45 protein-coding genes and 2 pseudogenes (1 of these 47 running past the window's edge) are annotated in these 47407 nt (G+C 63.5%); 17 read left to right on the top strand and 30 right to left on the bottom strand.

Translation table 11 applies throughout. The features are described 5' to 3' along the window. Nucleotides 1-52: 52 nt before the first annotated feature. Nucleotides 53-1405, bottom strand: coding sequence for a GntP family permease (locus H7A76_RS22615; RefSeq protein ID WP_053137179.1), 1353 nt, complete (start codon nucleotides 1403-1405; stop codon nucleotides 53-55). A gap of 83 nt (nucleotides 1406-1488) precedes the next feature. Further along, complete coding sequence (locus tag H7A76_RS22610; protein WP_185700555.1) at nucleotides 1489-2022, bottom strand: gluconokinase; 534 nt, start codon at nucleotides 2020-2022, stop codon at nucleotides 1489-1491. Between the two features lie 217 nt (nucleotides 2023-2239). Between H7A76_RS22610 and H7A76_RS22605 the strand changes: the two genes are divergently transcribed. Further along, nucleotides 2240-3271, top strand: coding sequence for a LacI family DNA-binding transcriptional regulator (locus H7A76_RS22605; protein WP_185700562.1), 1032 nt, complete (start codon nucleotides 2240-2242; stop codon nucleotides 3269-3271). A gap of 6 nt (nucleotides 3272-3277) precedes the next feature. Here H7A76_RS22605 and H7A76_RS22600 read toward each other — a convergent pair whose 3' ends face one another. Beyond that, entirely contained in the window at nucleotides 3278-3898 is a 621-nt protein-coding gene (locus tag H7A76_RS22600; RefSeq protein ID WP_185700554.1) for a LysE family transporter, read from the bottom strand. Between the two features lie 66 nt (nucleotides 3899-3964). Between H7A76_RS22600 and H7A76_RS22595 the strand changes: the two genes are divergently transcribed. Continuing rightward, nucleotides 3965-4900, top strand: coding sequence for a LysR family transcriptional regulator (locus H7A76_RS22595; protein WP_185700553.1), 936 nt, complete (start codon nucleotides 3965-3967; stop codon nucleotides 4898-4900). Here H7A76_RS22595 and H7A76_RS22590 read toward each other — a convergent pair. After that, nucleotides 4897-5814, bottom strand: a complete 918-nt coding sequence (locus tag H7A76_RS22590) for a LysR family transcriptional regulator (protein ID WP_185700552.1) — start codon at nucleotides 5812-5814, stop codon at nucleotides 4897-4899. The two genes, H7A76_RS22595 and H7A76_RS22590, sit on opposite strands and share 4 nt — an antisense overlap. A gap of 120 nt (nucleotides 5815-5934) precedes the next feature. On the opposite strand from H7A76_RS22590, the gene H7A76_RS22585 reads away from it, so the two are divergent. The 3 genes from H7A76_RS22585 to H7A76_RS22575 all read left to right on the top strand — a co-directional run bounded on the left by H7A76_RS22585 (nucleotide 5935) and on the right by H7A76_RS22575 (nucleotide 7901). Next, complete coding sequence (locus H7A76_RS22585) at nucleotides 5935-6366, top strand: PACE efflux transporter (protein ID WP_185700551.1); 432 nt, start codon at nucleotides 5935-5937, stop codon at nucleotides 6364-6366. Between the two features lie 98 nt (nucleotides 6367-6464). Then, nucleotides 6465-7097, top strand: coding sequence for a glutathione S-transferase family protein (locus H7A76_RS22580; protein ID WP_185700550.1), 633 nt, complete (start codon nucleotides 6465-6467; stop codon nucleotides 7095-7097). Between the two features lie 288 nt (nucleotides 7098-7385). Then, complete coding sequence (locus H7A76_RS22575) at nucleotides 7386-7901, top strand: hypothetical protein (RefSeq protein WP_185700549.1); 516 nt, start codon at nucleotides 7386-7388, stop codon at nucleotides 7899-7901. 69 nt (nucleotides 7902-7970) lie between these two features. Here the strand turns inward: H7A76_RS22575 and H7A76_RS32880 are convergent. The 3 genes and pseudogenes from H7A76_RS32880 to H7A76_RS22565 form a co-directional block, all read right to left on the bottom strand. Continuing rightward, nucleotides 7971-8396, bottom strand: a pseudogene (locus tag H7A76_RS32880) (methyl-accepting chemotaxis protein); the annotation flags it as partial. 120 nt (nucleotides 8397-8516) lie between these two features. After that, nucleotides 8517-9185 (bottom strand): annotated as a pseudogene (locus H7A76_RS32875) (PAS domain-containing protein); the annotation flags it as partial. 639 nt (nucleotides 9186-9824) lie between these two features. Continuing rightward, complete coding sequence (locus H7A76_RS22565) at nucleotides 9825-10685, bottom strand: LysR family transcriptional regulator (RefSeq protein WP_185700547.1); 861 nt, start codon at nucleotides 10683-10685, stop codon at nucleotides 9825-9827. A gap of 101 nt (nucleotides 10686-10786) precedes the next feature. On the opposite strand from H7A76_RS22565, the gene gstA reads away from it, so the two are divergent. Continuing rightward, on the top strand, nucleotides 10787-11389 hold the full coding sequence (gstA, locus tag H7A76_RS22560) for a glutathione transferase GstA (protein ID WP_185700546.1): 603 nt from the start codon (nucleotides 10787-10789) through the stop codon (nucleotides 11387-11389). A gap of 128 nt (nucleotides 11390-11517) precedes the next feature. Further along, the gene (locus tag H7A76_RS22555; protein WP_185700561.1) at nucleotides 11518-11925 is read left to right on the top strand and encodes a GNAT family N-acetyltransferase; all 408 of its coding nucleotides are present in this window, start codon (nucleotides 11518-11520) and stop codon (nucleotides 11923-11925) included. A gap of 9 nt (nucleotides 11926-11934) precedes the next feature. Here H7A76_RS22555 and def read toward each other — a convergent pair whose 3' ends face one another. The 3 genes from def to H7A76_RS22540 form a co-directional block, all read right to left on the bottom strand. Further along, complete coding sequence (gene def, locus H7A76_RS22550) at nucleotides 11935-12474, bottom strand: peptide deformylase (protein WP_185700545.1); 540 nt, start codon at nucleotides 12472-12474, stop codon at nucleotides 11935-11937. 2 nt (nucleotides 12475-12476) lie between these two features. Then, nucleotides 12477-13421, bottom strand: a complete 945-nt coding sequence (locus H7A76_RS22545; protein WP_185700544.1) for a YihY/virulence factor BrkB family protein — start codon at nucleotides 13419-13421, stop codon at nucleotides 12477-12479. A 176-nt stretch (nucleotides 13422-13597) separates the two neighbouring features. Beyond that, nucleotides 13598-13789: a CsbD family protein gene (locus tag H7A76_RS22540; RefSeq protein WP_185700543.1), complete on the bottom strand. Its 192-nt coding sequence runs from the start codon at nucleotides 13787-13789 to the stop codon at nucleotides 13598-13600. Between the two features lie 211 nt (nucleotides 13790-14000). Here H7A76_RS22540 and H7A76_RS22535 point away from each other — a divergent pair, with 211 nt between their 5' ends. Next, nucleotides 14001-14378: a hypothetical protein gene (locus tag H7A76_RS22535; protein ID WP_053137205.1), complete on the top strand. Its 378-nt coding sequence runs from the start codon at nucleotides 14001-14003 to the stop codon at nucleotides 14376-14378. Nucleotides 14379-14433: 55 nt separating this feature from the next. Here H7A76_RS22535 and fadD1 read toward each other — a convergent pair whose 3' ends face one another. Beyond that, nucleotides 14434-16125 carry a long-chain-fatty-acid--CoA ligase FadD1 gene (gene fadD1, locus H7A76_RS22530; protein ID WP_185700542.1) on the bottom strand — a complete coding sequence of 564 codons (1692 nt, stop codon included), beginning with the start codon at nucleotides 16123-16125 and terminating at the stop codon, nucleotides 14434-14436. Nucleotides 16126-16465: 340 nt separating this feature from the next. Further along, nucleotides 16466-18154, bottom strand: a complete 1689-nt coding sequence (gene fadD2 / locus H7A76_RS22525) for a long-chain-fatty-acid--CoA ligase FadD2 (protein ID WP_185700541.1) — start codon at nucleotides 18152-18154, stop codon at nucleotides 16466-16468. Between the two features lie 214 nt (nucleotides 18155-18368). Between fadD2 and H7A76_RS22520 the strand changes: the two genes are divergently transcribed. Both H7A76_RS22520 and H7A76_RS22515 read left to right on the top strand, forming a co-directional pair. Beyond that, on the top strand, nucleotides 18369-19313 hold the full coding sequence (locus H7A76_RS22520; protein ID WP_185700540.1) for an alpha/beta hydrolase: 945 nt from the start codon (nucleotides 18369-18371) through the stop codon (nucleotides 19311-19313). A gap of 46 nt (nucleotides 19314-19359) precedes the next feature. Next, on the top strand, nucleotides 19360-19830 hold the full coding sequence (locus H7A76_RS22515) for a MaoC family dehydratase (protein WP_185700539.1): 471 nt from the start codon (nucleotides 19360-19362) through the stop codon (nucleotides 19828-19830). Nucleotides 19831-19854: 24 nt separating this feature from the next. On the opposite strand, the gene H7A76_RS22510 is transcribed toward H7A76_RS22515, so the two are convergent. From H7A76_RS22510 to H7A76_RS22495, 4 genes are all read right to left on the bottom strand, one after another. After that, complete coding sequence (locus H7A76_RS22510; protein ID WP_185700538.1) at nucleotides 19855-20718, bottom strand: HlyD family secretion protein; 864 nt, start codon at nucleotides 20716-20718, stop codon at nucleotides 19855-19857. 10 nt (nucleotides 20719-20728) lie between these two features. Then, nucleotides 20729-20935, bottom strand: a complete 207-nt coding sequence (locus H7A76_RS22505; RefSeq protein WP_185700537.1) for a DUF1656 domain-containing protein — start codon at nucleotides 20933-20935, stop codon at nucleotides 20729-20731. Continuing rightward, nucleotides 20922-22910, bottom strand: coding sequence for an FUSC family protein (locus H7A76_RS22500; RefSeq protein ID WP_185700536.1), 1989 nt, complete (start codon nucleotides 22908-22910; stop codon nucleotides 20922-20924). Before H7A76_RS22500 ends, H7A76_RS22505 begins: the two co-directional genes overlap by 14 nt. 155 nt (nucleotides 22911-23065) lie before the next feature. Continuing rightward, a complete protein-coding gene (locus H7A76_RS22495) occupies nucleotides 23066-23533 on the bottom strand; it encodes a ferritin-like domain-containing protein (RefSeq protein ID WP_185700535.1) in 468 nt (155 codons plus the stop codon). A 231-nt stretch (nucleotides 23534-23764) separates the two neighbouring features. On the opposite strand from H7A76_RS22495, the gene H7A76_RS22490 reads away from it, so the two are divergent. Both H7A76_RS22490 and H7A76_RS22485 read left to right on the top strand, forming a co-directional pair. Further along, nucleotides 23765-24001, top strand: a complete 237-nt coding sequence (locus H7A76_RS22490; RefSeq protein WP_015636734.1) for a DUF3820 family protein — start codon at nucleotides 23765-23767, stop codon at nucleotides 23999-24001. A 44-nt stretch (nucleotides 24002-24045) separates the two neighbouring features. Then, nucleotides 24046-25236, top strand: coding sequence for an aminotransferase class V-fold PLP-dependent enzyme (locus H7A76_RS22485; RefSeq protein ID WP_185700534.1), 1191 nt, complete (start codon nucleotides 24046-24048; stop codon nucleotides 25234-25236). 154 nt (nucleotides 25237-25390) lie between these two features. On the opposite strand, the gene H7A76_RS22480 is transcribed toward H7A76_RS22485, so the two are convergent. The 3 genes from H7A76_RS22480 to zwf are packed head-to-tail and all read right to left on the bottom strand — an operon-like array spanning nucleotide 25391 to nucleotide 28243. After that, complete coding sequence (locus H7A76_RS22480; protein WP_185700533.1) at nucleotides 25391-26056, bottom strand: bifunctional 4-hydroxy-2-oxoglutarate aldolase/2-dehydro-3-deoxy-phosphogluconate aldolase; 666 nt, start codon at nucleotides 26054-26056, stop codon at nucleotides 25391-25393. A 17-nt stretch (nucleotides 26057-26073) separates the two neighbouring features. Next, nucleotides 26074-26787: a 6-phosphogluconolactonase gene (gene pgl, locus H7A76_RS22475; protein ID WP_185700532.1), complete on the bottom strand. Its 714-nt coding sequence runs from the start codon at nucleotides 26785-26787 to the stop codon at nucleotides 26074-26076. Then, nucleotides 26774-28243, bottom strand: coding sequence for a glucose-6-phosphate dehydrogenase (gene zwf, locus H7A76_RS22470; protein ID WP_185700531.1), 1470 nt, complete (start codon nucleotides 28241-28243; stop codon nucleotides 26774-26776). Before zwf ends, pgl begins: the two co-directional genes overlap by 14 nt. A gap of 300 nt (nucleotides 28244-28543) precedes the next feature. Here zwf and hexR point away from each other — a divergent pair, with 300 nt between their 5' ends. Then, a complete protein-coding gene (hexR, locus tag H7A76_RS22465; protein WP_172681684.1) occupies nucleotides 28544-29404 on the top strand; it encodes a DNA-binding transcriptional regulator HexR in 861 nt (286 codons plus the stop codon). Between the two features lie 38 nt (nucleotides 29405-29442). Here hexR and H7A76_RS22460 read toward each other — a convergent pair whose 3' ends face one another. The 11 genes from H7A76_RS22460 to edd form a co-directional block, all read right to left on the bottom strand. Next, the gene (locus H7A76_RS22460; RefSeq protein ID WP_185700530.1) at nucleotides 29443-30297 is read right to left on the bottom strand and encodes a D-hexose-6-phosphate mutarotase; all 855 of its coding nucleotides are present in this window, start codon (nucleotides 30295-30297) and stop codon (nucleotides 29443-29445) included. A 132-nt stretch (nucleotides 30298-30429) separates the two neighbouring features. Beyond that, complete coding sequence (locus tag H7A76_RS22455) at nucleotides 30430-31779, bottom strand: carbohydrate porin (RefSeq protein ID WP_185700529.1); 1350 nt, start codon at nucleotides 31777-31779, stop codon at nucleotides 30430-30432. A gap of 88 nt (nucleotides 31780-31867) precedes the next feature. Beyond that, nucleotides 31868-33028, bottom strand: a complete 1161-nt coding sequence (locus tag H7A76_RS22450; RefSeq protein WP_185700528.1) for an ABC transporter ATP-binding protein — start codon at nucleotides 33026-33028, stop codon at nucleotides 31868-31870. 3 nt (nucleotides 33029-33031) lie between these two features. Beyond that, on the bottom strand, nucleotides 33032-33877 hold the full coding sequence (locus H7A76_RS22445) for a carbohydrate ABC transporter permease (protein ID WP_185700527.1): 846 nt from the start codon (nucleotides 33875-33877) through the stop codon (nucleotides 33032-33034). Next, complete coding sequence (locus H7A76_RS22440) at nucleotides 33870-34778, bottom strand: carbohydrate ABC transporter permease (protein ID WP_185700526.1); 909 nt, start codon at nucleotides 34776-34778, stop codon at nucleotides 33870-33872. Before H7A76_RS22440 ends, H7A76_RS22445 begins: the two co-directional genes overlap by 8 nt. Before the next feature lie 169 nt (nucleotides 34779-34947). Then, on the bottom strand, nucleotides 34948-36240 hold the full coding sequence (locus H7A76_RS22435) for an ABC transporter substrate-binding protein (RefSeq protein ID WP_185700525.1): 1293 nt from the start codon (nucleotides 36238-36240) through the stop codon (nucleotides 34948-34950). A gap of 115 nt (nucleotides 36241-36355) precedes the next feature. Further along, complete coding sequence (locus H7A76_RS22430; protein ID WP_185700524.1) at nucleotides 36356-37615, bottom strand: AGE family epimerase/isomerase; 1260 nt, start codon at nucleotides 37613-37615, stop codon at nucleotides 36356-36358. A 217-nt stretch (nucleotides 37616-37832) separates the two neighbouring features. Beyond that, nucleotides 37833-39260 (bottom strand): ATP-binding protein, encoded by a 1428-nt coding sequence (locus tag H7A76_RS22425; protein WP_185700560.1) that lies wholly within the window; start codon nucleotides 39258-39260, stop codon nucleotides 37833-37835. A gap of 31 nt (nucleotides 39261-39291) precedes the next feature. After that, on the bottom strand, nucleotides 39292-40020 hold the full coding sequence (locus H7A76_RS22420; RefSeq protein ID WP_185700559.1) for a response regulator: 729 nt from the start codon (nucleotides 40018-40020) through the stop codon (nucleotides 39292-39294). Nucleotides 40021-40061: 41 nt separating this feature from the next. Then, a complete protein-coding gene (locus tag H7A76_RS22415) occupies nucleotides 40062-41012 on the bottom strand; it encodes a glucokinase (RefSeq protein ID WP_185700523.1) in 951 nt (316 codons plus the stop codon). After that, nucleotides 41009-42835 (bottom strand): phosphogluconate dehydratase, encoded by a 1827-nt coding sequence (gene edd / locus H7A76_RS22410; RefSeq protein WP_185700522.1) that lies wholly within the window; start codon nucleotides 42833-42835, stop codon nucleotides 41009-41011. Before edd ends, H7A76_RS22415 begins: the two co-directional genes overlap by 4 nt. Nucleotides 42836-43058: 223 nt before the next feature. Here edd and gap point away from each other — a divergent pair, with 223 nt between their 5' ends. The 4 genes from gap to H7A76_RS22390 form a co-directional block, all read left to right on the top strand. Beyond that, nucleotides 43059-44063: a type I glyceraldehyde-3-phosphate dehydrogenase gene (gene gap, locus H7A76_RS22405; protein WP_185700521.1), complete on the top strand. Its 1005-nt coding sequence runs from the start codon at nucleotides 43059-43061 to the stop codon at nucleotides 44061-44063. 137 nt (nucleotides 44064-44200) lie between these two features. Continuing rightward, on the top strand, nucleotides 44201-44719 hold the full coding sequence (locus H7A76_RS22400; RefSeq protein WP_185700520.1) for an RNA polymerase sigma factor: 519 nt from the start codon (nucleotides 44201-44203) through the stop codon (nucleotides 44717-44719). Between the two features lie 114 nt (nucleotides 44720-44833). Then, nucleotides 44834-45802 carry a FecR family protein gene (locus tag H7A76_RS22395; RefSeq protein ID WP_185700519.1) on the top strand — a complete coding sequence of 323 codons (969 nt, stop codon included), beginning with the start codon at nucleotides 44834-44836 and terminating at the stop codon, nucleotides 45800-45802. Nucleotides 45803-45923: 121 nt separating this feature from the next. Beyond that, a protein-coding gene (locus H7A76_RS22390) for a TonB-dependent receptor (RefSeq protein WP_185700518.1) crosses the window boundary here: on the top strand, nucleotides 45924-47407 show its 5' portion. 1132 nt of this gene lie beyond the right edge of the window; only the first 1484 of its 2616 coding nucleotides appear in the window; its start codon is at nucleotides 45924-45926; its stop codon lies beyond the right edge, outside the window.

The raw sequence follows: 47407 nt of genomic DNA, 5'->3' as shown, positions 1-47407 counted from the left end.
ACAAAAAAACCGCAGCGCTGCGGTTTTTTTGTGGGTGGCGTAGCCCAGGAAGTCAGACCACCAGCGACAGCAGCAGGATGAAGATCAGGCCCACCACCGACAGGATGGTCTCCATGGCCGTCCAGGTCTTGAAGGTCTCGGCCACGGTCATGTTGAAGTACTGCTTGACCAGCCAGAAGCCGGCATCGTTGACGTGGGACAGGATCAGCGACCCGGCGCCGGTGGCCAGTACCAGCAGCTCGCGGTTGACCCCGGGAATCATCCCCACCACCGGGACCACGATCCCGGCGCCCGTGATGGTGGCCACGGTGGCCGAACCGGTGGCGATGCGGATCACCGCCGCCACCAGCCAGGCCAGCAGGATCGGCGAGATCTGCGCATTGACCGCCATGTGGCCGATCACATCCCCCACGCCACTGGTCACCAGCATCTGCTTGAAGCCGCCGCCGGCACCGATGATCAGGATGATCGCCGCGGTCGGCGCCAGGCTGGCGTCCAGGAGCTTGAGCATGCGCTTGGAGTCGATGTTCTGCTTGTAGCCGAAGGTGTACAGCGACAGCAGCAACGCCAGGAGCAAAGCGGTGATCGGGTGGCCGATCATGTCCATCCAGATGCGGAAGAAGTGCCCGTCGGCCAGGGCCACGTCGGCGAAGGTCTTGAGCAGCATCAGGAACACCGGCAGCAGCACGGTCACCAGGGTCACGCTGAAGCTGGGCAGCTCGCTGCTCTGGGGTTCGCGGGCCAGCTGGTCCACCAGCTCCTGGGAGGGATTGCCGGGGATGTACTTGGCAATGAAGGTGCCGTAGATCGGGCCGGCGATGATCGCCGTGGGCAGCGCCACGATCAGGCCGTAGAGGATGGTCTTGCCGATATCGGCGCCGAACACGCCGATGGCCAGCAGCGGCCCCGGGTGCGGCGGCACCAGGCCGTGGACCGCGGACAGGCCGGCCAGCAGCGGGATACCGATCTTGATCAGCGAGACCCCGGTACGCCGGGCGACGATGAACACCAGCGGGATCAGCAGCACGAAGCCGATCTCGAAGAACAGCGGGATGCCCACCAGGAAGGCGGCGAACATCATCGCCCACTGCACCCGCTCCTTGCCGAACGAGCGGATCAGGGTCTGGGCGATCTGATCGGCGCCGCCGGACTCGGCCATCATCTTGCCGAGCATGGTGCCCAGCGCCAGGATGATGCCGACGAAGCCGAGCACGCCACCGAAGCCGTCCTGGAAGGCCTTGATGATCTTGTCCACCGGCATGCCCGAGGTCAGGCCCAGGAAGCCGGCCGCGATGATCAGGGCGATGAAGGGATGCAGCTTGAAGCGGGTGATCAAGACGATCAGCCCGATGATGGTGACCACTGCATCAACCAGCAGATAGGTCTCTTGGGACATGCCAAACATGAGTTTGCCTCCGGTTTGTTGTTTTTATTAAAGCGTTAAAAACAAGGGCCGAGTGGATAGCGCTACCTTTTTCGAGGCGACACTTAGCGTGAAGTTTCGAGGCCGTTTGCCAGCCACCATTGGTGGGCCAGCTCGGCCAGGCGCAGGACGCTCAGGTTGCTGGCATCCAGGACCAGGGTGAGCGGTTCCCCGACCGGGGACTCGAGGGTGGCGAACTGGCTGTCGATCAGGGTCGATGGCATGAAATGCCCTGGCCGGTGCGCCACGCGGTCGGCGGCGACTTGCGGAGTCAGTTCGAGGAAGACGAAGCCCAGGCCAGGGGTCGCGGCGCGCAGGCGCTGGCGATATTTGTGCTTGAGGGCCGAGCAGGTCAGCACCGGCTGCTGGCCGGCGGCCAGGGCGCGACGCAACTCCTCGCACAAGCTGTCGAGCCAGCCGGCGCGATCGTCGTCGTCGAGGGGGATTCCGGCACTCATCTTGGCGATGTTCGCGGCAGGGTGGAACGTATCGCCTTCAATGGCCGTGGCACCGCTGCGCTGGCACAGGGCCTGGCTGACGCTGGATTTGCCACAGCCGGCAACGCCCATGATGACCAGGGCGGTAATAGGTTGACTCATATAAGACCTCAGCGCGCAGACAGCGCTACCTTCGCTAGTTCTAGTTCTAGTACAAAAACAGTGTCTGCCGACGCCTTCTTGTCATTTTTGTGGGTTGCCGCGTATATAGTCCGCCAAAACCAAAGAGCGAGGCGTCAGGCACACCTCGCTCACGCATTGCAGCTGTTTTAGGACAGCGCTACCTTAGTGACTTGAATTTTGTTTGGCAAGCCGTCTGATGACCACCCAGAAGAACGATAAAAATTCCCGTACCACGGGCCGCCCAACCCTCAACGAAGTCGCACGCCTGGCTGGCGTCAGCCCGATCACCGCTTCCAGGGCGCTGCGCGGCGTCAGCAGCGTGGCCACCGAACTGGTGGAAAAAGTGCAGAAGGCGGCACTCGAGCTCAACTACGTGGTCAACTCCGCCGCCCGCGCCCTGGCCTCGGCCCAGAGCCAGTCGGTGGTGGTACTGGTGCCGTCGCTGTCGAACCTGTTGTTCATCGAAACCCTGGAAGCCATCCACCAGGTACTGCGGCCAAAGGGCTTCGAAGTGCTGATCGGCAACTACCACTATTCGCGCGATGAAGAAGAGAACCTGCTGCGCAACTACATGACCTACCAGCCCCGGGGTTTGCTGCTGACCGGTTTCGACCGCACCGAAAGCGCCCGGCGGATGATCGAGGCCAACAACATTCCCTGCGTCTACATGATGGACCTGGACACAGCCTCCGGGATCAACTGCGTGGGCTTCTCGCAGCTCAGCGCCGGGGAGACCGCCGCCCAGCACCTGATCTCCCGCGGGCGCCGGCACCTGGCCTACATCGGCGCACAACTGGACCAGCGCACCCTGCTGCGCGGCGAAGGCTTCCGCCGGGCCCTGCAGGCTGCCGGGTTGTACAACCCGGACCTGGAACTGCTGACCCCACGCCCCTCCTCCGTGGGCCTGGGTGGCGAGCTGTTCCTGCAACTGATGCAGAGCCAACCCCAGGTGGACGCGATCTTCTTCGGCAACGACGACCTGGCCCAGGGCGCCCTGCTGGAAGCCATGCGCTGCGGCATCAAGGTTCCCGAACAGGTGGCGGTGCTGGGCTTCAACGACCTGCCGTCCTCGGAATACATGGTGCCGCGCCTGAGCAGCATCAGCACCCCACGGGAAGCCATTGGCCGGCGCGCCGCCGAGCAGATGCTGACCCTCCTGGCCGGCAACAGCGTGGCCGAACCGGTGGTGGACATGGGCTTCGAGCTCAGGGTCCGCGAAAGTACCTGAGGCGCCTCAAGCGCGCACGCTCAAGACACCCAGCAACAGGCCGAAACCCACCAGCACCGCGCCGAACAGTTGATCGATCCGGCGCTTGCAGGCCAGCAGCCGGCCAGCGATGGCCGGCGCCGAGAAAAACAGCGCCACCGCCACGAACCACAGCACATGGGCCAGGACGATGATCGCGCCGTAGCCCAACTGCACCGGCAAGCGGGTTCCCGGCTCGATCACCTGCATGAACAGGCTGAGGACGAAGATCATCGTCTTCGGGTTCAGCGCATTGGTCAGCAGGCCACTGCCCAGGGCCGCCCAACCGGACATGGCCTGGCCCTGCATTGGCGCCCCCTGCCCAGTCGACGCCGGGCTGCGCAGCAGCTTGTATCCCAGGTAGATGAGGTACAGCGCCCCGGCGACCTTCAGCACCGTGAACCACAGCAGCGACTGCTGCAGCAGCATTCCCACCCCCAGCAAGCTGTAGCCGATATGCAGCATGACCCCGAGCCCGATGCCCAAGGCAGTGAGCACGCCGTGGCGCCGCGAAAGCATCAGGCTATTGCGGGTGACCAGGGCAAAATCGGCTCCGGGGCTGAGCACCGCGAGCATGGTAATGGTGAGTACGACTAACAGTTCGGTCACGATAGCTACGCCTTGGTTATAGAATCAGGCGCTACTGTATGTGGACCGCCACGGAAACAGCCAACGATGAAAACTGACATTCACGGTGATAAAAACTCACAATCATTACGTCGCCGCCTGCCGCCCCTGGGAGCCCTGCGCTGCTTCGAGGCCGCGGCGCGCCTGGAGAGCTTCACTCGCGCCGGTGCCGCCCTGCACCTGACCCATGGCGCCATCAGCCGCGCCGTACGAGCCCTGGAAGATGACCTGGGCACGCCGCTGTTCGAGCGGCGCAGCCACCGGGTATTCCTCACCCCTGCTGGCCATGAACTGTTGCACAGCGTGAGCCAGGCCCTGGACCTGATCGAAGGCACCACCAGCCGCTTGCGCGCATCCGAACCCAAGGCGCCGCTGGTGCTGTCCTGCGAGCCAACCTTGTTGATGCGCTGGCTGATCCCGCGACTGCCGCAGTTCCAGGCCCAGTACCCTGAGGTGTCGATCCAGTTGCTGGCCGGCGGCGGGCCTTTCTCTTTCGATGCCGGGATCGACCTGGCGATTCGCCGCAACGATTTCACCTGGAGCACCCCAACCCAGGCCCACTGGCTATTCGACGAGAGCATCGGCCCAGTCTGCCGCCCCGAACGCCAGGCCGATTGGGCGCCCCTGGACCAGGGGCTGGCGCGCCTGAGCGAACACGCACCACGACTGCACAGCGCCACCCGCCCCGAAGCCTGGCAGCAGTGGTTGCAGCTACAGCGACAACCAGGCCAGGCGACGCCCCAGGAACAGGTCTTCGAGCATTTCTATTTCAGCCTGCAAGCAGCGGTGGCAGGCCTGGGAGTGGCCATGGCGCCCTGGCAACTGGTGCGCGACGACCTGGCCAGCGGGCTGCTATGCGCGCCTTTCGGCTTCATCGCCGATGACAGTGCCTATTACCTGCTGGCGCCACAGCCCATCGACGAAGACTCGGCGGCCGGGCAGTTGCTGCGCTGGCTGCGCCAGCAAGCCCTGCCCACTGCCTAAGCCCCTGGCATCAGCGGCTGATCCAGGGCCGGGTCCTGGCCGCTGAGCAACTGCACCAAGGCCAGGGCACCCTTCTGCAACGGCTGGTTCTTGAGCCATACCGCATGCACCGGCAAGGTCAGGCCGTTGTCGATGTTCTTGAAACGCAGGCGCTGCAGACGCCCGGCCGCGAACAGCGGGCGCAACACCGACAGCGGGAAGTTGCCCCAGCCGATCCCCGCTTCCACCATGTGCAGGGCCATGGCCAGGCTATCGGTACGCCAGCGGGATTCGCCCACCAGGGGCCGGGTATCGCTGATGGGCAAGTCGCGGCTGGCCACCACCACCTGGCGCACCTGGATCAGATCCTCCAGGTACAGGCTGCCGTCGCTGGCCTGGAACAGCGGATGGCGGGCGGAAATACAAGCCGTCATGCGCTCGCTGCCCACGTACTGGAAATACTCCAGGGCGTTGACGCTCAAGCCGGCGAATGCCACCGCGACACTGGCCCGCCCGCTGTGCAGCAACTGCAGCACATCGTCCTGGGGCGCACTGAGCACTTCCACCTCCAGCAACGGGTAACGTTCGGCAATCAGCTTGATCGCCGCCAGCACTCGCTGCTTGTCGATATCGTCCACCACCGCTACCGCCAGCTTGCTTTCCAGGCCCAGGGACAACTCGACGGCATGCACCTGCAACTGTCGCAACTGGTCGGCGATCAAGCGCGCATGGGGCGCCAGGGACAAGGCCAGGGGAGTGGGTACTGGCTCGCGATGGCTGCGATCGAACAAGGCATAACCCAGCTCGGCCTCGAGGTTGGCGATCCCCATGCTCACCGCCGAGGGCACCTTGCCCAGGGACCGGGCAGCCGCGGAAAAAGACCCGCGCTCGAGCACGGCAAGAAACAACTGGATGCTGTCGCTGGAAAAATTCATGGCACCAACCTATCAGAAATACTGAAAGCTTCCGACTTTTTCTGTCACTCCAACTGAAGCTATCGTTCAGACCCTTGCCAGCCCGGCCCTGGCCACTCCATTCAAGACAAAGGAACCCCCATGCAAGGCGTGAAACGCAAACTGGTCTACGTCTCCCTGTTCGAAGTGTTCGGCATGACCTTCTCGGCCCTGGGCCTGGCCCTGCTGTCCGGCACCTCGCCCACCAGCACCGGCCCGCTGGCCGTGATCATCACCAGCATCGCGGTGACCTGGAACTTCATCTACACCAGCCTGTTCGAGCGCTGGGAAAGCCGCCAGGCCTCGCGCACCCGGACCGTCAAGCGGCGCATCGCCCATGCCGTGGGCTTCCAATTGACGCTGATCGTGTTCCTTATCCCGCTAATCGCCTGGTGGATGAACATCAGCCTGGTACAGGCCTTCCTGCTGGACCTGGCGCTGATCCTGTTCATCCCGTGCTACACCTTCGCCTTCAACTGGCTGTTCGACCGAGTCTTCGGCCTGCCCGCCTCGGCGCTGCCCGACCCGGCCTGAAAGCCGCCAGCGCTGCGCCGGGTAAATTGCCCGTCGCGCAGCCCGCGCGACGCTGATAGATTCCCATGACCTGCCAGAACCAAGTACAAGGAAGCGTCATGGGAACCCCCTGCAGAATTCTCGGTAAAGCCTCGTCCATCAACGTCAGGAAAGTCTTGTGGACCTGCGAGGAACTTGGCTTGCCCTATCAACAGGAAGACTGGGGCAGCGGCTTTCGCTCCACCCATACCCCTGAGTTCCTGGCCCTCAACCCCAATGCCCAGGTGCCCGTGCTGATCGACGACGCCGGCGTCCTGTGGGAGTCCAACAGCATCTGTCGCTACCTGGCCAACCTGCATCCAGGCAGCGGCCTGTTGCCGATCGCTCCACGGGCCAAAGCCCTGGTTGAGCAGTGGATGGACTGGCAGGCCACGGAGCTCAATCCGTCCTGGAGCTATGCATTCATGGGCCTGGTGCGCCAGCATCCCGATTGCCAGGACAGCCGGCGCCTGGGGGCCAGCCTGCTGGCCTGGAATGCCAAGATGCAGATCCTCGAACAGCAATTGGCCCGCACCCAGGCCTATGCGGCCGGCGATGAGTTCAGCCTGGCGGATATCGTCCTCGGGCTCTCGGTCAATCGCTGGCGAATGACCCCCATGGAGCACCCGGACTTGCCCGCCGTGGCGGCCTACTACGAACGCCTGAGCCAACGCCCGGGCTTCCTCCTGCATGGACGCAACGGCACGCCTTGATCCGGCTCACTCAATCGCTGGAAGTACGACATGGACAGGCTCAACGTACTGCTGGCCGGGATCGCAAATCATCGCAAACGTCCTCCAGCCAGACTTCGGCATCGCCATTACCTATTGAGCCTGTCCCCGCCCCTGGCAAGCCGGTTTTGCCAGGAAGCGGCAAGAACTGTCCGCTTTCTGCCTCCACAGGCCTAATACCGGCCTCAACCCATTGATTTGCAAGGGCCTGATGATGGGCATGGAACTTGCTAAACCCTTGGCCTGGTTCCCTTATACAGGTTCTCGATCATGTTCGTTAACGCCCAGACCTCCGTTTCAGTGCAGCCTACCGCGCGCACCGACATGGACCCGACCACGGCCGCCGCCAGTGCGTTGTACAGCGGCATGCTGCAACAAGCGCAACAATCGGTGACCGTCCCGGCAACCCAGTCCAACCAGCAACAGGCCAATAACGTCGACGACAACGTCAACGCCGCTTTCGCCAAGACCCGCGTCCTGCTGCAACAAGCCACGCCGCCAGCCGCCAATACGCCACAGGCCAACAACGCGACCCAGAGCGATGCCCTGTCCGACTTCAAGGACTACATGAGCAAAAGCCCCGAGCAGCGCCTGCGCGACAGCATCCTCAAGGAGCTGGGACTGACCGAGGAAGACCTGAAGAACCTGCCGCCGGAGCGCCAGATGGCGATCAACCAGGAAATCACCCAGCGCATGCAAGACAAGGTGAAACTGGCCAAGGAAGAACAGCAGCAGTCCAAGGACAGCGTGAAGCCGCTGGAAGAGAAGTTCCTCGCTTCTCTGTAAAGACTGGCGGTGTAAAGCCGGATAATGAACAAGGGTTCCCATCGGGAACCCTTTTTCGTACCTGGCCGGCTACTGCAATTGCAGGGATGAATTGAATTGGCTGATGGCATCCACCACATGCCGCGAGCCTTGCTGGATCTCCAGGATCACCTCCCCCGCCTCGTTCGCCAGCTCGACGCCCAGCCCGGTGCGGCTCAGGCTCGATTGCATGCTGGTAACCGCGCTCTTGGACAGGTCGTGGTTCTTGCGCACCACCTCGACGATCTCCACCGTCGCCTGGCTGGTACGAGCCGCCAGGCTGCGCACCTCGTCCGCCACCACCGCGAAACCTCGCCCATGCTCTCCAGCCCGGGCAGCCTCGATGGCGGCATTGAGCGCCAGCAGGTTGGTCTGGTCGGCGATCCCGCGGATGGTCTGGACGATGGTGCCGATGATCTCCGACTGTTTGCTCACCGCGTCGATGCTGAGCGCCGCTTCGTTCAGGTCGCGGGAAATCTGCTGGATGATGCCCACCGTCTGCTGCACCACCTCCGAGCCCTTCTGCGCGCAGGCGTCGTTCTGCACCGAGGTGCTATGGGCCGATTCAGCGGCGGACTGCAAGGTGGTCATCTGCTGGGTGATGTCGCTGGCGAACTTGACCACCTTGTACAGCCGCCCCTTGGCATCGAACAGCGGATTGTAGGAGGCCTCGAGGAACACCGTCTGGCCATACTTGTTCTCCCGCTCGAAGCGATGGGAGTGGTACTCGCCACGGTTCAGCGAGGCCCAGAACTGCTTGTACTCGGCCGACTCGTATTCGGCCCGGTGGCAGAACATGCTGTGGTGCTGGCCGACGATCTCGGCGAGGGAGTACTGCATGGTCTTGAGGAAGTTGTCGTTGGCCGTGATGATCCGGCCGTCCGGGCTGAACTCGATGATTGCCATGGAGCGTCCGATGGCGTTGAGCAGGCTCTGGTTCTCATGCTCCAGGTGAATCCGGTCGGAAATGTCCGAGGCGACCTTGATCACGCTCCTGACCTGGCGATTGGCGTCGAACACCGGCATGTAGCTGGCTTCGAGCCAGATCTCCTCGCCTTTCTTGTTCAGCCGCACGAAGGTGTCGCTGATCGGCTCGCCCCGGGCCAGGTCACACCAGAGCTTGTTGTAGTCCTCGCTGCGGTAGAACTCTTCTTCGCAGAAAATCCGGTGATGCTTGCCGCGTATTTCCTCGATGGAATAACCCATGATCTGGCAGAAGTTGTCATTGGCGTCGAGGATGACTCCGTCGGGGGAAAACTCGATCATCGCCATGGAACGACTGATGGCCGCCAACTTGCCGTTGGCTTCACTCAGGGCGCAGTTGAAACGCTCGATTTCCAGCAGGTCAGCCTTGTGATGTAGGTTAAACATGGTTGTATCACCTTCAACGCGGTCTTTTGATTGACGGAAGTTCCTAGTCTTTCAACTGATCCACCACAACGTTCATAAAACATGGCAAGCGCTCCCTGCATATGTGCAAGGAAGTGTCAGGTGATAAATGATGTTTAATCGGAGAGTCCATGTTGCAACACTCTTATCAAGCCATCCTTTTCTCGATGACCCATTGCCGGGCCGAACCTAACAGGACATCAGGCTCCCTCCGAGCGAACCCTGCTGAGCCGGCGGCGCATCTGGCCAAGCACTCTTGCGGTGACTGACAACTCCGGCGCAGCGTTCTGGAAAGAGTCGAACAAACATCGTCTACATGGACATGAACATCGCGAAGCAGATATTCAAAGGCCGACGGATACGAATTTTCACGCTTGAGCATAGACAGCCGGCGACTCTATGCAAGTCCACTAGTCAGGCTGTTCGCGCAACTTTCCAGGCATTGCAGTTGATTAGCGATCATGTAACAGACAAGACAAGAACATTGCCTGTTTACTGCTCTTGAAGAACCTGCCGTCAACGCTCGTCGAGAATGTCGAGGAAGGCTCGCACCAACGCATTGGGCTCGCTGCCAGTGGCCGGCACCAGGGCGAACTCACGTTCCAGGGCAATGGTCAAGGGCAGTACCCGCAGCCCCTGGCGCTGCTCGGGCAAGGTGCTGCGGGGCACCAGGGTCACCCCCAGCCGCTCGCGCACCAGACTGAAGGCGCTGTTCCACTCGCGCACCTCGACCCGTACATCCGCCAGCGTCATCCCAGCAGCTGCAGCCAGGCTGCGGGCGTTCACCGAACAACCACCGGTGGCCAGGATGAAAGGCTGCTCCAGAAGGCTCACCAAGTCGATGCTCGACTCCGGCCAGGGATGATCCTCAGGCAATACCGCCACCCAGGAATCGCGGCCCAGCAACCACGAACGACGTTCAGGTCCCGGGTTGAGCACCACGCCCAGGTCCACCAGTTGCGCGTCGAGCAAGGCATGCACTTCGTCGTCGCTGACCTCCAGCTGCACTACCTCGATCCCCGGGTAGAGCTGGTTGAAGCGTTGCAGCAATGACGGCATGAAGGTCGCCATCACCACCGGAAACCCTGCCAGGCGCAGGCTGCCCCTGGGAATGCCACGGGCGGTGTCCACCAACTGGCGAATCTGCGCCAGGGCGCCGAGCATCACTCGTGCCTGTTCCAGCACTTGCAGACCGATCGCCGTGGGCAGGACCCGGCGGTGGTCACGGACGAACAAGCGAACGCCGAGCATCTCCTCCATCTGCGCCAGGGCCTGGCTGGCGCCGGATTGCGTCATGCCCACTTGCCCGGCGGCGCGGGTGATGGTGCCGTACTCGGCAATGGCCACCAACAACCGCCAGTGCATCAAGTTCATCATGACAGTAGCTATCCTTATGGAGTATTTCTGAAAGAGTAATTTTACCCATGTTGCCGGTGTACTCCACACTGGCTCCACCTTCACCTCAAAGGGAATTGCCCATGAAACTCTACTACGCTCCCCAAGCCTGCTCGCTGGCCTCCCACATCATCCTGCGGGAACTGCAATTGCCGTTCGAACTGGTCCGCGTCGACGTCCACACCAAACGCACCGCGGACGGCCAGGACTTCTACAGCATCAACCCCAAGGGCTATGTGGTGGCCCTGCAACTGGACAACGGCGAGCTGCTGACCGAGGGGCCGGCGGTCCTGCAATACCTCGCCGATCTCAAGCCCGAGGCCGGCCTCGCCGCGCCCAACGGCACCTGGCAGCGGGTCCGCCTGCAAGAGACCCTGAATTTCATCACCACCGAAGTCCACGGCATCCTCAACTGGCTGTTCAACCCTGATTTCGGGGACAAGGCCCGGGAAATATTCCGCCAGAAATTGGCCAAGCGCCTGGCCGTCGTAGAAAAGCAACTGGAACGCCAGGATTACCTGCAAGGCGCCCAGTTCGGAGTCGCCGATGCCTACCTGTTCACCGTGCTGCGCTGGACTGCGCTGTTCGATATCGACTTGGCGGCCTGGCCGGCCCTGGTGAAATTCCAGGCCCGCGTGGAGCAGCGCCCGGCCGTGCGCGCGGCGCTGGAAGTCGAACTGGACTGAACCGACCGCTGACACCAGACCGGTATCGGCCTGGTGCCGCTTCCCGGGTCGATCAAGAGGGTGCGAGCCGCCTGCGATCGACCCGGGATTTCCTTATAATCCGAGCTCCTCAACCTCCCGCCATGCCCATGCCCAGCTACCGCATCAGCCAGCTTGCCGAGACCTCGCGGCCCTTGCTGAACAAGTTCTATCGCCAGCACCGATCCTCCATGCGCGCCTCGACGGACGGTCAGTTGTGGGTGTTGCGCGATGGCGAGATTCTGGCGGGAATGAGCCTGAGTCCAGTGGCCCAGGGATACTGGTTGACGGGGCTGTTCGTCGCCCCGCCTCAACGCGGCCAGGGTTTGGCCGGGCGTTTGCTGGACGGCGCGCTAGGCTCGCTCCAAGGCCCGGTCTGGCTGTTCTGCCACCCGGACCTCGCCCCCTGGTACCAACGCCTGGGATTTGTCGCCGCCCCTCGACTGCCGCAACCCCTGGCCGAACGGCTGGTCCGTTACCAGCGCAGCAAACCGCTGCTGGCCATGGCCCGGCCTTGAACCCCGCAGTCAGTCGTCGGCCTGGGGATCGAGGTCGGGAAACAGCACCTCGGTGAACCCGAACTTGCGAAAATCGCTGATACGCGACGGGTACAAGCGGCCGATCAGGTGGTCGCACTCATGCTGCACCACCCGGGCATGGAACCCCGAGGCCACGCGGACGATGGGCTCACCCTTGGGATCGAAGCCTTCATAGCGGATATGCCGATGACGCTGCACCACGCCACGCATGCCAGGTACCGACAGGCAACCCTCCCAGCCCTCTTCCAGCTCCGGGTTCAGGGGGGTGATCAAAGGATTGATGAGGATGGTCTGCGGCACCGCCTCGGCGTCCGGGTAACGCTCGCTGTGCTCGAAACCGAAGATCACCAACTGCAGGTCGACGCCGATCTGCGGCGCTGCCAGCCCCACGCCACCGACGCTTTCCATGGTCTGGAACATATCGTCGATCAGCTCCCAGAGTGACGGGCTGTCGAACATCTCGGGCGGTACCGGGGGGGCGACGCGCAGCAGGCGCTCATCGCCCATCTTGAGGATTTCACGGATCATGTTCAGGCTTCGTCAGTGCTCGGCTGGAGCGAGTGATCGCGGCCCAGTCCCGAAACGTGTTGTTTGTCGCCGGGCCCGTCAAAGTCCTTTGCACCAGGATCCTTGCCTTCGGCCGACATGTGTTCGATCACCGCATTCATCTCCGCGCCCAGCAACAACACCGCCGAAGAGATGTAGAAGTACAGCAGCAGGACGATGATCGCGCCGATACTGCCATACATCGCGTTGTAGTTAGCGAAGGTTTTCACATAGTAGGCGAACCCCAGGGAAGCAATGATCCACACCACCACAGCCAGTACCGAACCTGGAGTGATGAAGCGGAACTTCTGCTTCACATCGGGCATCACGTAGTACATCAAGGCCACCGCTACCATCATCAGCAGCACGATCACCGGCCAGCGCAGGATGGTCCACAGGGTGACGATGAAATCCTCCAGGCCCACCTGCCCGGCCAGCCAGGCCATCACCTGCGGCCCCAGGACCATCAGCGCCGCAGCCGCCAGGAGCATGCCGGCGATGCCCACGGTGTAGAAGATCGACAGCGGGAAACGCTTCCAGATCGGCCGCCCCTCCACCACGTCGTAGGCGGCATTCATGGCGCTCATCATCAGCCGCACACCCGCCGAGGCGGTCCACAGGGCGATGACGATACCCACCGACAACAAGCCGCCCTTGGACTGCTGCAATTGGTCGATCACCGGGTTCACCTGCTCCAGGGCTTCCCGGGGCAACACCAGCTCGGCCTGCAAGCGCAGCCAGGAGAAGAAGTCCGGCAGGTGCAGGAAACCGATCAGGGCGATGAGGAAGAGGATGAAGGGAAACAGCGAGAACAGCATCTGGTAGGCCAGGGCCGAGGCATAGGTGGACATCTCGTCCGCGATGAACTCGTTGACCGTGCGGATCAGCACCCGATGCAAGGGCAGGCCTTTGAGATCCGGAAAAATCATAGCGTCTCCTTTCGCCGCAAAATGGTTGAAGTCGCTGGCGACTCAGGGGGCGTTTTCTACAACAAATTAGCCTAGTTGGCGAACCACAACCATGACCGACGCTGGTTCTTCAGGGCTGCGGACATGAAAACGGCCATCCGAGGATGGCCGCCGGGACAACGCTCGCGCACATCGAGTCAGGCTTTGTCGACGGTGCTCTTCACCGCATCCTTGGCCTTGCCGAGGGCCTGCTGGGCCTCGCCCTTCTTCTCCTGCAACTTGCCTTCGGCCTGCAAGCGGGTGTTGTCGGTGGCTTTGCCGACCCCTTGCTTGACGTTGCCGATGGCTTCGTTGACCAGACCCTTTGCCTTATCCGCTGTGCTACCCATGGTATTTCTCCGTGAGACGATGGTGGTTCGAACAAAAAGGGAAATGCGTTGCTACCCTGGGTTGACCTGCGGCCGTTGCGCAGAGTTTCAATTATTTTGCTCCAGCCTTCGATCGCCGATCCGCGGTTGCGCTTTATGTTTGCCAGGCAACCCTGGAGAATGCGCGGCCGTTCAGGCCAAGCCCTGAAGATCCCATTTGCGTAGGAAGCTTATGAAATTCGATAAAAAGCAGGCCATCGCCCGCAGAAACCAGGAATTGGGCCGCGCGGTGCTGGACGTCGACAATTGCCAGTTCGCGGAACTCAACCGCAACCGCAATATCTGGTGGTTCGACATCCTGCTCGCCCGCCTGGCGGTCGGCCAGCAAGAATGGCTGCACCTGCTGCTGTACACCCCGAGCACCGACCAGTTGATCCACCTGAAGGTGCCGACCAGCTTCCTGCGCAAGAAGCGCGAAGGCCTGGAGGTGCGCAACGAAGGCAAGCGCAAGGCGGCACTGAGCCTGGAGCTGAGCGCCGACAAGGACTCCTTCCTCAAGGATGTACGCCCGGCCGGCACCGGCGTGGGTTTTGCCCAGTTCCAGCAGTAATTGGCCAGCATGAAAAAGCCCCGCACTGGCGGGGCTTTTTCATGGGCGCTATGGCTTACTTCTTCACGCCGAGCTTCTTCAGTTCTTCGTCACGCAGTTCGCGGCGCAGGATCTTGCCGACGTTGGTGGTCGGCAGGGCATCGCGGAACTCCACGGCCTTGGGCACCTTGTAGCCGGTGACATTGGCGCGCATGTGGGTCATTACCTGCTCCTTGGTCAGGGTGACCCCCGGCTTGGCGACAATGAAGATCTTGATGGTCTCGCCGGACTTCTCGTCCGGCACGCCGATCGCCGCACACTGCAGGACGCCCGGCAACGAGGCCAGCACATCTTCCAGTTCGTTGGGATACACGTTGAAACCCGAGACCAGGATCATGTCCTTCTTGCGGTCGACGATACGGATGTAGCCGTCGGGCTGGATCAAGGCGATGTCACCGGTCTTCAGCCAGCCTTCGCTGTTGAGGACTTCGTCGGTGGCATCCTGGCGCTGCCAGTAGCCCTTCATCACTTGCGGGCCCTTCACGCACAGCTCGCCGACTTCACCCAGGGGCAGTTCCTCGCCAGCATCGTTGACCACGCGGCACAGGGTCGACGGCACCGGGATGCCGATGGTGCCGATCTGGATGTTCTGGATCGGGTTGACCGTGGCCACCGGGCTGGTTTCGGTCATCCCGTAGCCTTCGCAGATCGGGCAGTTGGTCACCGACTTCCAGCGCTCGGCCGCGGCCAATTGCAGGGCCATGCCGCCGGACAGGGTGACCTTCAGCGCGGAGAAATCCAGCTTGCGGAACGCCTCGCTGTTGCACAGGGCGACGAACAAGGTGTTGAGGCCGACGAAACCGCTGAACTTCCACTTCGACAGTTCCTTGACCATCGCCGGCAGGTCGCGCGGGTTGGTGATCAGGATGTTGTGGTTGCCCATCAGCATGATGGCCATGCAATGGAAGGTGAACGCATAGATGTGGTACAGCGGCAGTGGCGTGATGAGGATCTCGCAACCTTCGTTGAGGTTCGAGCCCATCAGGGCCTTGCACTGCAGCATGTTGGCCACCAGGTTGCGGTGGGTCAGCATCGCGCCCTTGGCCACGCCGGTGGTACCACCGGTGTACTGCAATACCGCCACGTCGGAGCTGGCCGGGTTGGCCTCGCGAACCGGCTGGCCGTGGCCCTTGCGCAGCACGTCGTTGAACTTGATGGCCTGGGGCAGGTGGTAGGCCGGCACCATCTTCTTCACGTACTTGACGACGCTGTTGATCACCAGGCGCTTGAGCGGCGGCAGCAGGTCGGCCACCTCGGTGATGATCACGTGCTTGACCCCGGTCTTGGGCACCACGCTCTCTGCCAGGTGGGCCATGTTGGCCAGGCAGACCAGGGCCTTGGCCCCGGAGTCATTGAACTGGTGTTCCATTTCCCGTGCGGTATACAGCGGGTTGGTGTTGACCACCACCAGGCCAGCGCGGATCGCACCGAATACCGCGATCGGGTACTGCAGCAGGTTGGGCAGTTGCAAGGCGATTCGATCGCCAGGCTGCAAATCGGTATGCTGTTGCAGGTACGCGGCAAAAGCCCCGGACAGCTCGTACAGCTCACCGTAGGTGATTGTCCTGCCGAGGTTGCTAAAGGCCGGTTTGTCAGCGAAACGTTGGCAGGATTGCTTCAACACCGCCTGAATATTCGGATACTCGTCTGGATTGATATCGGCAGCAATTCCAGCTGGGTACTTATCCTTCCAAAAGTCTTCGATCATGGAAGCCCACTCCTCAGCAACGCGAATTCATCACCGCATTCGATGCGATTTTTATTGGGTGTGTGTTTTTATTGGTGTCTTTTTTGTGGTGAGTCTGGCTTTTTACTAGGCCGAGAAGTCACAAAGCGCGCCGAGAGTAGCAGCTTTGGAAAAGGCCGCCTAGAGCCAAAGAAGCCCTGAATAGTCACAAAAATGACTCAAGACCATTAAATGGTCATTTTTAGAGTAAAAATCCTACAACCACCGATTCCGCTCTGGCCCGCGGCTTTGCGCCCGACCACAGCAGCGCGGGCAAGCCTTGCACCCACCGGCTTGCCCGCGCAAGGTCAACGGACGGGACTCAGGCGATATCGCGCAGCTCGCGGCGCAGGATCTTGCCCACCGGGGTCATCGGCAGCGACTCACGCAGGACGATGTGCTTGGGCACCTTGTAGCCGGTGAAATTCTCCTTGCAGTAGGCCTTGAGCTCTTCGAGGCTGACCCCCGTTTCCCGGGGCACGACGAATAGCTTCACGGCCTCGCCGGAGCGTTCGTCCGGCACCCCGATCACCGCGCAGTTGGCCACCTTCGGGTGGGCCATGAGTACATCCTCGATTTCGTTCGGGTACACGTTGAAGCCCGAGACGATGATCATGTCCTTCTTGCGGTCGACGATACGCACGAAACCATCCGGATCGATCACCGCGATGTCCCCTGAGCGGAACCAGCCCTCGGCGTCCAGCACCTCTGCCGTGGCCTCGGGGTTCTGCCAGTAGCCCTTCATGATCTGCGGCCCCTTGATGCACAGCTCGCCACGCTCGCCCAGCGGCAACTCGACGCCCTGGTCATCGATGACCTTGACCAGGGTGCCCGGTACCGGAAGGCCGACGGTACCCAGCCGTGAACTGTCGCCATAGGGGTTGGTGCAGGCCACCGGCGACGTCTCGGTCAAGCCATAGCCTTCGGTAATGCGGCAGCCGGTGAGTTTCTGCCAGCGCTCGGCCGTGGCCTTGACCAGCGCCGTGCCACCGGAGTTGGTCAGCTTGAGATTGGAGAAATCCAGGTGCTTGAATTCCGGGTGATCCATAAGCGCCACGAACAATGTGTTGAGGCCCAGGAATGCCGAGAACCGCCAGTTCTTCAGCTCCTTGACGAAGCCACCGATATCCCGCGGGTTGGTGATCAGCACGTTGTGGTTGCCGGTGACCATCATGCACATGCAGTTAGCGGTGAAGGCATAGATGTGGTACAGCGGCAGCGGCGCCACCATCACCTCCTGGCCCTCACGCCACTGGGTGTTGCCATCGGGGCCGTGCTGGCCGAGACAGGCACGGGCTTGCTGCATGTTGGCCACCAGGTTGCCGTGGGTCAGCATCGCGCCCTTGGCCAGGCCGGTGGTGCCGCCGGTGTATTGCAGCACGGCGATATCGTCGAGCCCTATCGCCAGCGGCTTGATGCCCTGGCCGCGTCCCAGGCGCAGGGCGCTCTTGAAGGAGATGGCCTGGGGCAGGTGGTAGGCCGGCACCATCTTCTTGACCTTGTCCACCACGGTATTGACCAGCCAGCCCTTGGCGATGGGCATCAGGTCGCCCATCCGGGCCTCGATCAAGTACTGCAGGTCGGTGTCGCCCAGCACCTCCTGGACCTTCTGCCCGAACATGTTCAGGTACACCAGGGCCCGGGCCCCGGAGTCCTTGAACTGGTGGCGCATCTCGCGCGCGGTGTACAGCGGGTTGGTGTTGACCACCACCAGCCCGGCGCGCAGGGCGCCGAACACGGCGATCGGGTATTGCAGGACGTTGGGCATCTGCACCGCGATGCGATCCCCGGGCGCCAGGTCGGTCTGGCTCTGCAGGTAGGCGGCGAACGCCGCGCTGTGGCGCTCCAGTTCGGCGTAGGTCAGGGTCACTCCCATGTTGCTGAAGGCCGGGCGGTCGGCAAATTTCTTGCAGGAACGCTCAAACACCTCGATCACCGACTTGTAGGCCCCCTGGTCGATGTCGTTGGGGACGCCGGCCGGGCGCTTATCATTCCAGAAATCAGGTTGCATTATTCTTGTCCTCTTATTTTGCCTGAACGATCCTGGCCGCCTCTGCAACGCTGCCAGGGCGGGGCTCTTCGGACGTTAGCAGCTATGGCGATTCAGGCAAATATGGGCAAGTGTGTCATTAATTGTGTGAATCTTGCTTCCAACAGGTGCCCGAATCGGACGCGCCAGCAACGATGGGCTATATAGTGCAGCGTCTTCGAGCAAAGGAATCGCCATGACCCACGACATGTTCTGGTTGACCACCAGTGACCACCACCGGCTGTTCGTCAACCAGTGGATGCCCACCAGCCCGCCCAGGGCGATTGTCCTGCTGTCCCATGGCATGGCCGAGCACAGTGGTCGCTATGCCCGCCTGGCCCAGGCCCTGTGCGACGCAGGTTATGGCGTGTGCGCCCCGGACCAGCGTGGCCACGGCCGTACCGCCGAGCAGGGGGTACTCGGCCATTACGCGGATCACGGCGGCTGGAGCAAGGTGGTGGGCGACCTGGCCAGTCTCAACCAGCACATCGGCCAACAATACCCCGGCACGCCCATCGTGTTGCTGGGACACAGCATGGGCAGCTACATCGCCCAGGCCTACCTGCTGCACCACAGCGCCAGCCTGCATGGGGCGATCCTCAGCGGCTCGAATTTCCAGCCGGTGGCCCTGTACCGCGCCGCCAGCCTCATTGCTCGTTTCGAGCGCTGGCGCCAGGGCGGCCAGGGCCGCAGCGCCCTGATCGAATGGCTGTCCTTCGGCTCGTTCAACAAAGCCTTCAAGCCCAACCGCACGGCCTTCGACTGGCTCAGCCGGGACCCGGCGGAAGTCGACAAGTACGTCAACGACCCCCTGTGCGGCTATCGCTGCACCAACCAGCTGTGGATCGACCTGCTCGGCGGACTGCAGCAAATCAGCAAGATAGCCAACCTGGCACAGATCGATCCGGGCCTGCCGCTGCTGGTCATGGGCGGCGAATGTGATCCGGTGAGCGATGGCAAGCGTCTCAAGGATCTGGCCGGCGCCTTGCGCGAGGCCGGCAGCCAGTGCCTGCAACTGAATATCTACCCGCAGGCGCGCCATGAACTGTTCAACGAAAGCAATCGCGACCAAGTGACCGAGGACGTACTGGCCTGGCTGGAACAGGCACTGCAACACCGCAGGCCGGCACGTTCGGAATAGGTCGCCGGCCAGTACGCTCAATTATCTGCCATAGGATTTGCACAACATGACCCAGGTTACCAACACCCCATACGACGCCCTGGAAGTCGGCCAGACCGCCCAGTACAGCAAGACCGTCGAGGAGCGTGATATCCAGCTGTTCGCCGCCATGTCCGGCGACCACAACCCGGTGCACCTGGACCCCGAGTTCGCCGCCGCCACCATGTTCAAGGAGCGCATCGCCCATGGCATGTTCAGCGGCGCGTTGATCAGTGCGGCAGTGGCCTGCGAGCTGCCTGGCCCGGGCACTATCTACATCGGCCAGCAGATGAGCTTCCAGAAGCCAGTGAAGATCGGCGACACCCTGACCGTGCGCCTGGAAATCCTGGAAAAGCTGCCCAAATTCCGCGTGCGCATCGCCACCCGCGTGTTCAACCAACGTGATGAGCTGGTGGTCGACGGCGAAGCCGAGATCCTCGCGCCGCGCAAGCAACAGACCGTGACCCTGCCAACCCTGCCAGCCATCGCCATCGGCTGACCCCGGGCCGATACGCCGGCCCTGTTACTTGCGCCCCTCTTCGACCTGAACGCTGGCGGTCATGCCGGCGCTCAGGTTGATGCCTTGCGGCACCTTGTCGAGCTTGATCCGCACCGGAATCCGCTGGGCCAGGCGCACCCAGTTGAAGGTCGGCTCCACCTCGGCCAGCAGTTGCCCGTCAGGCGTGGCGTTGCGGTCGGTGATCCCTCGACTGATGCTTTCGACATGCCCCTGCAAGGCCTCCCCGGCGCTCATCAGCCAGACCTTGACCGGATCACCGACCTTGATCCGCGGCAGCTTGGTTTCCTCGAAGTAGGCCTGGACATAAAAGGTCGAGTCATCCACCAAAGCCATCACCGACTGCCCGGCGTTGACGTAGTTGCCTTCGGCCAGGCGCAGGTTGGTGATGTGCCCATCCCGTGGCGCGCGAACCTGGCTGCGGGCCAGGTTCAGTTCGGCGACCTTGGCTTCGGCCTGGGCCTGGCGCAGTTCGCCACGGGCAACCCCGGCGTTGATCTGGGCATTCTCCCGCAGCTCGGCACTGATGGCCTGGGGCCCCAGGGCCGCACGCCGACTGGCCTCGTGCTCGCGCAGGCTGAGCTGCTGCTGGCGGGTCTGTACCACGGCCTGGGCCTTTTCCAGGGCCGCCTCGAAACGATCGCGATCGATGCTCAACAACAGCTCGCCGGCCTTGACCTGCTGGTTGTCCGCCACCTTGAGCTCGCGCACCCAGCCGGAGACGTCGGGGGCGACGATCACCACATCGGCGCGGATTCGCGCGTCGCGGGTCCAGGGGGTGAGCATGTAGTACTGCCACAGGTGATAACCGGCGAAGACCGCCAACGCCACCAGGCACAGGGTAAACAGGACACGTACCGGTGTACGCATGGACAACTCCTTATAAAGGTCCGAGGACGAACGTGACCGCCGCCAGCACACAGACATACAACGCACAATCGAACAACGCTTCGTGCCAGATCCAGCGCCCCACCCCGCAGGCCCGTAGCAACAGGCGCAGCGCACCGGTGAGCGCCAACGCCAGCACCACGTAGGTCAGGAACGGACTGAGCAGCACCCCACCCAGCGACCACTCACGCAGCCCCATGACTTTCCTCCTGCTGCCGGCACCAACTGCGCCAGCTGTTTTGCAATTGCAGCACCGCGCCCTTGGCCAGCTTCAGTGCATCGCTGGGTGGCTGCTGTTCCAGGGCTGCGAGCAAGGCGGCACTGGGCGCCACCAGGGCGTCCTGGCGGCTACCCGCCGGGCCTTGCTCCAGGGTGCGCTGCAGATCTTCGAAATACCTGTGCTGGGCGACGCCTGCCGGCACTTGGGCCACCGCCAGGCTCAGGCGCAAGTGCATCAGCTCATCACCGATATCCAGGCCCAGCAGGCCGTCATCCCAGCGACTGCGGGCCGGCTCGGGCAACTCCGGGTAATGCCGGGCCAGCTGCAACAGGCGGTCGGCCATGCGTCCGCCAAACCAGCTTTCGGCCCCCCGCAGGTTGCGCCGGGTCAGGCGCACCAGGTCACTCAGGGTCGCCGCCAGCAGGCGCCGGCCATGCCAGGCCGGATTTCGCAGGATCAGCAGACGGAAGGCCAGCACCGCCGCCCCGACCCCCAGCACCATGGCCTGGGCGCTGTTGAGGAAGTTGGCCACGTCGAAGGTCATGTGGTTCATCGGCGAGATCAATACGATGAAGTGCAGGCAGAACGAGGTGGCGGTGGCGCCGATCTGCGGCTTGGCCATGCCCAGGGCCCCGAGGAACAACGGCACGCCCATGGCCATCGCCAGCATCGGGAAACCGCTCCACTGGGGCAGCAGGATCTGCCCGACGAAGAAGGCCGCAGGCAGCGCCAGGAAGATCCCGCGCATGAAGCTCATGCCGATCTGCGCACCGTTCTCGCGGCTGGCGAACAAGCCGCAGACCACACAGGTCAGCAACATCGCCCCGGAAGCCGCGGGCCAGGCGGTAGCCAGCCAAAAACTGGCCACCGTGAGGAAGGCCAGGGCACTACGAGCGCCGAAGACCAGGGCCAACGACAGGTCACGGTGGGGCGTCAGGTTCGCCGGCTGCTCCACCGGCCCTCGTCCCCGTTGCACCGCATCCAGGGCCTGGCTCGCGGCCAGGGCAGTGTCGAGCAACAGGGCGAAACGCGCCAGGCAGAAGCCCTGGGCCGGGCTCAGGTGCTGATCATGGGAAGCATCCAGCAGGCGCGGACGCAACACCTGCAAATCGGCCTTGTCCGTCGTGGCCAGGGCCTGCTGCACCTGGTCCAGCCAGGGTTGCAACTGCCGGGCCTCATCGGCGTCCAGTTGCTTCCACTGGCGCCGCACCGAACGCGAGATGCGCAACAGCTTCAGCAGCTTCTGGCTCAGGCCGCTGATGGCCCTGGCCCGCTGGCGCCCCGACGGCCCCTCGAACCAGGCATGTTCGCGCTGGGCATCCACGGCGACGATCCGTCCGAGGATCTCCAGCAAACCCTTGCGCGCCTGGGCATCGCCGGCCAGGGTGGCACGGGCCGCCTGCATCCCGCTCTGCCAGGCGGCATGGGCTTGTTCCGCCAGTTGGCGCTCGACCCGCAGGGGCCAGATCAGGGCGCTGCTGGCGGTGGCGCAGATGATTCCCAGGGAAATTTCCGTACAACGCGCCACCGCCTGGTCGAAGATGCTCAACGGATGGTTGATGGCCGGCAAGGCGATGATCGCCACGGTGTAGCCGGCCAGCACGAAGGAATAGGACCAGGCGCTGCGCAACAAGGTGGAACTGGCAGTGCACAGCCCCAGCCACAGCGCCAGGGCCAGCAGGAACAACCAGGGAGTCTGGGCGAACAGGCCCATGAACAGCACCGACATGAAGGTGCCGACCAGGGTCCCCAACAGCCGCGCCAGGCCCTTCTGCAAGACCATGCCGGACAGTGGCTGGGCGACGATGAACGCAGTCATCAAGGCCCAGGAGGGCTGCTCCAGGCCCCAGCGCAGCGCTAGCCACAGCGCCAGCCCGCCACCCAGCAGGGTCTTGATCGCGAACTGCAGCGCGGGAAGGCTCGGGGCAAGCAGGGCCTGCAAGGTAATGGGCACGGACAAGGACTCTTGGAGGTACGAATTAAACATAGCCGGGAACGCCCAGGACGGGCGCAGGCCAATTATTAGCAAGCTAACTAAACCCCGTCCAGCGCTAAATCCAAGGCACAAAAAAACGCCAGACTGGCTGGCGTTTTTGACAGCTTTTAAGCTTAGGAGCGGGCGCGAGCCTGGTTGCGCAGGGCCTTGACCTGGTCATGGTTGCGTTGCGCGCCGTGGTACTGGCGCTCCACCACGTCACGAATGCCTACCAGGTTGTGCTTGGAGATTTTCTCCAGGGCTTCCTTGTAGGCTTTCAGGGCATGGTCCTCACCCCGCTCGGCCTCGTTGAGCACGGCTTCCTCGTCCTTGCCGGTCACCATGGACTTGAGGTCGACCCAACGCCGGTGCAAGTCGCCGCTGACGCTGGTGGAGGTCTCCGGATCGCCGCCCATGGAACGCACCACCGATTGCAATTCAGCCGCGGCGGCGGCGCAGTCGGTGGAACGCTTGATGAACAGGGCCTTGAGCTCCGGATGCTGGATGTCCTCGGCACAGGTCTTGAAGCCCTCCTGGCCATCCTTGCTGGTCTCGATCAGGCTGTTGAGTACCGAAATCGCTTCTTTGTTCAAGTCAGTCATTTTCAGGTTCCTTGCAGGTTACGAGAATGGGATCGACCGTGGCCGACCTTCCTGCCGTTTACCATTGCAGCGCCCATGCCAGACTCACCAATAAAATATTTTTCTTTATATTCAACAAGTTAATAGAAACAGGAAAATCTGTATCCGCGTTATTTGCATGATCTGTCATTTGGCCTGCATGCAGAATGCCTGTATTTTCCAAGACTCTCGTAGCACACCACGGTGGCGGCCATGACCCCTGAAACACTCGAACTGCTGGTCACCCGGGAAATGCCCTTCGGCAAGTACAAGGGACGCATCCTCGCCGACCTGCCCGGCCCTTATCTCAACTGGTTCGCCCGCGAAGGCTTTCCCAAGGGCGAACTCGGCGGCCTGCTGGCGCTGATGCAGGAAATCGACCACAACGGCCTGTCCGACCTGCTCGATCCGCTACGCGCCAAGCACGGCAAGCCCAAGCCCCGCCATTGACCACTGCCCTTCCCTGAACCTCCATCACCGATAAAGAGCCCAGCATGCCAAGGACTGCCACCACGCTGGCCCGCGACGAAGAGCATTGGCGGGGCATTGCCCGGCAGTTCGACCTCGAGTCCGGACCGATCAACCTCGAGAACGGCTATTTCGGGCGCATGACCCGCAAGGTGGCCGAGGACTACCAACGCAATATCCTGTGGGTCAACAGCAGCAATTCGGTGCATGTGCGCCAGCGCTTCGAGCAGGTCGAGGCCTTGCAGATCCGCCACCAGCTGGCGCGTTTGCTGGCAGTCCCGGATAACGCCGTGGCCCTGACCCGCTGTGCCTCCGACGCCTTGCAATCACTGATCCGCAACTACAATCGCCTGCAACCCGGAGACCAGGTGCTGCTCAGCGACCTGGAGTACGACACGGTGAAAAGCGCCATGCGCTGGCTGGCCCGCCATCGTGGCGTGGAAGTGATAGAAATCCAGCACCAGCACCCTGCCAGTTTTGACAGCCTTTTGACGACCTACAAGGATGCATTCGAGCGCTATCCGCGCCTCAAGTTGCTCCCCCTGACCCACGTCACCCACCGCAGCGGCCTGGTGATGCCGGTCCAGGCCATTGCCGCGCTGGCCAAGGAATACGAGGTCGATATCATCCTCGACGGCGCCCATGCCCTGGGCCAGATCGATTTCGACCTGCAACAGCTGGGCATCGCCTTTGCCGGTTTCAACCTGCACAAGTGGATCGGCGCGCCATTGAGCCTGGGCTTTCTCTACATCGATCCCGAGCGCCTGGACGCCATCGACCCCGACATGGACGAATTCCACTTTCCGGCGGACGACATCCGCGCCCGCACGCCCTACAGCACACCCAACATCCCGGCCTTGATGACCTTGCCGCTGGTGTTCGAGGAACACCGGGCCATGGGCGGCGCGGCAGCCAAGGGCGCTCGCCTGAACTACCTGCGCGAAACCTGGACCGAAGCCGTGCGCCAGTTGCCGGGCATCGAGGTGATGACGCCGGCGGACCCGCGCCTGTGCTGCGCCATCAGCGCCCTGCGCTTCACTGGCCACCAGGATCAGCAAGCCCTGGTGGACCGGCTGCTGCGCGACTACGACCTGTTCACGGTGATCCGCAAGGGTGCAGGCTTCGGCCCCTGTATCCGCATCACCCCGGGCCTGGTGACGCCGCTGGAGCATATCCAGCGCCTGGTCGTCGCCCTTGAAGAACTGGCCACCAGCTGAAACCTTCCGGAACCGCTGCCCCCGGCCGCCACCAGCCCATTGCGCCAGCGGTTACGGGGAGTTCAGGTCGGCACTTTTTTCCGGGCAAAAAAAAGGTGCGCCGACCAAGCGCACCATAAAGCCGTAGAACACACCAACGAATAGGATTGGAGCTTCAGTCCAGCAGGGCCAGGGCCTGCGCCGTGCACTCCTGGATACGGGCCCAGTCGCCGTCCTTGATCCACTGCGGATCGAGCATCCAGCTACCGCCCACGCACATCACGTTCTTCAACGCCATGTAGCTCTTGATATTGGCCGGGCCGACACCGCCGGTAGGGCAGAACTTGACCTCGCCGAACGGGCCACCCAAGGCCTTGATCGCCGCCACGCCACCGCTGACCTCAGACGGGAACAGCTTGAAGCGGCGATAACCCAGGGCATACCCCTCCATGATCCCGGAGGCGTTGCTGATTCCCGGCAACAGCGGGATCGGGCTGGCGACGCTGGCTTGCAGCAGCTCGCGGGTGATGCCCGGGGTGACGATGAACTGCGAACCCGCCGCCTCCGCCGCCGCCAGCATCTGCGGGTCGAGCACGGTGCCGGCGCCGGTCACCAGCTCCGGGCGCTGCTCACGCAGGATCTGGATGGCCTTGAGGCCGAACTGCGAACGCAGGGTGACTTCCAGGGCCGTCAGGCCGCCCGCGGCCAGGGCATCGGCCAGCGGCAGCACGTCCTGCTCACGGGCGATGGTGATCACCGGCAGGATCCGCGCCTTGGCGCAGAGGCTGTCGAGCAGGGCTACTTTGTCCGCCATGGAAACGGTCGGAGGGAGGTTTGTCATCGCGGCTGATCCTTGGCTCATGGGCACCAGTAAATCTCTAACGGGGTTTGCAGGAAGGCGCGAATCGGCATGTCGGCGACCACGTCGCCAGCCAGTGCGGCACCCAGGGTGGTCAGCTTGGACTGACCGGAAATCGACAGCAGGCTGCTACGGGCCGACGCCAGCAGGGCCCGGCTCATGCTCAGGCGCTGACGGGGCACGGTAGGCGCCAGCATCGGCCAGCACCGGCGGCTGCCAGCGGGTTCGAGCGCCTCGGCCAGGTTCGGGCTGCCAGGGAACAGCGAGGCCGTATGCCCGTCATCGCCCATGCCCAGCACCAGCACATCGATCCCGGGCAACTGCGCCAGGGCCTCGTCGGCTTGCCGGGCGGCTTCTTCCAGGCTGGCCGCGGCGCTATAGAGACCAAGGAAACGCGCCTTGGCCACCGGCCCCACCAGCAAGTGCTGCTTGAGCAGGCCGGCGTTGCTATCGGCATGCTCCACCGGAACCCAGCGCTCGTCGGCCAGGCTGATCAGCACCTTGGACCAGTCCAGCTCCTGCTTGACCAGGGCCTGGAAGAACGCCACAGGGCTGCGGCCACCGGAAACCACCAGGCTTGCCTGGCCCCGGGCGGCAATGGCCTCGCGCAGTTGTTCGGCGACCTTCAGGGCCAGGCCCGCAGCCAGCAGGGTCGAGCTGCGAAATTCGTGGGCGCGCACGCCCGCCGGCAATTGCAAATCAGATATCGCCATACCACGACCTCCCATCCCGCGTGATCAGTGCAATGGAACTCATTGGCCCCCAGGACCCGGCCGCATAGGGCTTGGGTGCATCACCGGACTTCTTCCAGCCGGCGATCAACTGGTCGCACCACTTCCACGCGGCTTCGATTTCATCTTTGCGCACAAACAGGTTCTGGTTGCCGCGCATCACTTCCAGCAACAAGCGCTCGTAGGCGTCGGGAATCCGCGCGCTGCGATAGGTATCGGAAAAATTCAGCTGCAACGGACCGCTGCGCAGTTGCATGCCCTTGTCCAGGCCCTGCTCCTTGGTCATCACCCGCAACGAGATGCCTTCGTCCGGTTGCAGGCGGATGATCAGCTTGTTGCTGATCTGCAGGCGCTGCTCGGGGGCGAAGATGTAGTGCGAGGGTTCCTTGAAGTGGATGACGATCTGCGACAGTTTCTGCGGCATGCGCTTGCCGGTGCGCAGGTAGAACGGCACCCCGGCCCAGCGCCAGTTGCGGATATCCACACGCAGGGCGACGAAGGTCTCGGTATCGCTCTGGGTGTTGGAGTTTTCTTCCTCCAGGTAGCCAGGTACCGATTGGCCCTCGCTGTGGCCGGCGATGTACTGGCCACGTACCACCTGGGTGGTCAGGCCTTCTGGGCTGATGGGCGCCAGGGCCTTGAGCACCTTGACCTTCTCATCGCGGATGCTGTCGGCCGAGAGGTCGGCCGGCGGGTCCATGGCGATCAGGCAGAGCAATTGCAGCAAGTGGTTCTGGATCATGTCCCGCAGCTGGCCGGCCTTGTCGAAATAGCCCCAGCGGCCTTCGATGCCGACCTTCTCGGCCACGGTGATTTCCACGTGGGAGATGTAGTTCTGGTTCCACTGGGTTTCGAACAGGCTGTTGGCGAAACGCAGGGCGATCAGGTTCTGTACCGTTTCCTTGCCCAGGTAGTGGTCGATCCGGTAGATGCGGTTCTCCGGGAAGAACTGCGCCACGGCATCGTTGACCTTGCGCGAGGAATCCAGGTCCGAGCCGATGGGTTTTTCCAGGACCACCCGGGTGTGCTGGTTGAGCCCGACCCGCGACAGGTTCTCGCAGATCGCCCCGTACACCGCCGCCGGCGTGGCGAAATAGGCGATCAGGCGCTGCTCGCTGCCGACCCGCTCGGCCAGGGCCACGTAGTCCTCGGCCTTGAGGAAATCCACATGCAGGTAGCTCAGGCGGGCCAGGAATCCCTTCAACACGGCGGCGTCGATGTCATGGGCGCCGACGTACCTGTGCAACTCAGCCTCGATATTGGCCAGGTGTTCCTGCTCGCTGCCCGGCTCGCGAGCCAGGGCCAGGATCCGTGTGTCCTCATGCAAGAGGCCGGCGGCATCGAGCTGGTACAAGGCAGGAAACAGCTTACGCAGCGCCAGATCGCCCAGCGCGCCGAACAAGGCAAAGGTGCAGGGTTCAACCGTTATCGAAGGCATGATGTTTGTTCTTTTATCAAGTTAAGCTACAAATACCTTTTTTCAAGGCATCACTCAAGGGAAAATGTAGTAATAAACACAACATCTTCACAAAATATCGATTCCAGGTGGTCCTCATTCCGGGCCACCAGTACGATAGGCCACCTTTCAACTTCGCATTGCAGGCGCGGCGAGCCCGGCACGCAGCGTAATCCCGGGACCCCGGCGGCATCACGATCGCCAACGCCCTTCCCGGATTGACCGCCTCCCGGCTTCCCCGTTTCACCTGTCTAGCCGATCTAGGAAACCTGAATGGACCGAGTGCGAAATCTACTGGAGCAGATCCAGAACCGCCTTGAAGAATTGAACAAGGCGGAACGCAAAGTCGCCGAAGTCATCCTGCTCAACCCGCAGCAGGCCACCCGCTTCAGCATCGCCGCCCTGGCCCAGGCCGCGTCGGTCAGCGAACCGACGGTCAACCGCTTCTGCCGTTCGTTCGGCGTCAGCGGCTACCCGGAACTCAAGCTGCAACTGGCCCAGAGCCTGGCCAGCGGCGCTGCGTACGTCAGCCGTGCGGTGGAAGCCGACGATGACCCGGCAGCCTACACCCAGAAGATCTTCGCCAGCGCCATCGCCTCGCTGGACAGCGCCTGCCAGCAGATCGACCCGCAGCAGGTCAGCCGCGCCGTGGACATGATGATCCAGGCCCGGCAGATCCACTTCTTCGGCCTCGGCGCCTCGGCTCCGGTGGCCATGGACGCCCAGCACAAGTTCTTCCGCTTCAACCTGGCGGTGTCGGCCCACCCCGACGTACTGATGCAGCGCATGCTCGCCTCGGTGGCGCACACCGGCGACCTGTTCGTGATCATCTCCTACACCGGCCGCACCCGCGAATTGGTGGAGGTCGCGCGCCAGGCTCGGGAGAACGGCGCCTCGGTGCTGGGCATCACCGCCGCCGGCTCGCCGCTGGCCAAGGCATGCAGCCTGAGCGTGCACCTGCCACTGCCGGAAGACACCGATATCTACATGCCCATGACCTCGCGGATCATCCAGCTCACGGTGCTCGATGTCCTGGCCACCGGCATGACCCTGCGCCGTGGCGTGGACTTCCAGCCGCACCTGCGCAAGATCAAGGAAAGCCTCAACGCCAGCCGCTACCCGGCAGGCGACGAGCTCGACTGAAGCCACAGGCTCCCGCGACCCGCGGGAGCCTCTTTGCCCTACCCCGCCGCGCGCGCCTGCAGGCTTAGGTGGGCCCGCTCCCCCGGTGCCAGCCGCAGGCTGTCGGTGCCGCCGGCAGCCGCCTCGACACAGACGAAACGCGACACCTCGCTCCAACTCACCCCCAGCAGTGGCCGGGTACCGGGATGCCAGACCACGGTGTCGGCGTCCTCGCCGGTATCGATGCGCAGCGCGCGTTGCCAGGCGCGGTCCTCGATCTGCAACTCGCCCTCGTGCTGGAACACCCGCTGGCAGCCGCCGTCGACCCGCAATTCGCCCTGTTGCCGGCAGGCCTGGCGATTCAAATGATCGTAGCCCTCGGCGCCATCGAGCCCAGACAGCGCTACCTCACCAACGTCGCCAATACGCCAGTAGGCGTGCAAGGCCTGGCTCAACTGGCAGGGTTCGCTGTCCTGGTGCTCGGTGCTCAAGCGCAGATCCATGCCCCGGCCCAGGTGCGCATGCAGCTCGACCTTCCAGTCGCACAGCTGCAATTGCCAATGCAGGCGCACACCGTCGTCATCGCTGTCGCTGTCCAGCAGCTTCCAGTCCAGCAAGCGCGCCCAGCCATGGGACGGCCAGGCATTCTCGCTTGGATGACGGCCATACCAGGGCCAGCACACCGGCACCCCACCCCGGATCGCCCCCACCTGCGGCCACTTCGCCGCGCACCAGAGCCAGGGTTTTTCCCCGGCGGGCTGGAAGTGCAGGAGCTGCGCGCCCTGGCGGCTGAATACCGCCTGGCACAGCGGATGGTCGATCACCAGCACATCGCGCATCTGGTAGCGCTCCCAGGCAAACACCGGGCGCTCGCGCAGGGTCTTGAAAAAACGTTGCAGGGGATGCTCATGCATGTGCCGCGGTCCTGAAAATCATGGTGGTGGTCGTACAGCTGGCGGCTGTCGCGAGAGCGCCTGGCAAAAAAAAGCGGATAGCCAAGGCCATCCGCAATATGCGCACAGAGAAAGGAGCTTATCGCAACAGCGTCAGAACACCGACTGAATTTTCAGGCCGGCCACCAGGGCGTTGTCGACCTGGTCCACACCGCCCGGATGGGTGATGTATTGCAGGTTCGGCCGCACGGTCAGCCAGTCGGTCACATGGAAACCGTAGTTGAGCTCGTAGTTGTACTCGGTCTCGCGCAGGGGCGAGTACAGCGGATTGTCGTAGTCGCTCACACCGATGGCGGCGTTGGCCAGCTGGGCGTTCTTCTTCACGTCGTCGTTGACATGAATGCGGGCGAAACCGATGCCCACGTCATCCTTTGGCCGGGCATCGAACGGCCCCTTGTAGACGAACATCAGCGACTGGTAGTTGTCGACGACGTTGGTGTCCTTGTCATGAAAAGTAGCGTTGGCGGCGATGTTCAGGCCACGCGAGGCGTCGCCGTTATGGCTGGTGAGCTGCTGCTGGGCGACGAACCAGTAGCCGTGCTTGCTGTTGTGCACGCGGTAGGCGCTACCGGTGCTGGCGGCATCCTGGCCATTGACGTCCTCGCGTACGTCATTGGCCTTGGCGGTGCTCTTGTAGTAACCCACCCGGTACTCGCCTGGCAGGTTGTTGACCTTCGGCGACCACACCAGTTCTACCGGCAGCACGGTGCCCTTGGTGCCGCTGCCGCTGAGCTTGAAGCCGTTGCCGTGCTCGGTTTGCGACGGGTTCTGGTTGTAGGCGCCGATCTGCGCATAGAACTCGGGGGTGATGTGGTACTTGATGCGCAACGCCGCCTGGCTGACCGGCCAGTTGTACCAGATGTTGGTCGCCCAGTTGCCCACCTGGGAACCACAGAAGGCCAGGTTCTGGAACTCGCAGGGGAAGGTGTTGAAGTCCTCGCCCTCGCCGAAATAACCGGCCTTGACGTCCAGCTTGCCGTCCAGGAATTGGTGCTGGATCCACAGTTGGGTCAAGCGCACCATGTGCCCGCGGCCGTAGACCTCCTGGGAGGAACTCAAGGTGCCGGCCCGGGGATCGCCGACGCGATCGTTGGAGATGTTCTGGCCATTACGGTTGGTCAGCTGGATCTTGGCCTGGGTGTTGTCCCAGCCCAAAAGCTTCTGCAGGTCGAACGCCACGCCCAGGCCGAACTGGTCGCTGTAGCGCCCGGTCTTGTCGTCGTTGTAGCCACCATGGAGGTTGGCGCCCATCTCCGCGACGTAGTCGGCCTTGATGTCGATCCCCTGCTCCAGCAGCTTGGTGCGGGTCCCGCCCCAGTCACCGGTCATCCACTTCGAGTTGGCGCCGAACGCTTCGTCGGCCATGGCCTGGCCGGACAGGACCAGCGCCGCCACCGCCGACAGCTGGCAGAGCAGGCGGGTATTGCCGTGTTGCTTCTTCATCCCTACATCCTCGTCTTTATTGTTATTAACGGTTTATCCAACGCGGTTTACAGTTCCTGCGACGGATGACAGGCCATCCGCCCCGAATTCATCGCCCCTTGAATTGCGCCACATTGCCGCCGTGGCCCTGGGCCATGGCAGGGCCGGCCGCGCCCAGGCGCTCGCCGCTCTGGGCATCGAACAACAGGACCCGGGCCGGGTCGAACTGCAAGGTCAGGTTCTGCCCGGCCGCGGGCGCCTGGTCCGGGGCCAGGCGGCAGCAGACCTTGGTGCCGTTGAGGGTGACGAATACCAGGGTATCGGGCCCGGTGGGCTCCACCACCTCGACCTCGGCGCGGATGCTCGGCAGGCCGTTGGCCTCGGCGGGCGCCAGGGCGATCTGCTCCGGACGAATGCCCAGGATCACCTCGCGCTCCTCGAGCCCGGCGTCACGCGGCCCCAACGGCAGCTCGCAGCGGGCCTGGCCACTGTCCAGCAGGGCCAGCCACTGGCCGTCCTGGCGTTGCAGGCGCAGGGGAATGAAGTTCATCGGTGGCGAGCCGATGAAGCTTGCCACGAACAGGTTGGCCGGATCGTTGTAGATCTGCTGCGGAGTCCCGAATTGCTGGATGATCCCGTCCTTCATCACCGCCACCTTGTCCCCCAAAGTCATGGCCTCGATCTGGTCGTGGGTGACATACACCGTGGTGGTCTTCAGGCGCTGGTGCATCAACTTCATTTCGGTACGCATCTCGACCCGCAGCTTGGCGTCGAGGTTGGACAGCGGCTCGTCGAACAGATAGATCTTCGGCCGCCGCGCCAGGGCCCGGCCCATGGCCACCCGCTGCTGCTGGCCACCGGAGAGCTGGCCCGGCTTGCGCGCCAGCAGGTGCTCGATCTGCAGCAGCTTGGCCACCCGCGCCACCTCGGTATCGATCTCGGCGGCGGGCATCTTGCGGATCTTCAGGCCGAAGGCGATGTTGTCGCGCACGCTCATGGTCGGGTACAGCGCGTAGGACTGGAACACCATGGCGATGTCCCGGTCCTTGGGGCTCATGCCGCTGATGTCGGAATCATCCACCAGGATCGCCCCACCGCTGATGGTCTCCAGGCCAGCGATGCAGTTCATCAGGGTCGACTTGCCGCACCCCGAGGGGCCGACGAGGATCAGGAACTCGCCGTCGTCGATCTTCAGCTCGATGTTCTTCAAGGTGTCCGGCAGGCCGGCACCGTAGGTCTTGTTGACGTTGCGTAATTCGAGAGTTGCCATGCCTTACCCCTTGACCGCGCCGGACGTCAGCCCGCGCAGGAAATACTTGCCGGCGAAGATGTACACCAGCAGTGTCGGCAGCCCCGCGATCATCGCCGCCGCCATATCAACGTTGTATTCCTTGGCCCCGGTACTGGTGTTGACCAGGTTGTTCAGGGCCACGGTGATCGGTTGCGCGTCGCCACTGGCGAACACCACGCCGAACAAGAAGTCGTTCCAGATCTGCGTGAACTGCCAGATCAGGCAGACCATGATGATCGGCACCGACATCGGCAGCAGGATCTTGCCGAAGATGGTGAAGAACCCCGCGCCATCCAGGCGCGCAGCCTTGACCAGGGCATCCGGCACGCTGACGTAGTAGTTGCGAAAGAACAGCGTGGTGAAGGCCAGGCCGTAGACCACGTGCACCAGCACCAGGCCGGTGGTGGTGTTGGCCAGGCCGAACCGGCCAAGGGTGAACGAGGCCGGCAGCAGCACGGTCTGGAACGGCAGGAAGCAGCCGAACAGCAACAGGCCGAAGAACAGCTGCGAACCGCGAAAGCGCCACATCGACAGCACATAGCCGTTCAGCGCGCCGATCAGGGTGGAGATCAGCACCGCCGGCACGGTGATCTTCACCGAGTTCCAGAAATAGCCACCCACGGTGTCCCAGGCCTTGATCCAGCCGATGCCATCGACCACCTGGGGCCAGCTCAAAAGGTTGCCGGTACGGATGTCCTCAGGGGACTTGAAGCTGGTGAGCAGCATCACCACCAGCGGCACCAGGTACACCGCCGCCGCCAGCAGCAGCGTGGCGTAGATGGCGATCCGGCTGAAATTCAGGCGCGGCCTGGCGAACGAATCAGTCATGGCGCTTGCCCCGCAATTCGGAATACAGGTACGGCACCAGGATGGTCAGCACCGCGCCCAGCATCAGCATGGCGCTGGCCGAACCGATGCCCATCTGGCCACGGCTGAAGGTGAAGGAGTACATGAACATCGCCGGCAGGTCGGAAGAGTAGCCAGGGCCGCCGGCGGTCATCGCCGCCACCAGGTCGAAGCTCTTGATCGCGATATGGGCCAGGATCATGAAGGCGCTGAAGAACACCGGGCGCAGGCTCGGCAGGACGATCTTCAGGTAGATGGTCGGCAGGCTGGCGCCGTCCACCTGGGCCGCACGGATGATCGACTGGTCGACACCCCGCAGGCCGGCCAGGAACATCGCCATGACGAAACCCGAGGCCTGCCATACGGCGGCGATCACCAGGCAGTAGACCACGCGATCCTGGTCCACCAGCCAGTCCAGGCGAAAGCCTTCCCAGCCCCAGTCGCGCAGCATCTTGTCCAGGCCCAGGCCGGGATTGAGCAGCCATTTCCAGGCGGTGCCGGTGACGATCATCGACAACGCCATGGGGTACAGGTAGACGGTGCGGATGAAGCCCTCGCGGCGGATGCGCTGGTCCAGCAACACCGCCAGGAACACCCCCAGCACCAGGCTGATGCCGATGAACAAGCCGCCGAACACGGCCAGGTTCTTGCTCGCCACCCACCAGCGGTCGTTGTCCATCAGCCGCAGGTATTGCTGCAGGCCGACCCACTTGTAGCTCGGCATGAAGCTGGAATTGGTGAAGGACAGAATGAAGGTCCAGAGGATGTAGCCATAGAAACCCACCAGCACGATCACCATGCTCGGCGCCAGCACCAGCTTGGGCAACCAGCGCTGCAAGGCATCCAACGGCGAGGCTTTGCTGAAAACCGCCACAGAGCTCATCGGAGAAATCCAGTTGAAGAAGTGAGTGTCCGCAGGAGCGAGGCTCGCCGGCGGATGGACATCGACAGGTAAATCGATGCCCACCGACGCACCGCCTTCGCGGGCCAGCCTCGCTCCTGCGAGGGAGAGCGTTTCGGGAATGGCCGCAGGCATGCCTGCGGCCCGGACCTTACTGCGCGGCCTTGACCGCCGACGCCAGTTGCGCACTGGCCTTGGCCGGGTCCGCATCCTTGTCGTTCATGAAGTTGGTCACCACATCGAAGATCGCGCCCTGCACCGCCAGGGACGTGGCCATGTTGTGCGCCATGCTCGGCTGCAGCCCACCGGTCTTCTCATCCGCCAGGAAGTCCTTGGCGGCGGCCTGGGCGCAGGAGTCGAAACCTTCGGCGTCCATGGCGTTGAGCATGTCGGTGCGCACCGGGATCGAGCCCTTGTTGATGCTGAAGACCTTCTGGAAGTCCTTGCCCAGGGCGACCTTGGCCAGGTCCTGCTGGGCGGCGATATCGCCCTTGCGATCGGCCTTGAGCTTGAACACGGCCAGGGAGTCGATGTTGTAGGTGAAAGCCTTGTCGGTGCCCGGGAACGGCACGCACTGGTAATCCTTGCCGGCGACTTTCTTGGCCGCGGTCCATTCGCTCTTGGCCCAGTCGCCCATCATCTGCATCCCGGCCTTGCCGTTGATCACGTCGGCGGCGGCGATGTTCCAGTCACGCCCGGCACGGTTGGGGTCCATGTAGCCGGAGAGCTTCTTCAGCTCGGCGAAGGCCTTGGTCATCTCCGGGCCTGCCAGGGTCTTCTGGTCCAGGTCCACCAGGGCCTTCTTGTAGCCTTCGGCGCCCATCACCGAGAGCACCACGTCTTCGAATACAGTGCTGTCCTGCCAGGGCTGGCCACCGTGGGCCAGGGCGATGAAGCCGGCGGCCTTGAGCTTGTCGCCGGCGGCATAGAATTCTTCGAGGGTGGTGGGCGCCTTGGCGATCCCGGCCTTCTTGAACACCTCGGGGTTGATCCACAGCCAGTTGACCCGGTGGATGTTCACCGGCACGGCGACGTAGTCCCCTTCGTACTTGACGGTATTGGCCACCTTGGGCGAAAGCAGGCCGTCCCAATTCTCGCTCTTGGCCACGTCCTTGAGGGTATCGGTGCTGAGCAGGCCGGTGCTGCCCCATTCCTGGATGTCCGGGCCCTTGATCTGTGCCACACCGGGTGGGTTGCCGGCCACGGCGCGGCTCTTGAGCACGGTCATCGCGGTGGAACCGCCACCGCCGGCCACGGCGCCGTCCTTCCAGGTGAAACCGTCTTTCTCCACCTGGGCCTTGAGCACATCGACCGCAGCCTTTTCACCACCGGACGTCCACCAATGGACCACTTCCACGGAACCTTTGGAGTCGGCGGCCAGGGCACTCAGGGGAAACAGGGAGGCAAGGGAAATGACAGTGGCGAGGCGAGAAATCGCATTCATCTGAAGTACCTTTCTTGTTGTTATCATGCAAGTCTGGTGCTTGCGCTGCAAACGAGTCTAAACAGACTAGCCCAGCGCCCGAGTAACGAAGCGATGGGGAAATGTCACCGCATGGTTACACAGCCCCCGGGGCAGACATGTCGGCCAGGGCCGTGGCCATGCTCGGCGCCAGGGGCAGGCGCGGAATCAGCACGGCCTGCCAGGCGTGATAAAGGTCCGGCTTGCCGCCCCAGATTTCTGCCGCAGGGCGGTTGTCCAGGCCCAGTTCGTGGTGCCAGCTGCCGAACTCGCGGTCGATGAAATGCGCCTGGCAGAACTCCCAGAAAACCCGGTACCAGGTTTCGTAGCGCTCCTCTGCGGTACGCCTGAGCAAGGCACTGGCGGCGGCGCTGGCTTCGGCGTGGGTCCAGTGCAGGCGCTGGCGCACCACCGGGCGGTTGCCCCAGTCCAGGGTGTAGACGATGCCCGGGGCGCCATCCACGTTCCAGCCGTGACGGCAGTTGCTGTCGAACAGGCGCTGGGCATCCAGCACCAGCCAGCCAGGGGTCAGCATTCCGGCCTGGCCCCGCGCGGCTTCCAGGTGCAGCAACAGCCGCGCCCACTCGAATCCGTGGCCCGGCGTGGTACCGAAGGGGCGAAAACCATCGGCGGGACACTCCCGGTTGTAATCGCGCAAGGGCTGCCAATCCAGGTCGAAGTGCTCGACCACCATGAAGTCGTTGGCCGCCGCATGGACGTGGATCAAGCGCTCGGCGATGCGCAGGGCGCGACTGAGCCAGCGCGGGTCCTGGGTGACGTCGGCCAGGGCGAGAAAGGCCTCGGTGGCGTGCATGTTGCTATTGGCCCCGCGATAGGCCTCCTGTTCGCTCCAGTCGCGGCTGAAGGACTCGATCATCGCGCCCTCCTGCTCGCTCCAGAAATGCTCCTCGATCACGCCGACCGCCTGCTCCAGCAAGGCCTCGGCCCCCGGGCGCCGGGCCACCACCGCGGAACTGGCGGCCAGGGCGACGAAGGCATGCAGGTAGGCTGCCTTGCCGCCATTGCCGTCGGCCTGCCCGGCCACCGCGAACCAGCCGCCATGCTCGGCATCACGCAGCGGACCTGAGAGCGCCGCGACGCCGTGGTCCACCAATTCGGCAAAGCCAGGCAGCCCCTGGATATGGGCCATGGCGAAGCTGTGGGTCATGCGCGCGGTATTCATGGTTTCGGCCCGGGCGCCGGCAGGCAGGCAGCCCCGGGCATCCAGGTTGCCGAAGCCCTCGGCAAGCCGCGAGGCCTTGGCGAAATCCAGCAGCCGCAAGCCCTCGGCGGCCAGCCAGCTGTGGTGTGCGGGAGCGTTCAGCCAACTGCTGAACGGCAGGGAAAGAGGTTCCATGGACGACCTGTTGTTGTTCTTGTCGAAGGCTTGAGTCTAATCAAGCCAAGGTTGGCCCCAGGTAACGAAGGACACGGCAAATGTCACCAGGTCGTGACAAACCAGCGGACGCCGGTAGGCGCTAAGTTTGCTCGCGATGCACGATAACGCGCCGTGTCAGGCAGGACGCTTTCCAGGTACCAGGTAAGCCTCGCTGCTACAGGAGAAGAAGAGTTGTTCAGTCCGCGAAACGCGGCAGGTACAAGGTCACCCGCAGGCCGCCCTCGCGCAGGTTCTGCAAGCTGACTTCCCCGCCATGGCTATGGGCGATGTTGCGTGCGATGCCCAGCCCCAGGCCGTAACCCTGCTGCTGGCCGGCCAGGCGGAAGTGCGGCTCGAAGACCTGCTCCAGCCGCTGCTGGGGCACGCCGGGGCCCTCGTCGTCCACGTGCAGGATGAAGGCGTCGGCGTCATCCTCGATATGCAGGTGGGCGTTCTGCCCATATTTCAGGGCGTTGTCGATCAGGTTGCCCATGCAGCGCTTGAGCGCCAGGGGCTTGCCCGGGTAGCTGGCCAGGGCCCGTCCCTGCTGGGTCACCCGGCCATTGCCGGCGGGCGCCAGGTAAGGCTCCACCAGGCAGTCGAGCACCTGGTTCAAGTCCACCGGCTCGATGTTCTCGTGGATGTCGGTGTCCTTGACGCATTGCAATGCGCCCTTGACCAGCAGCTCCAGCTCATCGAGGTCGCGGCCGAACTTGGCTTGCAGTTGTTCATCCTCCAGCAGTTCCACCCGCAACCGCAGGCGGGTGATGGGAGTGCGCAAGTCATGGGAGATGGCGCTGAACAACTGGCTGCGCTCGGTCAGGTAGCGGCTGATGCGCTCGCGCATGCTGTTGAAGGCCCTCGCCACTTCCACCACCTCACTGCCGCCGCCCGGCGCCACCGGCTGCACATCGGCGCCCAGGGACAACTCGCGAGCGGCCCGGGCCAGGCGCTTGAGGGGCCGGCTCTGCCAGTGCACCAGCAGGCCGATGAACAACAACAGGAAGCAGCTGGTCAGCAGGATGAACCACACCTGCTGTGCCGGCAGGCCCTGCTCTTCGAGGCTGGTGTAGGGCTCGGGCAGCAATGAAGCGATGTACAGCCACTCGCCCGGGGCCATCTGGATCTGGGTCACCAGCACCGGCGGGTTCACCGGTTCCAGGGTCAGGGCGTAGTGGGCCCAGGACCGTGGCAGCTCGTCGAGCTTCAAGCCACCGTTGAAGATCCGCAGGTCGTCGGGCCGTACGAAGGTCACGGAGATGTCCGCATCGTTGCCCAGGGACTGGCGCAACACCTGCTCCACCGCCCGCAGTACCGCCTCCTTGCGCGGCGTGGCCGGCAACACCTGCATGTCCAGCGGCTTGTCGTTGAGGGTCACGACAAAACGCGTACCGCCCATGCTGCGCAACTGGTCGAGTACCAGCGGCCGATAGGCCACCGGCAGCGAACGCAGGTAACTGACGCTGGCGGTCATCGAATGGGCCAGGCTGCGGGCGCTGGTCACCAGGCCCTCGAGCTGGGTGGCACGCAACTGCGAGACCCAGATCACGCTGGACAGGGCCTGGGCCAGCAGCACCACCAGCAGGGTCAGCAACAGCATCCGGCCCAGCAGCGAACGCGGCATGGGCACCCGTTGCAGGCAGCCCTTGAGGGTTTCAGCGAGCACTGCCAGCTACCACATTGGCCGCCAACTGGTAGCCACTGCCGCGCACGGTGCGAATCAGCCGCGGTGGTTTTTCCGTGTCCCGCAGGCGTTGGCGCAAGCGGCTGACCGCCATGTCGACGATGCGATCCAGGGGCATCAGGTCGCGACCACGGGTGGCATTGCCGATGGTGTCGCGATCGAGGATTTCCTGGGGATGATCGAGGAACAGCTTGAGCAGGGCGAAGTCGGCGCCGGAGAGGATCACTTCCTCGCCGTCGTTGTGGAACAGCCGGTGGCTGATCACATCCAGGCGCCACTCGTCGAAGCACAACACCTCGCCTCCGGCCCGCTCCTGGGCGAACTGCGCCCGGCGCAGCAGGGCCTTGATCCGCGCCTGCAGCTCACGGGGGCTGAACGGCTTGCCCAGGTAGTCATCGGCCCCCAGTTCCAGGCCGATGACCCGGTCGGCCTCGTCGGAACTGGCGGTGAGCATGATGATCGGCACCTGGCCGCGCTTGGGGTGCTGGCGAATCCAGCGGCACAGGCTGAAGCCGTCCTCGTCGGGCAGCATCACGTCGAGGATCACCAGGTCGCTGGGCGCCTCGTTCAGGGCCTGGCGAAAACCTGCGCCATCGGCGGTGCTGCGCACCTGGAAACCGCAGCGGCTGAGGTAGGTCTCCAGCAGCTCGCGGATTTCCTGATCGTCGTCGACCAACAAGATCGACCTACTGGCTGATATCACCCATGCCGTCCTTTGTCGTTGTCATGAATGGAGGGCGATTATGCCTGTTCCAGGGCCACCCCGGCGCCGGTCAGTCCGGAATAGGGCGCGGTCACCAGCCACACCGGGATGCCCTTGAAGTAATCGCTCATGCAGCCCTTGTCGGCAAAGCTCTTGGCGAAGCCGCTCTGGATGAAAAAGTCGGCAAAACGCGGGATCACCCCGCCGACGATGTACACCCCGCCCCGGCCGCCGGTGGTCAGCACGTTATTGCCCGCCACCCGGCCCAGCCAGCAACTGAACTGCTCCAGCACCTCGCGGGCGATGGGGTCGCCGGCCAACCCCGCGGCGGTGATCGCCTCGGGGGTATCCAGCCGTGGCTGGTGGCCGTCCACTGCGCAGATGGCCCGGTAGACCCGGGGCAGGCCGCCGCCGCTGAGGGCGGTCTCGGCGCTGACATGGCCGATCTCGTCGTGGATGTGTTGCCAGAGCTGGGTTTCCCGGGGGCTGCTCAAGGGCAGGTCGACATGCCCGCCCTCCCCCGGCAGGGCCATGTAGCGGCCATCGCCGAAGTTCAGCAGGGTGCCCACCCCCAGGCCGGTGCCCGGGCCGATCACCACCGCCGGGCGCAGCGGCTCGGCAACGCCCTCGCAGACCACGCGGAATTCATCCGGTTGCAGCCGGGTCATGCCCAGGGCCATGGCCGAGAAATCGTTGACCAACAGCAGGCGCTCGACCTGCAGCGCCTGGCAGAACGCCTGGCGGTCCAGGCGCCAGTGATTGTTGGTGAAGCGGAACTCGTCGCCGCTGACCGGCCCGGCCACCGACAGGCACACCGAACCCACCGCGCCCAGGGCCAGGCCCTGCTCCTTCAGATAGGCCTTGATGGCATCTTCCGGACAACTGTAGTCCGCCGTGGCATGGACCTGGATCGCGTCCAGCTGTTGGTCTTTCCACAACGCGAACCGGGCGTTGGTGCCGCCGATGTCACCGACCAGGGCCAGTTTCAATTCAGTGTCTCCAGGGCAGAAGTGAAGGCGCTGGCGCCCTGCTCCGCCGAGCTGAAGGCCATGCGCATGAAGGCGAAGAGTTCGCGGCCGGTGCCGACGTTGTTGCCCAGCAGGCCCTTGGCCGGCTCGCGGGCGGCGAACTGTTCGGCGTCCACCTTAAGCTCCAGGGTGCCCTTGATGCCATCCACGCGAATGATGTCGCCATCCCGCACTCGGGCCAGCGCCCCGCCGACCTGGGCCTCGGGGCTGACGTGGATGGCCGCTGGGATCTTGCCCGAGGCGCCGGACATGCGCCCGTCGGTGACCAGTGCCACCTTGAAGCCACGGTCCTGCAGCACCCCGAGGAAAGGGGTCATCTTGTGCAGCTCGGGCATGCCATTGGAACGCGGGCCCTGGAAGCGCATCACGGCCACGAAGTCTTTTTCCAACTGGCCGGCCTTGAAGGCGTCGGCCAGGTCCTGCTGGTCCTGGAACACCATGGCCGGAGCCTCGACGACCTGGTGCTCGGGGGCCACGGCGGAGACCTTCATCACCCCGCGCCCCAGGTTGCCTTCCATGACCCGCAGCCCGCCTTCCGGCGAGAAGGCCCGGGCCACCGGGCGCAGGATGCTTTCGTCGAGGCTTTCGATCGGACCGTCGCGCCATACCAGCTTGCCGTTGTCGAGGAACGGCTCCTGGGTGTAGCGGCTCAGGCCCGGGCCGGCCACGGTGTTGACGTCTTCGTGGAGCAGCCCGGCCTCCAGCAGTTCGCGGATCAGGAACGACATGCCGCCGGCGGCCTGGAAGTGGTTGATGTCGGCCTTGCCGTTGGGATAGACGTGGGACAGGGTCGGCACCACCTCGGAGAGGTCGGCCATGTCCTGCCAGGTCAGCTGGATGCCCGCGGCCTGGGCGATGGCCGGCATGTGCAGGGTGTGGTTGGTGGAGCCGCCGGTGGCGTGCAGGGCGACGATGGAGTTGACCAGGCAACGCTCGTCGACGATTTCACCAATGGGCGTGAAGGCGCCGCTCTGGCGGGTCAGGCGGGTGACCTGTTGCGCCGCCTCATGGGTCAGGGCATCGCGCAACGGCGTGTTGGGGTTGACGAAGGACGCGCCGGGCAAGTGCAGGCCCATGACCTCCATCAGCAACTGGTTGGTGTTGGCGGTGCCATAGAAGGTGCAGGTGCCCGGGCTGTGGTAGGACTTCATCTCCGATTCCAGCAGCTCTTCGCGGCTGGCCTTGCCTTCGGCATAGCGCTGGCGCACGTCGGCCTTCTGTTTGTTGGAGATCCCCGAGACCATGGGGCCGCCCGGGACGAAAATCATCGGCAGGTGGCCGAAGCGCAGGGCTCCCATCATCAGGCCCGGGACGATCTTGTCGCAGATGCCGAGCATCAGGGCGGCGTCGAACATGTTGTGCGACAGCGCTACCGCCGTGGACAACGCAATGACCTCGCGGCTCGGCAAGCTCAGCTCCATCCCCGCCTCGCCCTGGGTCACGCCGTCGCACATGGCTGGGGTGCCGCCGGCGAACTGGCCCACCGAACCGATCTCGCGCAGGGCCTTCTTGATCAACTCGGGGAAATGCTCGTAGGGCTGGTGCGCCGACAACATGTCGTTATATGACGAAACAATCGCCACGTTGGCCGCGTTCATCATCCGCAGGCTGTGCTTGTCTTCGGCGCCACAACCGGCCACCCCATGGGCGAAGTTCGCGCATTGCAGCTTGCCGCGCTGCGGGCCGTCGCTGGCCGCACCGCGAATCAGGGCGAGATAGGCCTGGCGAGTGGCGCGACTACGGGCGATGAGCCGTTCGGTGACCTCAAGAACGCGGGGATGCATGTGTAGAACTCCAGGCTAACGGATGTGGCGACCTGTTTGTCTATGCTGGTCCAAAGCCCCGCCGCTAGGGGACAGCGGAGGAAATTCCTGACCATTCGGACCAGTTGATTCAGGTCACTCGTTGTAGATAAAACAAAATACTGCCACTAAAAAGGCTTGTTTTCTATTTCCATGCGAATAATCTTGTAATTCCAACAACAAATCCTACGACAGGCGCTTACCCATGACTCTTCGAATCGCAATCAATGGTTTTGGCCGCATCGGCCGCAACGTCCTGCGCGCGCTCTATACCCAAGGCTATCGCCAGGACCTGCAGGTCGTCGCCATCAACGATCTCGGAGACAGCGCTATCAATGCCCACCTGCTCAAGCACGACACTGTCCACGGCCTGTTCGACGCCGATATCCAGCATGACCAGGAGAGCCTGACCGTCAACGGCGACCGCATCGCGGTCAGCGCCATCCGCAACCCGGGCGAGCTGCCCTGGGCCGCGGAAAAGATCGACGTGGTGTTCGAATGCACCGGGCTGTTCACCGACCGGGCCAAGGCCGCTGCCCATCTTACGGCCGGCGCGCGCAAAGTGATCATCTCGGCCCCGGCCAAGGGCGCCGATGCCACCGTGGTCTACGGGGTCAACCACGACATCCTGCGCCAGTCGCACCAGATCATCTCCAACGCCTCCTGCACCACCAACTGCCTGGCCCCGGTGGCCCAGGTGCTGCACCGCGAGCTGGGGATCGAGAACGGCCTGATGACCACCATCCACGCCTACACCAATGACCAGAACCTCACCGACGTCTATCACACCGACCCCTACCGCGCTCGCTCCGGCACCCAGAACATGATCCCGAGCAAGACCGGCGCAGCGGAGGCCGTGGGCCTGGTGCTGCCGGAGCTGGCCGGCAAGCTGACCGGCATGGCGGTGCGGGTGCCGGTGATCAATGTATCCCTGGTGGACCTGACCGTGACCCTCAAGCGCGACACCAGCGCCGAGGAGGTCAACGCCCTGCTCAAGAGCGCCAGCCAGCATTCGAAGATCCTCGGCTACAACACCCTGCCGCTGGTCTCCAGTGACTTCAACCACAACCCGCTGTCGTCGATCTTCGACGCCAACCACACCAAGGTCAGCGGCGGTCGCCTGCTCAAGGTCCTGGCCTGGTACGACAACGAATGGGGCTTCTCCAACCGCATGCTGGATAACTGCCTGGCCCTGTGCAACGCCGAATGATCGGCTGACCATCGGCCAATGGCAGAGGTTCCCGCCAGGAGAGTGTCCACTGCCTGACGGGATGGATCACACAAGGCTTGACCACGGATGCATATGACAATCATTATCATCCGCTAAAAAATGGATCAGGCCTTGCTGTGAGTCAGACGCACTTCAACCATGTATTCCTCACTCAACGAACGTCCCTGCTACGCACGCTGGAGCGGATGGTCAACAACCACAGCACCGCTGAAGACTTGCTGCAAGAGACCTACCTGCGCGTGACCCGGGCGCTGGCCGAGCGCACCATCACCCACCTGGAACCCTTCGTGTTCCAGACCGCCCGCAACCTGGCGCTCGACCACCTGCGTGCCCGGCGCATCCAGGACCGGACCCTGCTCGAAGACGTACCGCCCCAGGTGCTGGAGAGCGTTGCCGCGCCCCTCAGCAGCGCCGAGGACGCCGCCCACGCCGAGCAGTTGCTGGAACGCCTGAACCTCAGCCTGGGTCAACTCAGTGCCCGCCAGCAGCGAATCTTCATCCTCAGCCGCCTGCACGGTCACAGCTATCAGGAAATCGCCGACGAACTGGGGGTCTCCCCGAGCACGGTACAAAAGGAACTGAAACTGATCATGGCCATCTGCATCGGTATCGCCGAACGCCTCGAAGGCCAATGAGGCTCGACGACCAGGCAGAATGACTGCGTCAGCCCCGGGGCTTTTGCTACCCTTGCCCGGCTTTCGCTCTATCTTGAAAAAACAGCTGCGCACAGACGTGGCCGAGGAACACCCGTGACGGACTTTCACAGCGCCGAGCCCCCCACCCCTGCCGGCCAGAATCCGAATATCCAGGCCATGGACCAGGCCCTGGACTGGCTGATCGAACTGGAACACCCGACCCAGGAACAGATGAGTCAATTCCACCAGTGGCTGGCGGCGTCACCGCGCAACGCCCAGGCCTTCGCCAAGGCCCAGGCCATCTGGGATGGCCCGCAAGTGGCGCAGTCCGCCCTGGCCCTGGCCGCTCCCGCGAAGGTCTCGCCCCTGGCCCGCCTGCGCCCACATTGGAAACCCCTGGCCACCGCCGCCGTGCTGGTCCTTGGATTGTTCAGCTTCAGCAACCTGCCCCTGCGCCTGCAGGCCGACCACCTGACCCTGGTGGGCGAGCGCCAGCGCCTGCAACTCGAGGATGGCTCCCAAGTATTGCTCAATACCAACTCGGCGTTCTCCAGCGATATCGACGAGCACCGGCGCACCGCTCGGCTGTACCAGGGCGAGGCGTTCTTCGAGATCCCCGGTAATCGCGGACTGCCCCTGGAGCTGGACGCCGGTCCGGTGCGTGCCAGCGTGCGCGATACCGCGTTTGCCGTGCGTTACCTGGACGGTATCGCCCAGGTCCAGGTACAACGCGGGGATCTCGACCTGCGGGCAACCCACGCCGACCAGCGCCTGCGCCTGAGTGCTGGCGAAAGCGTACGCGTCGGCCCCCAAGGGTTCGAGCAACCGGCCAAACTCGATGCCAGCAAGGACCTGGCCTGGATCGAAGGCCGGCTGGTGTTCGAGAACTGCCCCTTGAGCCAGGTCCTGGCGGAGCTGCGTCGCTACTATCCCGGCTGGATCGTCAACAACAACGAAAAACTGGCCAATGTCGCGGTAACCGGCAACTACCGCCTGGACCAGCCCCTGGATGTGGTCCGCTCCCTGGCCCACATCACCTCGGCGCGGCTGTCGGAGCTACCGGCGCTAGTCATTCTCAATTGAGAACAATTATTTTTACGCGATAACCCCGGGCCGTACGTCTCGTTATAGCCAATGCAACTGATTCGCATTTTTGCATGTGAATCTGCACCTATAAAGATTCGTGCGACCCGGAGCGCTTTCGATGTCTTCTTGCCTCAACAGCCGATCCCCAGTTCCTCACTCCCGCCTGCATCACTGCACCCTGTCACTGCTCACCGCGGCCATCCTGCTGGCCGGCACCCATGCTGCGCCCGCTGTGGCCGCGCAAACCCCGGGCAGTTCCAGCCAGCGCATGGGCACCTACAACTTCGCCATTGCCCAGCAACCCCTGGTATCGGCGCTCAACGCCTTCAGCACGATGACAGGCTGGCAGGTCGGCCTGCCGGCCGAATTGGGCAAGGACGTGGTTTCTCCTGGAGTACGCGGCTCGCTGACGCCGGAGAAAGCCCTGGATCGGCTGCTGGCCGGCACCCACCTGAGTTATCGCAAGTTGGGCAGCAACAGCATCGTGCTGGAAAAGCGCAGCAGTCCGAATGCGGTGAACCTGCAGCAAGTGACCATCAGTGCCACCCGCCAGGAACAGGACATCACCTCGGTCCCCAGCACCGTGAGCGTGCACACCCGGGAAGAGCTCGACCGGCAGAACGTCACCACTATCAAGGACCTGGTGCGCTACGAGCCCGGCGTGTCGGTAGGTGGCGCCGGCCAACGCGCCGGTATCAGCGGCTACAACATCCGCGGCATCGACAGCAACCGGATCCTGACCCAGGTGGACGGCGTCGAAGTCCCGAATCAGTTCTTCAGCGGCCCCTACGCCAAGACCAACCGCAACTACGTCGACCCGGAAATCGTCAAGCGCGTGGAAATCCTTCGCGGCCCGGCCTCGGTGCTGTACGGCAGCAACGCCATCGGCGGCGCGGTCAGCTACTACACCCTGGACCCCGACGACATCATCAAGCCCGGCCAGGACTTCGGAGCGCGGCTGAAGGCCGGCTATAGCTCGGCGGACGAAAGCTGGCTCAAGTCCGGTAGCTTCGCCGGTCGGGTCGGCGAGTTCGACGGCCTGCTGCACCTGAGCCGGCGCGATGGCCACGAAACCGAATCCTACGGCGGCAACCACGGCACGGGCCTGGCGCGTACCGCCGCCAACCCCGAAGATGTGCGCACCACCAATGTGCTGGCCAAGCTGGGCTGGAACTATGCGGACGACGCCCGCCTGGGCCTGACCTACGAGAAATACAAGGACGACCGCGATACCAACCAGAAAAGCGCCTATGGCGGCCCGTTCGACAAAGGCAAACCTGCCATTCCCGGCAATATCCTGCCCGGAGGCATGTATCAATGGCGCAAGGGCAACGATACTCTCACCCGCGAGCGATTCGGCCTGGAGCACAATTTCGCCCTGGACAGCCTCCTGGCGGACAACGTCAAGTGGAGCCTGAACCATCAGGTCGCCAAGACCACCCAGGGCACCGAGGAGTTCTACTACCCCATTACTCGTAAGGTCTTGCGTACCCGTGAAACCAAATACGAGGAGCAACAATGGGTGTTCGACGCTCAGTTGGACAAGGCGTTCGCTATCGCTGAAACCGATCACCAACTGACCTACGGCACTACGCTCAAGCG

Origin of the sequence: Pseudomonas sp. MSSRFD41, assembly GCF_014230245.1 — a bacterium.
GTDB classification, from domain to species: domain Bacteria; phylum Pseudomonadota; class Gammaproteobacteria; order Pseudomonadales; family Pseudomonadaceae; genus Aquipseudomonas; species Aquipseudomonas piscis.
This window is presented reverse-complemented; position numbering and strand designations above follow the sequence as displayed.

Bases quoted from the DNA above. Each gene is read 5' to 3' on its own strand.
- H7A76_RS22615 (WP_053137179.1), bottom strand. From the start codon at position 1,405: ATGTTTGGCATGTCCCAAGAGACCTATCTGCTGGTTGATGCAGTGGTC.
- H7A76_RS22610 (WP_185700555.1), bottom strand. From the start codon at position 2,022: ATGAGTCAACCTATTACCGCCCTGGTCATCATGGGCGTTGCCGGCTGT.
- H7A76_RS22605 (WP_185700562.1), top strand. From the start codon at position 2,240: ATGACCACCCAGAAGAACGATAAAAATTCCCGTACCACGGGCCGCCCA.
- H7A76_RS22595 (WP_185700553.1), top strand. From the start codon at position 3,965: ATGAAAACTGACATTCACGGTGATAAAAACTCACAATCATTACGTCGC.
- H7A76_RS22590 (WP_185700552.1), bottom strand. From the start codon at position 5,814: ATGAATTTTTCCAGCGACAGCATCCAGTTGTTTCTTGCCGTGCTCGAG.
- H7A76_RS22585 (WP_185700551.1), top strand. From the start codon at position 5,935: ATGCAAGGCGTGAAACGCAAACTGGTCTACGTCTCCCTGTTCGAAGTG.
- H7A76_RS22580 (WP_185700550.1), top strand. From the start codon at position 6,465: ATGGGAACCCCCTGCAGAATTCTCGGTAAAGCCTCGTCCATCAACGTC.
- H7A76_RS22575 (WP_185700549.1), top strand. From the start codon at position 7,386: ATGTTCGTTAACGCCCAGACCTCCGTTTCAGTGCAGCCTACCGCGCGC.
- H7A76_RS22565 (WP_185700547.1), bottom strand. From the start codon at position 10,685: ATGATGAACTTGATGCACTGGCGGTTGTTGGTGGCCATTGCCGAGTAC.
- gstA (WP_185700546.1), top strand. From the start codon at position 10,787: ATGAAACTCTACTACGCTCCCCAAGCCTGCTCGCTGGCCTCCCACATC.
- H7A76_RS22555 (WP_185700561.1), top strand. From the start codon at position 11,518: ATGCCCAGCTACCGCATCAGCCAGCTTGCCGAGACCTCGCGGCCCTTG.
- def (WP_185700545.1), bottom strand. From the start codon at position 12,474: ATGATCCGTGAAATCCTCAAGATGGGCGATGAGCGCCTGCTGCGCGTC.
- H7A76_RS22545 (WP_185700544.1), bottom strand. From the start codon at position 13,421: ATGATTTTTCCGGATCTCAAAGGCCTGCCCTTGCATCGGGTGCTGATC.
- H7A76_RS22540 (WP_185700543.1), bottom strand. From the start codon at position 13,789: ATGGGTAGCACAGCGGATAAGGCAAAGGGTCTGGTCAACGAAGCCATC.
- H7A76_RS22535 (WP_053137205.1), top strand. From the start codon at position 14,001: ATGAAATTCGATAAAAAGCAGGCCATCGCCCGCAGAAACCAGGAATTG.
- fadD1 (WP_185700542.1), bottom strand. From the start codon at position 16,125: ATGATCGAAGACTTTTGGAAGGATAAGTACCCAGCTGGAATTGCTGCC.
- fadD2 (WP_185700541.1), bottom strand. From the start codon at position 18,154: ATGCAACCTGATTTCTGGAATGATAAGCGCCCGGCCGGCGTCCCCAAC.
- H7A76_RS22520 (WP_185700540.1), top strand. From the start codon at position 18,369: ATGACCCACGACATGTTCTGGTTGACCACCAGTGACCACCACCGGCTG.
- H7A76_RS22515 (WP_185700539.1), top strand. From the start codon at position 19,360: ATGACCCAGGTTACCAACACCCCATACGACGCCCTGGAAGTCGGCCAG.
- H7A76_RS22510 (WP_185700538.1), bottom strand. From the start codon at position 20,718: ATGCGTACACCGGTACGTGTCCTGTTTACCCTGTGCCTGGTGGCGTTG.
- H7A76_RS22505 (WP_185700537.1), bottom strand. From the start codon at position 20,935: ATGGGGCTGCGTGAGTGGTCGCTGGGTGGGGTGCTGCTCAGTCCGTTC.
- H7A76_RS22495 (WP_185700535.1), bottom strand. From the start codon at position 23,533: ATGACTGACTTGAACAAAGAAGCGATTTCGGTACTCAACAGCCTGATC.
- H7A76_RS22490 (WP_015636734.1), top strand. From the start codon at position 23,765: ATGACCCCTGAAACACTCGAACTGCTGGTCACCCGGGAAATGCCCTTC.
- H7A76_RS22485 (WP_185700534.1), top strand. From the start codon at position 24,046: ATGCCAAGGACTGCCACCACGCTGGCCCGCGACGAAGAGCATTGGCGG.
- H7A76_RS22480 (WP_185700533.1), bottom strand. From the start codon at position 26,056: ATGACAAACCTCCCTCCGACCGTTTCCATGGCGGACAAAGTAGCCCTG.
- pgl (WP_185700532.1), bottom strand. From the start codon at position 26,787: ATGGCGATATCTGATTTGCAATTGCCGGCGGGCGTGCGCGCCCACGAA.
- zwf (WP_185700531.1), bottom strand. From the start codon at position 28,243: ATGCCTTCGATAACGGTTGAACCCTGCACCTTTGCCTTGTTCGGCGCG.
- H7A76_RS22460 (WP_185700530.1), bottom strand. From the start codon at position 30,297: ATGCATGAGCATCCCCTGCAACGTTTTTTCAAGACCCTGCGCGAGCGC.
- H7A76_RS22455 (WP_185700529.1), bottom strand. From the start codon at position 31,779: ATGAAGAAGCAACACGGCAATACCCGCCTGCTCTGCCAGCTGTCGGCG.
- H7A76_RS22450 (WP_185700528.1), bottom strand. From the start codon at position 33,028: ATGGCAACTCTCGAATTACGCAACGTCAACAAGACCTACGGTGCCGGC.
- H7A76_RS22445 (WP_185700527.1), bottom strand. From the start codon at position 33,877: ATGACTGATTCGTTCGCCAGGCCGCGCCTGAATTTCAGCCGGATCGCC.
- H7A76_RS22440 (WP_185700526.1), bottom strand. From the start codon at position 34,778: ATGAGCTCTGTGGCGGTTTTCAGCAAAGCCTCGCCGTTGGATGCCTTG.
- H7A76_RS22435 (WP_185700525.1), bottom strand. From the start codon at position 36,240: ATGAATGCGATTTCTCGCCTCGCCACTGTCATTTCCCTTGCCTCCCTG.
- H7A76_RS22430 (WP_185700524.1), bottom strand. From the start codon at position 37,615: ATGGAACCTCTTTCCCTGCCGTTCAGCAGTTGGCTGAACGCTCCCGCA.
- H7A76_RS22425 (WP_185700560.1), bottom strand. From the start codon at position 39,260: ATGCCGCGTTCGCTGCTGGGCCGGATGCTGTTGCTGACCCTGCTGGTG.
- edd (WP_185700522.1), bottom strand. From the start codon at position 42,835: ATGCATCCCCGCGTTCTTGAGGTCACCGAACGGCTCATCGCCCGTAGT.
- gap (WP_185700521.1), top strand. From the start codon at position 43,059: ATGACTCTTCGAATCGCAATCAATGGTTTTGGCCGCATCGGCCGCAAC.